At 32.2% G+C, this 56400-nt stretch carries 64 protein-coding genes; 42 read left to right on the forward strand and 22 right to left on the reverse strand.

Annotation, left to right across the window (positions count from 1 at the left end; translation table 11 throughout):
* Position 1 precedes the first annotated feature (1 nt).
* From rplV to ACVCXO_RS06000, 29 genes are all read left to right on the forward strand, one after another.
* Entirely contained in the window at positions 2-409 is a 408-nt protein-coding gene (rplV, locus tag ACVCXO_RS05860) for a 50S ribosomal protein L22 (protein ID WP_452228663.1), read from the forward strand.
* A 7-nt stretch (positions 410-416) separates the two neighbouring features.
* Positions 417-1139 (forward strand): 30S ribosomal protein S3, encoded by a 723-nt coding sequence (gene rpsC, locus ACVCXO_RS05865; protein ID WP_055442879.1) that lies wholly within the window; start codon positions 417-419, stop codon positions 1137-1139.
* A gap of 20 nt (positions 1140-1159) precedes the next feature.
* Complete coding sequence (gene rplP, locus ACVCXO_RS05870; RefSeq protein ID WP_452228664.1) at positions 1160-1579, forward strand: 50S ribosomal protein L16; 420 nt, start codon at positions 1160-1162, stop codon at positions 1577-1579.
* A 12-nt stretch (positions 1580-1591) separates the two neighbouring features.
* Complete coding sequence (rpmC, locus tag ACVCXO_RS05875) at positions 1592-1783, forward strand: 50S ribosomal protein L29 (RefSeq protein WP_452228665.1); 192 nt, start codon at positions 1592-1594, stop codon at positions 1781-1783.
* Positions 1784-1796: 13 nt separating this feature from the next.
* A complete protein-coding gene (gene rpsQ, locus ACVCXO_RS05880; protein ID WP_055442877.1) occupies positions 1797-2054 on the forward strand; it encodes a 30S ribosomal protein S17 in 258 nt (85 codons plus the stop codon).
* A gap of 2 nt (positions 2055-2056) precedes the next feature.
* Entirely contained in the window at positions 2057-2425 is a 369-nt protein-coding gene (gene rplN / locus ACVCXO_RS05885; protein WP_452228666.1) for a 50S ribosomal protein L14, read from the forward strand.
* Positions 2426-2439: 14 nt separating this feature from the next.
* Positions 2440-2751 (forward strand): 50S ribosomal protein L24, encoded by a 312-nt coding sequence (gene rplX / locus ACVCXO_RS05890; RefSeq protein ID WP_055442875.1) that lies wholly within the window; start codon positions 2440-2442, stop codon positions 2749-2751.
* Between the two features lie 2 nt (positions 2752-2753).
* A complete protein-coding gene (gene rplE, locus ACVCXO_RS05895) occupies positions 2754-3305 on the forward strand; it encodes a 50S ribosomal protein L5 (RefSeq protein WP_452228667.1) in 552 nt (183 codons plus the stop codon).
* A gap of 3 nt (positions 3306-3308) precedes the next feature.
* Positions 3309-3578 (forward strand): 30S ribosomal protein S14, encoded by a 270-nt coding sequence (rpsN, locus tag ACVCXO_RS05900; protein WP_033960808.1) that lies wholly within the window; start codon positions 3309-3311, stop codon positions 3576-3578.
* Positions 3579-3646: 68 nt separating this feature from the next.
* The gene (rpsH, locus tag ACVCXO_RS05905) at positions 3647-4045 is read left to right on the forward strand and encodes a 30S ribosomal protein S8 (RefSeq protein ID WP_452228668.1); all 399 of its coding nucleotides are present in this window, start codon (positions 3647-3649) and stop codon (positions 4043-4045) included.
* Positions 4046-4062: 17 nt separating this feature from the next.
* Positions 4063-4605 (forward strand): 50S ribosomal protein L6, encoded by a 543-nt coding sequence (gene rplF / locus ACVCXO_RS05910; RefSeq protein WP_452228669.1) that lies wholly within the window; start codon positions 4063-4065, stop codon positions 4603-4605.
* 10 nt (positions 4606-4615) lie between these two features.
* Complete coding sequence (rplR, locus tag ACVCXO_RS05915; RefSeq protein WP_452228670.1) at positions 4616-4972, forward strand: 50S ribosomal protein L18; 357 nt, start codon at positions 4616-4618, stop codon at positions 4970-4972.
* Between the two features lie 6 nt (positions 4973-4978).
* Positions 4979-5503, forward strand: coding sequence for a 30S ribosomal protein S5 (gene rpsE / locus ACVCXO_RS05920; RefSeq protein WP_452228671.1), 525 nt, complete (start codon positions 4979-4981; stop codon positions 5501-5503).
* A 12-nt stretch (positions 5504-5515) separates the two neighbouring features.
* Complete coding sequence (gene rpmD / locus ACVCXO_RS05925; protein WP_055442868.1) at positions 5516-5698, forward strand: 50S ribosomal protein L30; 183 nt, start codon at positions 5516-5518, stop codon at positions 5696-5698.
* A gap of 14 nt (positions 5699-5712) precedes the next feature.
* Complete coding sequence (gene rplO, locus ACVCXO_RS05930) at positions 5713-6165, forward strand: 50S ribosomal protein L15 (protein ID WP_055442867.1); 453 nt, start codon at positions 5713-5715, stop codon at positions 6163-6165.
* 13 nt (positions 6166-6178) lie between these two features.
* Positions 6179-7525, forward strand: coding sequence for a preprotein translocase subunit SecY (secY, locus tag ACVCXO_RS05935; RefSeq protein WP_452228672.1), 1347 nt, complete (start codon positions 6179-6181; stop codon positions 7523-7525).
* Positions 7526-7535: 10 nt separating this feature from the next.
* Positions 7536-7751 (forward strand): translation initiation factor IF-1, encoded by a 216-nt coding sequence (gene infA, locus ACVCXO_RS05940; protein ID WP_007094967.1) that lies wholly within the window; start codon positions 7536-7538, stop codon positions 7749-7751.
* A gap of 10 nt (positions 7752-7761) precedes the next feature.
* Positions 7762-7878: a type B 50S ribosomal protein L36 gene (gene ykgO / locus ACVCXO_RS05945; protein ID WP_076732133.1), complete on the forward strand. Its 117-nt coding sequence runs from the start codon at positions 7762-7764 to the stop codon at positions 7876-7878.
* A 2-nt stretch (positions 7879-7880) separates the two neighbouring features.
* Complete coding sequence (gene rpsM, locus ACVCXO_RS05950; RefSeq protein WP_055442865.1) at positions 7881-8255, forward strand: 30S ribosomal protein S13; 375 nt, start codon at positions 7881-7883, stop codon at positions 8253-8255.
* A 98-nt stretch (positions 8256-8353) separates the two neighbouring features.
* Positions 8354-8737, forward strand: a complete 384-nt coding sequence (rpsK, locus tag ACVCXO_RS05955; RefSeq protein WP_055442864.1) for a 30S ribosomal protein S11 — start codon at positions 8354-8356, stop codon at positions 8735-8737.
* A gap of 176 nt (positions 8738-8913) precedes the next feature.
* Complete coding sequence (rpsD, locus tag ACVCXO_RS05960) at positions 8914-9519, forward strand: 30S ribosomal protein S4 (RefSeq protein ID WP_452228673.1); 606 nt, start codon at positions 8914-8916, stop codon at positions 9517-9519.
* 94 nt (positions 9520-9613) lie between these two features.
* The gene (locus tag ACVCXO_RS05965; RefSeq protein ID WP_452228674.1) at positions 9614-10606 is read left to right on the forward strand and encodes a DNA-directed RNA polymerase subunit alpha; all 993 of its coding nucleotides are present in this window, start codon (positions 9614-9616) and stop codon (positions 10604-10606) included.
* A gap of 62 nt (positions 10607-10668) precedes the next feature.
* A complete protein-coding gene (gene rplQ / locus ACVCXO_RS05970) occupies positions 10669-11139 on the forward strand; it encodes a 50S ribosomal protein L17 (RefSeq protein ID WP_452228675.1) in 471 nt (156 codons plus the stop codon).
* A gap of 87 nt (positions 11140-11226) precedes the next feature.
* Positions 11227-11934 carry a hypothetical protein gene (locus ACVCXO_RS05975; RefSeq protein ID WP_452228676.1) on the forward strand — a complete coding sequence of 236 codons (708 nt, stop codon included), beginning with the start codon at positions 11227-11229 and terminating at the stop codon, positions 11932-11934.
* A 370-nt stretch (positions 11935-12304) separates the two neighbouring features.
* Entirely contained in the window at positions 12305-13024 is a 720-nt protein-coding gene (locus ACVCXO_RS05980; protein ID WP_452228677.1) for a hypothetical protein, read from the forward strand.
* Positions 13025-13125: 101 nt separating this feature from the next.
* Positions 13126-14232: a glutamine-hydrolyzing carbamoyl-phosphate synthase small subunit gene (gene carA, locus ACVCXO_RS05985; protein WP_452228678.1), complete on the forward strand. Its 1107-nt coding sequence runs from the start codon at positions 13126-13128 to the stop codon at positions 14230-14232.
* Positions 14233-14375: 143 nt separating this feature from the next.
* Positions 14376-15668, forward strand: a complete 1293-nt coding sequence (eno, locus tag ACVCXO_RS05990) for a phosphopyruvate hydratase (protein WP_452228679.1) — start codon at positions 14376-14378, stop codon at positions 15666-15668.
* A gap of 172 nt (positions 15669-15840) precedes the next feature.
* A complete protein-coding gene (locus ACVCXO_RS05995; RefSeq protein WP_452228680.1) occupies positions 15841-17127 on the forward strand; it encodes a citrate synthase in 1287 nt (428 codons plus the stop codon).
* Between the two features lie 64 nt (positions 17128-17191).
* Positions 17192-18106 carry a dimethylarginine dimethylaminohydrolase family protein gene (locus tag ACVCXO_RS06000; protein ID WP_452228681.1) on the forward strand — a complete coding sequence of 305 codons (915 nt, stop codon included), beginning with the start codon at positions 17192-17194 and terminating at the stop codon, positions 18104-18106.
* Here ACVCXO_RS06000 and ACVCXO_RS06005 read toward each other — a convergent pair whose 3' ends face one another.
* The 3 genes from ACVCXO_RS06005 to ACVCXO_RS06015 are packed head-to-tail and all read right to left on the reverse strand — an operon-like array spanning position 18107 to position 22115.
* On the reverse strand, positions 18107-20647 hold the full coding sequence (locus ACVCXO_RS06005; RefSeq protein WP_452228682.1) for a TonB-dependent receptor: 2541 nt from the start codon (positions 20645-20647) through the stop codon (positions 18107-18109).
* Positions 20634-21545, reverse strand: coding sequence for a FecR family protein (locus tag ACVCXO_RS06010; RefSeq protein ID WP_452228683.1), 912 nt, complete (start codon positions 21543-21545; stop codon positions 20634-20636). The genes ACVCXO_RS06005 and ACVCXO_RS06010 overlap by 14 nt, the downstream gene beginning before the upstream one ends.
* 54 nt (positions 21546-21599) lie before the next feature.
* Positions 21600-22115 carry an RNA polymerase sigma factor gene (locus ACVCXO_RS06015; protein WP_452228684.1) on the reverse strand — a complete coding sequence of 172 codons (516 nt, stop codon included), beginning with the start codon at positions 22113-22115 and terminating at the stop codon, positions 21600-21602.
* Positions 22116-22419: 304 nt separating this feature from the next.
* Here ACVCXO_RS06015 and ACVCXO_RS06020 point away from each other — a divergent pair, with 304 nt between their 5' ends.
* The 4 genes from ACVCXO_RS06020 to ctlX all read left to right on the forward strand — a co-directional run bounded on the left by ACVCXO_RS06020 (position 22420) and on the right by ctlX (position 25926).
* The gene (locus ACVCXO_RS06020) at positions 22420-23472 is read left to right on the forward strand and encodes a hypothetical protein (RefSeq protein WP_452228685.1); all 1053 of its coding nucleotides are present in this window, start codon (positions 22420-22422) and stop codon (positions 23470-23472) included.
* Positions 23473-23549: 77 nt separating this feature from the next.
* Entirely contained in the window at positions 23550-24326 is a 777-nt protein-coding gene (locus ACVCXO_RS06025; RefSeq protein WP_452228686.1) for a membrane metalloprotease, read from the forward strand.
* Between the two features lie 19 nt (positions 24327-24345).
* On the forward strand, positions 24346-24939 hold the full coding sequence (locus ACVCXO_RS06030) for a porin family protein (RefSeq protein ID WP_452228687.1): 594 nt from the start codon (positions 24346-24348) through the stop codon (positions 24937-24939).
* Positions 24940-24990: 51 nt separating this feature from the next.
* Positions 24991-25926 (forward strand): citrulline utilization hydrolase CtlX, encoded by a 936-nt coding sequence (ctlX, locus tag ACVCXO_RS06035; RefSeq protein ID WP_452228688.1) that lies wholly within the window; start codon positions 24991-24993, stop codon positions 25924-25926.
* Here the strand turns inward: ctlX and ACVCXO_RS06040 are convergent.
* Positions 25923-28013, reverse strand: a complete 2091-nt coding sequence (locus tag ACVCXO_RS06040) for a tetratricopeptide repeat-containing sensor histidine kinase (RefSeq protein ID WP_452228689.1) — start codon at positions 28011-28013, stop codon at positions 25923-25925. The genes ctlX and ACVCXO_RS06040 overlap by 4 nt on opposite strands.
* A gap of 385 nt (positions 28014-28398) precedes the next feature.
* Between ACVCXO_RS06040 and argS the strand changes: the two genes are divergently transcribed.
* Positions 28399-30213, forward strand: a complete 1815-nt coding sequence (gene argS, locus ACVCXO_RS06045; protein WP_452228690.1) for an arginine--tRNA ligase — start codon at positions 28399-28401, stop codon at positions 30211-30213.
* A 248-nt stretch (positions 30214-30461) separates the two neighbouring features.
* Here the strand turns inward: argS and ACVCXO_RS06050 are convergent, their stop codons facing one another.
* Complete coding sequence (locus tag ACVCXO_RS06050) at positions 30462-31016, reverse strand: hypothetical protein (RefSeq protein WP_452228691.1); 555 nt, start codon at positions 31014-31016, stop codon at positions 30462-30464.
* Positions 31017-31130: 114 nt separating this feature from the next.
* Here ACVCXO_RS06050 and ACVCXO_RS06055 point away from each other — a divergent pair, with 114 nt between their 5' ends.
* From ACVCXO_RS06055 to ACVCXO_RS06065, 3 genes are read left to right on the forward strand one after another with little or no spacing between them, the layout of a single operon-like run.
* On the forward strand, positions 31131-31727 hold the full coding sequence (locus tag ACVCXO_RS06055; protein ID WP_452228692.1) for a SprT-like domain-containing protein: 597 nt from the start codon (positions 31131-31133) through the stop codon (positions 31725-31727).
* 4 nt (positions 31728-31731) lie between these two features.
* Complete coding sequence (locus tag ACVCXO_RS06060; RefSeq protein ID WP_452228693.1) at positions 31732-32811, forward strand: mannose-1-phosphate guanylyltransferase; 1080 nt, start codon at positions 31732-31734, stop codon at positions 32809-32811.
* A gap of 2 nt (positions 32812-32813) precedes the next feature.
* Positions 32814-34325 carry a DUF389 domain-containing protein gene (locus tag ACVCXO_RS06065; protein ID WP_452228694.1) on the forward strand — a complete coding sequence of 504 codons (1512 nt, stop codon included), beginning with the start codon at positions 32814-32816 and terminating at the stop codon, positions 34323-34325.
* An 80-nt stretch (positions 34326-34405) separates the two neighbouring features.
* On the opposite strand, the gene ACVCXO_RS06070 is transcribed toward ACVCXO_RS06065, so the two are convergent.
* Together ACVCXO_RS06070 and ACVCXO_RS06075 are read right to left on the reverse strand one after the other, a co-directional pair.
* Entirely contained in the window at positions 34406-35173 is a 768-nt protein-coding gene (locus ACVCXO_RS06070) for an ABC transporter ATP-binding protein (RefSeq protein WP_452228695.1), read from the reverse strand.
* Positions 35173-35910 carry an MlaE family ABC transporter permease gene (locus tag ACVCXO_RS06075; RefSeq protein WP_452228696.1) on the reverse strand — a complete coding sequence of 246 codons (738 nt, stop codon included), beginning with the start codon at positions 35908-35910 and terminating at the stop codon, positions 35173-35175. Before ACVCXO_RS06075 ends, ACVCXO_RS06070 begins: the two co-directional genes overlap by 1 nt.
* A gap of 121 nt (positions 35911-36031) precedes the next feature.
* Between ACVCXO_RS06075 and pafA the strand changes: the two genes are divergently transcribed.
* The gene (gene pafA, locus ACVCXO_RS06080; protein ID WP_452228697.1) at positions 36032-37711 is read left to right on the forward strand and encodes an alkaline phosphatase PafA; all 1680 of its coding nucleotides are present in this window, start codon (positions 36032-36034) and stop codon (positions 37709-37711) included.
* Positions 37712-37866: 155 nt separating this feature from the next.
* On the opposite strand, the gene ACVCXO_RS06085 is transcribed toward pafA, so the two are convergent.
* The 7 genes from ACVCXO_RS06085 to rsfS form a co-directional block, all read right to left on the reverse strand.
* Positions 37867-38205 carry an SdpI family protein gene (locus ACVCXO_RS06085; protein ID WP_452228698.1) on the reverse strand — a complete coding sequence of 113 codons (339 nt, stop codon included), beginning with the start codon at positions 38203-38205 and terminating at the stop codon, positions 37867-37869.
* A complete protein-coding gene (locus ACVCXO_RS06090) occupies positions 38202-38468 on the reverse strand; it encodes an acyl-CoA-binding protein (RefSeq protein WP_452228699.1) in 267 nt (88 codons plus the stop codon). Before ACVCXO_RS06090 ends, ACVCXO_RS06085 begins: the two co-directional genes overlap by 4 nt.
* Positions 38468-39118, reverse strand: a complete 651-nt coding sequence (locus ACVCXO_RS06095) for a phosphatidylserine decarboxylase family protein (RefSeq protein ID WP_452228700.1) — start codon at positions 39116-39118, stop codon at positions 38468-38470. Before ACVCXO_RS06095 ends, ACVCXO_RS06090 begins: the two co-directional genes overlap by 1 nt.
* A complete protein-coding gene (locus ACVCXO_RS06100) occupies positions 39108-39929 on the reverse strand; it encodes a phosphatidate cytidylyltransferase (RefSeq protein ID WP_452228701.1) in 822 nt (273 codons plus the stop codon). Before ACVCXO_RS06100 ends, ACVCXO_RS06095 begins: the two co-directional genes overlap by 11 nt.
* An 89-nt stretch (positions 39930-40018) precedes the next feature.
* Entirely contained in the window at positions 40019-40627 is a 609-nt protein-coding gene (locus ACVCXO_RS06105; protein WP_452228702.1) for an LUD domain-containing protein, read from the reverse strand.
* 117 nt (positions 40628-40744) lie between these two features.
* A complete protein-coding gene (gene ftsH, locus ACVCXO_RS06110) occupies positions 40745-42664 on the reverse strand; it encodes an ATP-dependent zinc metalloprotease FtsH (protein ID WP_452228703.1) in 1920 nt (639 codons plus the stop codon).
* Positions 42665-42672: 8 nt separating this feature from the next.
* Positions 42673-43044, reverse strand: coding sequence for a ribosome silencing factor (gene rsfS, locus ACVCXO_RS06115; RefSeq protein ID WP_452228704.1), 372 nt, complete (start codon positions 43042-43044; stop codon positions 42673-42675).
* Between the two features lie 86 nt (positions 43045-43130).
* Between rsfS and ACVCXO_RS06120 the strand changes: the two genes are divergently transcribed.
* The gene (locus ACVCXO_RS06120) at positions 43131-43862 is read left to right on the forward strand and encodes a biotin--[acetyl-CoA-carboxylase] ligase (RefSeq protein WP_452228705.1); all 732 of its coding nucleotides are present in this window, start codon (positions 43131-43133) and stop codon (positions 43860-43862) included.
* Here ACVCXO_RS06120 and ACVCXO_RS06125 read toward each other — a convergent pair.
* The gene (locus ACVCXO_RS06125) at positions 43859-44254 is read right to left on the reverse strand and encodes an SRPBCC family protein (RefSeq protein WP_452228706.1); all 396 of its coding nucleotides are present in this window, start codon (positions 44252-44254) and stop codon (positions 43859-43861) included. The two genes, ACVCXO_RS06120 and ACVCXO_RS06125, sit on opposite strands and share 4 nt — an antisense overlap.
* Before the next feature lie 66 nt (positions 44255-44320).
* Entirely contained in the window at positions 44321-44965 is a 645-nt protein-coding gene (pyrE, locus tag ACVCXO_RS06130) for an orotate phosphoribosyltransferase (RefSeq protein ID WP_452228707.1), read from the reverse strand.
* 90 nt (positions 44966-45055) lie between these two features.
* Here pyrE and ACVCXO_RS06135 point away from each other — a divergent pair, with 90 nt between their 5' ends.
* Complete coding sequence (locus ACVCXO_RS06135) at positions 45056-45637, forward strand: NUDIX hydrolase (protein WP_452228708.1); 582 nt, start codon at positions 45056-45058, stop codon at positions 45635-45637.
* Here the strand turns inward: ACVCXO_RS06135 and ACVCXO_RS06140 are convergent.
* The 4 genes from ACVCXO_RS06140 to ACVCXO_RS06155 form a co-directional block, all read right to left on the reverse strand.
* On the reverse strand, positions 45621-46316 hold the full coding sequence (locus tag ACVCXO_RS06140) for an N-formylglutamate amidohydrolase (protein ID WP_452228709.1): 696 nt from the start codon (positions 46314-46316) through the stop codon (positions 45621-45623). The two genes, ACVCXO_RS06135 and ACVCXO_RS06140, sit on opposite strands and share 17 nt — an antisense overlap.
* Entirely contained in the window at positions 46313-47539 is a 1227-nt protein-coding gene (locus ACVCXO_RS06145) for a glutamate-cysteine ligase family protein (protein ID WP_452228710.1), read from the reverse strand. The genes ACVCXO_RS06140 and ACVCXO_RS06145 overlap by 4 nt, the downstream gene beginning before the upstream one ends.
* Positions 47540-47541: 2 nt before the next feature.
* Positions 47542-48987 carry a RimK family protein gene (locus ACVCXO_RS06150; RefSeq protein ID WP_452228711.1) on the reverse strand — a complete coding sequence of 482 codons (1446 nt, stop codon included), beginning with the start codon at positions 48985-48987 and terminating at the stop codon, positions 47542-47544.
* A gap of 99 nt (positions 48988-49086) precedes the next feature.
* Positions 49087-50820 carry a M14 family metallopeptidase gene (locus ACVCXO_RS06155; RefSeq protein WP_452228712.1) on the reverse strand — a complete coding sequence of 578 codons (1734 nt, stop codon included), beginning with the start codon at positions 50818-50820 and terminating at the stop codon, positions 49087-49089.
* A 98-nt stretch (positions 50821-50918) separates the two neighbouring features.
* On the opposite strand from ACVCXO_RS06155, the gene ACVCXO_RS06160 reads away from it, so the two are divergent.
* The gene (locus ACVCXO_RS06160; RefSeq protein ID WP_452228713.1) at positions 50919-52580 is read left to right on the forward strand and encodes a SulP family inorganic anion transporter; all 1662 of its coding nucleotides are present in this window, start codon (positions 50919-50921) and stop codon (positions 52578-52580) included.
* A gap of 101 nt (positions 52581-52681) precedes the next feature.
* Entirely contained in the window at positions 52682-54853 is a 2172-nt protein-coding gene (locus ACVCXO_RS06165) for an ATP-binding protein (protein ID WP_452228714.1), read from the forward strand.
* On the opposite strand, the gene coaD is transcribed toward ACVCXO_RS06165, so the two are convergent.
* The gene (gene coaD, locus ACVCXO_RS06170) at positions 54848-55306 is read right to left on the reverse strand and encodes a pantetheine-phosphate adenylyltransferase (protein ID WP_452228715.1); all 459 of its coding nucleotides are present in this window, start codon (positions 55304-55306) and stop codon (positions 54848-54850) included. The two genes, ACVCXO_RS06165 and coaD, sit on opposite strands and share 6 nt — an antisense overlap.
* Before the next feature lie 92 nt (positions 55307-55398).
* Positions 55399-56373: a D-alanine--D-alanine ligase gene (locus tag ACVCXO_RS06175; protein WP_452228716.1), complete on the reverse strand. Its 975-nt coding sequence runs from the start codon at positions 56371-56373 to the stop codon at positions 55399-55401.
* Between the last annotated feature and the right edge of the window lie 27 nt (positions 56374-56400).

Below are 56400 nucleotides of genomic sequence, written 5' to 3' on the forward strand. Positions count from 1 at the left end.
TATGGGAAGTCGTAAAAAACAAATGGCAGACGCTATTAAGGAAGCAAAAAAGGAAATCGCTTTTGCAAAACTTAATAACTGTCCTACATCACCAAGAAAAATGCGTTTAGTAGCCGATTTAGTAAGAGGTGAACGCGTAGAAAAGGCACTTAACATATTAAAATTTAGCCAAAAAGAAGCTTCAAATCGTTTAGAAACATTATTGTTGTCTGCAATTGCAAACTGGCAAGCTAAAAACGAAGATGCAAGCATAGAAGAGGCTGAATTATTTGTTAAAGAGATTAGAGTAGATGGCGGATCTATGTTAAAAAGATTACGTCCAGCACCTCAAGGTCGCGCACACAGAATTAGAAAACGTTCAAACCACGTTACAATAGTGGTAGGAGCTAACAATAACACACAAAGCTAAGGTAGATATGGGACAAAAAACAAATCCAATCGGAAATCGCTTAGGAATTATCAGAGGATGGGAATCTAACTGGTATGGAGGAAACGATTATGGTGACAAACTTGCTGAAGATTATAAAATCAGAGAGTATGTTCATGCACGTTTATCTAAAGCTAGTGTTTCAAGAGTAATCATTGAGAGAACTTTAAAACTTGTAACCGTTACTATCACTACTGCTAGACCTGGTATTATTATCGGAAAAGGTGGACAAGAGGTAGACAAGTTAAAAGAAGAGCTTAAAAAGATTACAGGTAAAGAGGTTCAAATAAACATATTTGAAATCAAAAGACCAGAACTTGACGCATTTTTAGTAGGATCGAGTATTGCTCGTCAAATTGAAAACAGAATTTCATACAGACGTGCTATCAAGATGGCAATTGCTGCTACAATGCGAATGAATGCTGAAGGAATTAAAATTCAAATTAGTGGTCGTTTAAATGGTGCTGAAATGGCACGTTCTGAACACTACAAAGATGGACGTATTCCTTTATCAACCTTTAGAGCCGATATTGACTATGCTTTAGTTGAGGCACACACTACTTATGGTAGATTGGGTGTAAAAGTATGGATCATGAAAGGTGAAGTATATGGTAAAAGAGAACTTTCTCCGCTTGTTGGATTATCTAAGAAGCAAGGAAAAGGTGGAAGAGGCGGAAGAGATAACAAGAATCAATCTCGTCGTAGAAAGTAATTTTTTAAAGAAAAGACAAAATGTTACAGCCTAAAAAAACAAAATTTAGAAAAATGCAAAAGGGACGTATGAAGGGGAACTCTGGTAGAGGTCACCAATTATCATACGGTACTTTTGGAATAAAATCATTAGATTCAAACTTTTTAACTTCACGTCAAATTGAAGCTGCACGTATTGCTGCTACTCGTTACATGAAAAGAGAAGGATCTTTGTGGATAAAAATCTTTCCAGATAAGCCAATCACAAAGAAACCTCTAGAAGTACGTATGGGTAAAGGTAAAGGTGCCGTAGAATATTGGGCAGCGGTTGTTAAACCGGGAAGAATATTATTCGAAATTGGTGGTGTGCCATTAGAAGTAGCGCAAGAAGCATTACGTTTAGCAGCACAAAAATTACCAGTTAAAACTAAGTTTGTAATTGCTAGAGATTATCAAGCATAATAATTTAAGATGATGAAACAATCAGAAGTTAAAGAATTATCTATTGCTGAGTTACAAGAGAAACTTAGTGAGACAAGAAAAAGTTATTCAGACCTTAAAATGGCTCATGTAGTATCTCCTTTAGAGAATCCAATTCAATTACGTTCTGTAAGAAGAGCGGTAGCTAGAATTGCGACTGAATTAACTAAAAGAGAATTACAATAATTCAGCTGAAAAGATGGAAAAAAGAAACTTAAGAAAAGAACGTGTAGGAGTAGTTACTAGTAACAAAATGATGAAATCAATCGTTGTTGCCGAAGTAAAAAAAGTAAAACATCCTATGTATGGTAAGTTCGTGTTAAAAACAAAAAAATATGTTGCACACGACGAAACAAACGACTGTAACATTGGAGATACAGTAAAGATCATGGAAACAAGACCTTTATCTAAATCGAAATGTTGGAGATTAGTTGAAATAATTGAAAGAGCTAAATAATTATGGTACAAACAGAATCAAGATTAAAGGTAGCTGATAACACTGGAGCAAAAGAGGTTTTAACCATTCGTGTTCTAGGTGGTACAAAAAGAAGATACGCATCTGTAGGTGACAAAATTGTTGTTGCTGTAAAAGACGCAACTCCTAATGGAAACATTAAAAAAGGAGCTGTTTCTACCGCAGTTGTAGTACGTACTAAGAAAGAAGTAAGACGTCCAGACGGATCTTATATAAGATTTGATGACAATGCTTGTGTGCTTTTAAACCCAACGGGTGAAATGAGAGGAACACGTGTATTTGGACCTGTTGCTAGAGAACTTCGTGATAAACAATTCATGAAAATTGTATCATTAGCACCAGAAGTGCTTTAAGACAATATATTAAGATGACAAAGCTTAAAATAAAATCAGGAGATACTATTAGAGTAATTGCTGGAGATCATAAAGGATCAGAAGGGAAAGTACTTAAGGTATTAACCGATAAGAACAAAGCGATCGTTGAGGGAGTAAACATGGTTAAGAAACATACTAAACCAAGTGCTCAAAGTCCTCAAGGTGGAATCGTAGAAAAAGAAGCTGCAATTCAAATTTCTAACTTATCATTGTTAACTTCGAAAGGAGAAACAACAAGAGTTGGTTATAGAATGGAAGGCGATAAGAAAGTAAGATTTTCAAAAAAATCTAATGAAGTAATATAGTTATGGCATATTCACCAAGACTTAAAGAAGAGTATAAAAGCAAAATAATTGCTGCTCTTACAGAAGAATTTAGTTATAAAAATGTAATGGAAGTTCCAAAACTTAAAAAGATAGTTTTATCTAAAGGAGTTGGAGCGGCAGTTGCAGATAAAAAGTTAATCGACTACGCGTTAGAAGAAATAACAACTATAACTGGACAAAAAGCTATAGCAACAATTTCTAAAAAGGATGTTGCTACATTTAAACTACGTAAAGGTATGCCAATTGGTGTAAAAGTAACTTTACGAGGGGAAAGAATGTATGAGTTTTTAGACCGTTTTATTACATCTGCCTTACCTCGTGTAAGAGATTTTAACGGAATTAAAGCTACAGGATTTGACGGAAGAGGTAACTATAACTTAGGAGTTGTAGAACAAATTATCTTTCCAGAGATTAATATCGATAAGGTAAACAAAATCTCAGGAATGGATATTACATTTGTAACTTCTGCGGATACAGATAAAGAAGCAAAATCATTATTAACAGAACTAGGGTTACCTTTTCAAAAGAACTAAGTTATGGCTAAAGAATCAATGAAAGCCCGCGAGGTTAAAAGAGCAAAGACAGTAGCAAAGTATGCAGAGAAACGTAAAGCTTTAAAAGAAGCTGGAGATTATGAAGCATTACAAAAGTTACCTAAAAACGCTTCGCCTGTGCGTATGCATAATAGATGTAAATTAACAGGAAGACCTAAAGGATACATGCGTACCTTTGGTGTTTCTCGTGTTACATTTAGAGAAATGGCAAATCAAGGGTTAATCCCAGGAGTTAGAAAAGCAAGTTGGTAAAATTAAATATAAACAGATTTTAGGTTCAACACCAACGTTGAAAACCAAGATCACAAAATCAATTAGTTATGTACACAGATCCAATAGCGGATTATTTAACTAGAGTTAGAAATGCGGTAAGAGCAAACCACAGAGTGGTGGAAATTCCTGCTTCTAACTTGAAAAAGGAAATTACTAAAATATTATTCGATCAAGGATATATTTTAAGTTACAAGTTCGACGATTCTTCAGTACAAGGGACAATTAAAATTGCTCTTAAGTACAATAAAGAAACAAAAGAACCAGTAATCAAGCAAATTCAAAGAATAAGTAAACCAGGTTTACGTAAGTATGCAAGTTCTAAAGAATTACCTAGAATCTTAAACGGTCTTGGTATTGCCATCATTTCTACTTCTCATGGAGTAATGACTGGTAAGCAAGCACAAAGAGATAATGTAGGTGGTGAAGTACTTTGTTACGTTTACTAATTTAAAGCCCAAAAGAAATGTCAAGAATAGGAAATAATCCGGTAGCCATTCCAGAAGGCGTAACAGTAGACATTAAAGATAATGTTGTTACTGTAAAAGGTAAATTAGGAGAATTAACACAAAACTTTGATTCAGTAGAAATCAAAGTAGAGGAAGGTAACGTAATGGTTACTCGTTCTTCAGACTCTAAAGATCAAAAAGCCAAACATGGTTTATATAGATCCTTAATTAATAACATGATTGAAGGTGTATCTAAAGGATGGACTAAAAATTTAGAGTTAGTAGGTGTAGGATATAGAGCATCAAGCCAAGGGCAAAAATTAGATTTAGCTTTAGGTTTTTCGCATAACATAGTATTGGATATAGCTCCTGAAGTTAAAATTGAAACAGTTTCAGATAAAGGAAAAAATCCAATTATAAAATTAACTTCTTTCGACAAACAATTAGTTGGTCAAGTTGCTGCAAAAATACGTGGCTTCCGTAGACCAGAACCTTACAAAGGAAAAGGTGTGAAGTTTGTTGGAGAAGTACTAAGAAGAAAAGCAGGTAAATCAGCTTAATAAGTAAGTTATGGCACTATCAAAATTCGAGAGAAGAATAAGAATAAAAAACAGAATTCGTAAGACTGTATCAGGTACAGGATCTAGACCGAGATTATCTGTTTTTAGAAGTAATAAAGAAATTTATGCTCAAATAGTTGATGATGAAACTGGTAATACTATCAGTGCTGCATCTTCAAGAGATAAAGACATTAGTTCTGCAAAAGGGAATAAGACAGAAATAGCTACATTAGTAGGGAAAGCTGTTGCCGAAAAAGCAATAAAAGCTGGTATTAATACAATCTCTTTTGATAGAGGTGGTTATATTTATCACGGTAGAGTAAAATCATTAGCTGATGGAGCTAGAGAAGCAGGACTTAAATTCTAAGAAATTATGAATCACAAATACAAAAGCGCAGAGCTTGTTAAACCAAGTGGATTAGATCTTAAAGATCGTTTAGTTGGTGTACAAAGAGTTACTAAAGTAACTAAAGGTGGTAGAGCATTTGGTTTTTCAGCAATCGTAGTGGTTGGTGATGAGGCAGGTGTAGTAGGACACGGTTTAGGAAAGTCTAAAGATGTTGCTAGTGCAATTGCAAAAGCAGTAGAAGACGCAAAGAAAAACCTAGTACGTATTCCTTTAATAAAAAGTACGTTACCACATGAACAAAAAGGAAAATTTGGTGGAGCAAGAGTAAACATCATTCCTGCAGCTCCTGGTACAGGAGTAATTGCTGGTGGAGCTGTGAGAACAGTTCTTGAGGCAGTGGGAGTACACGATGTATTATCAAAATCTCAAGGTTCATCAAACCCTCATAACGTAGTAAAAGCAACATTTGATGCTTTATTACAACTAAGAGATGCAAGAACAATTGCTCGTGATAGAGGAGTTTCTCTTGATAAAGTTTTTAAAGGATAATAAAGGAAAACGATGGCAAAGATAAAAGTAAAAAAAGTAAAGAGTGCAATCAATCGTACGCAAAGACAAAAGAGAACATTATTAGCTCTTGGTCTTAAAAAGATTGGTCAAGTAGTAGAGCACGATGCCACACCAAATATCCTTGGTATGGTTGCTAAAGTTTCACATTTAGTTTCTGTTGAAGAAGCAAAATAATATAACACTTACAAATGGATTTAAGTAATTTAAAACCTGCAGAAGGTTCAGTAAAAAATCAAGGTAAACGAATAGGTCGTGGACAAGGTTCTGGAAAAGGTGGTACTGCAACACGTGGTCACAAAGGAGCTAAATCTCGTTCTGGTTACTCTAAGAAAGTTGGTTTTGAAGGAGGTCAAATGCCTATCCAACGTCGTGTACCTAAATTTGGTTTTACTAATATTAACCGTAAGGAATATCAAGGTGTAAATCTAGATAAACTACAACAGTTAATTGATGACAAAGTAATTAAAGATACTCTTGATCTAGATACAATGATAACGTTACGTTTAGCTGGCAAAAATGAGCTAGTTAAAATATTAGGACGTGGTGAATTAAAATCTAAATTAACAGTAACAGCTCATAAATTTACAGCAACTGCAAAAGCAGCTATCGAAGCAGCTGGAGGAGAAGCAGTAACTTTATAATTAATTAAGAAGCATGAAATTTATAGAGACATTAAAAAATGTTTGGAAAATTGAAGAACTAAGAAACCGAATAATCTTAACATTAGGTTTATTATTAGTATATCGTTTCGGAGCACAAGTAGTACTTCCAGGTATTGACGCTTCACAATTAGAAGGTATACAAGGTAATACAGAAGATGGTTTATTAGGTTTATTAAATGCATTTACAGGTGGAGCATTTGCTAATGCATCTGTGTTTGCTCTTGGTATCATGCCCTACATTTCTGCTTCTATTGTAGTACAGCTAATGGGAATAGCAATTCCTTATTTGCAAAAACTACAGAAAGAAGGAGCAAGTGGACAAAAGAAAATCACGCAAATAACAAGATGGTTAACCATAGGAATCTGCTTAGTGCAGGCTCCAGGTTATTTAGCAAGTTTACCTGCTTTAGGTATTCCGCAATCTGCCTTTTTATTAGGTCAAGGTGGTTTATTCTATTTCTCTTCTGTTATTATTTTAGTAACAGGAACTGTATTTGCAATGTGGTTAGGTGAGAAGATTACAGATAAAGGTATTGGTAATGGTATTTCCTTATTAATTATGGTTGGTATTATAGCAACTTTACCTAAAAACTTCTTATTAAATGCATCTTCTAGATTAGAAGGAAATAACGTGATGTTAATTCTTTTCGAACTAGTAATTTGGTTAGCAATTATTGCAGCATGTATCATGTTAGTAATGGCGGTTAGAAAAATTGCAGTACAATACGCAAGAAGAACAGCATCGGGAGGATACGAGAAAAACGTATTTGGTGGTGCAAGACAATTTATTCCATTAAAGTTGAATGCTTCTGGAGTAATGCCAATTATATTTGCACAGGCAATTATGTTTGTACCAGGTTTAATAGGTGGCTCTTCTTTCTTAAAAGATACGGCAGCTGGACAATGGATGCAGACAAATTTTTCAGATATGTTTGGTTTCTGGTACAATTTAATATTTGCTTTATTAATTATTATATTTACATATTTTTATACGGCAATTACAGTACCTACAAATAAAATGGCGGATGATCTAAAACGTAGCGGAGGATTTATTCCTGGTATACGTCCTGGATCTGAAACCTCAGAATATTTGGATAAAATAATGTCACAAATAACATTACCTGGTTCTATATTTTTAGCACTTATTGCTGTGTTCCCAGCATTCATAGTTAAGCTAATGAACGTACAATCTGGTTGGGCCTTATTTTTTGGTGGTACATCACTATTAATTATGGTTGGAGTTGCAATTGACACTATGCAACAAGTAAATTCATACTTGTTAAATAGACACTATGATGGCTTGATGAAAACTGGTAAAAATAGAAAAGCAGTAGCTTAATTTATATACTATGGCAAAACAAGCAGCAATAGAACAAGACGGAACCATTATAGAAGCATTATCAAATGCTATGTTTCGTGTTGAATTAGAAAATGGTCACATTGTGACAGCACACATCTCAGGTAAAATGCGTATGCATTATATTAAATTATTACCAGGAGATAAAGTAAAATTAGAAATGAGCCCTTATGATTTAACTAAGGCTCGTATAACTTATAGATACTAATACCAATACGATGAAAGTAAGAGCATCAGTTAAAAAAAGAAGCGTAGATTGCAAAATAGTGCGTAGAAAAGGTAGACTTTACGTGATTAACAAAAAGAATCCTAGATTCAAACAAAGACAAGGGTAATTATGGCAAGAATTGCAGGTGTAGACATACCAAAACAGAAAAGAGGAGTAATCTCTCTAACTTATATCTACGGAGTAGGTAGAAGCAGATCAAAAGAAATTTTAGCAGAAGCTAAAGTTGATGAAAGTATTAAAGTTCAAGATTGGGACGATGACCAAATAGCAGCCATTCGTGATGCTGTTGGTACGTTTACAATTGAAGGTGAATTACGTTCTGAAACACAATTAAACATTAAGCGATTAATGGATATTGGATGTTACAGAGGTATTCGTCATAGATCTGGTCTTCCATTAAGAGGACAACGTACGAAAAACAACTCTAGAACTAGAAAAGGTAGAAGAAAAACTGTTGCTAACAAGAAGAAAGCAACGAAATAATAACATAGTCTTTAGTCTTTAGACGTTGGAAAGAATCTGTTTGAAATTAAGGTTTAGGATTCTAGCGACTATTAACTATTACTAAAAGCTAAAATAATATGGCAAAGTCAAGTACTAAAAAACGTAAAGTTATAGTAGATGCTGTTGGAGAAGTACACATTACAGCTTCTTTTAATAACATCATTATTTCACTTACCAACAAAAAAGGAGACGTAATTTCATGGTCTTCTGCTGGTAAAATGGGGTTTAGAGGTTCTAAAAAGAATACTCCTTATGCAGCACAATTAGCTGCAGAAGATGCTGCAGGTGTAGCAAAAGAAGCAGGTTTAAAGAAAGTGAAAGCTTACGTTAAAGGACCTGGAAATGGTAGAGAATCTGCTATTCGTTCTATCCACAATTTAGGAATCGAAGTAACAGAAATTATTGATGTTACTCCATTACCTCATAATGGATGTCGTCCTCCAAAACGTAGAAGAGTATAATTTATATATTTTTAAATTTAATAGCAACTGTAATTATATAGTTGCTATTAAATTTTTTATACGTAAATTTGCAAACTGAAAAATAATAATAATCAAGTATCAACAAGAGATCAACGTTTGTCGAAGGATAAGATTAAGACCTTAATTCATAAACACTCTTAAAAAAACAATTTGAAATGGCAAGATATACTGGTCCTAAAACTAAAATAGCACGTAAATTTGGCGAAGCTATATTTGGAGAAGATAAATCTTTTGAAAAAAGAAATTACCCTCCAGGACAACACGGAAACGCAAGACGTCGTGGGAAAAAATCTGAATACGCAATCCAGTTAATGGAAAAACAAAAAGCTAAATATACGTATGGTATTTTAGAGCGTCAATTTAGAGGTTTATTCAAAAAAGCAACAGCTGCTCAAGGTATTACAGGTGAAGTTTTATTACAACTTTGCGAGTCTAGATTAGACAACGTAGTGTATAGAATGGGAATCTCTCCTTCTAGAAGTGGAGCAAGACAATTAGTATCTCATAGACATATTACTGTAAATGGTGGATTAGTAAATATTCCTTCATATTCTTTAAAAGCTGGAGATGTTGTTGCAGTAAGAGAAAAATCGAAATCACTTGAATCTATTGATAGATCTTTATCAAATTCAAGTAATGTATACGAATGGATTACATGGAATAACGATACTAAGCAAGGAACTTATGTTTCTGTACCTGCTAGACTTCAAATTCCAGAAAACATAAACGAGCAGTTTATCGTTGAATTGTATTCTAAATAATAATTAATCATATTGGTATTTAGCCAAAGGATTTATTTGTGTTCTTCAAACTTATAAATCGCGCAACTAAATAACAATTAAAACGAAGAACAATATGGCAGTATTTAATTTTCAAAAGCCTGATAAAGTAATCATGATTGATTCTACTGATTTCGAAGGTAAATTCGAATTCAGACCACTAGAACCAGGTTATGGATTAACAGTTGGAAATGCTTTAAGAAGAGTTTTACTTTCTTCTTTAGAAGGATTCGCAATCACATCCGTGAGAATGGAAGGTGTAGATCATGAATTTTCTACCATTGCAGGTGTAGTGGAAGACGTAACAGAAATGATATTGAACTTAAAACAAATGCGTTTTAAGCGTCAAATAGAAGATGTGGATAACGAGTCTGTTTCTATTTCTATTTCTGGTCAAGATAAAATTACAGCTGGAGATTTTCAAAAATTTATTTCAGGATTCCAAGTATTAAATTCAGAACTAGTAATCTGTAATTTAGATCCTAAAGTAAATATTAACATGGAAATCACCATTGAAAAAGGAAGAGGTTATGTTCCTGCAGAAGAAAATAAAAAATCATCTGCACCAATAGGTACCATCTTTACAGATTCAATTTATACTCCAATTAAAAATGTTAAGTATAGCATTGAGAATTTTCGTGTAGAACAAAAAACAGATTACGAAAAATTAGTTTTCGAAATCATTACAGATGGTTCTATTACACCTCAAGATGCTTTAACCGAAGGTGCTAAAACTTTAATTCATCACTTCATGTTATTCTCTGATGAGCGTATCACATTAGAAGCGGATGAAATTGCACAAACAGAAACTTATGATGAAGAATCACTTCACATGAGACAATTGCTTAAAACAAAATTAGTGGATATGGATTTATCTGTACGTGCTCTTAATTGTTTAAAGGCTGCAGAAGTAGATACTTTAGGTGACTTAGTTTCTTTTAATAAAAATGACTTAATGAAGTTTCGTAACTTTGGTAAAAAATCGTTAACAGAGCTTGAAGAGCTTGTAAATGTTAAAGGTTTAAACTTTGGAATGGACCTTTCAAAATATAAATTAGATAAAGATTAATTACTTCATATTTTGCTCCTCAATAGTGAGTTAGAGCAAGATGAAGCTAAAACAAAAATGTCATGAGACACGGAAAAAAAGTAAATCACTTAGGTAGACAAACAGCCCACAGAAAAGCAATGTTAGCTAATATGGCTTGTTCTTTAATAGAGCACAAACGTATTAACACAACTGTAGCAAAAGCTAAAGCTTTAAAAGGATTTGTTGAACCAATGATCACAAAATCTAAAGACGACACTACGCACAATAGACGTATTGTTATGTCTAGATTAAGACAAAAAGAAGCAGTAACAGAATTGTTTAGAGAAGTTGCTACTAAAGTTGGAGATCGTCCAGGTGGTTATACACGTATCATCAAACTTGGAAACAGACTTGGGGATAATGCAGATATGGCAATGATTGAACTTGTAGATTACAATGAAATTTACAATGCAGATAAAAAAGCTAAGAAAACTACGCGTAGAAGTAGAAGAGGTGGAAACAAAGATGTTGCTCCGGCTGTAGAGACTAAAGCTACAAACGAAGAAGAATAAAATAACATTTTTTTAACAGTGCAAAAAAGGCAAACTTATTTAAGTTTGCCTTTTTTTTTATAGATTTACGTACACAAAAAACAAATCATGAAAAAATTATTTTTAATGGCATTTCTAGTAAGTGCTACATTCTCTTTTGCACAAACTGGTTCCGAAATTCTTCCTGATGGAGGAGGGAACAATGGTAGTGATCTACAAAATATTAATAGTAGAAGTGGGTTTTGGATTAAATCTACAACTTCTAATAATTTAGATGGTACATTTTACCTGTATGATAAATGGGTGAATAGAGCACAAGTGTATGTTTCAAGCGGTAAAGGATATAACATTCCTAACTGTAATTTCAATGTGAAATTCAATCGTTTTGAGGCACTTTTAGATAATGATACAAAAGGAAAAGTTTTTGCATTTAATACTAGAGATGTGACTAAAGTGAAAATTGGTCCTAAAACCTTTGTTACAAAGGCAATTGATCAAGGTGCAACGTACTTATTAGAGGTGATTCAAAAGGGAGAAAAAGTTGCTTTATATAAAGCATATAATTCAAGTATTATTGAAGCAAGAATTAACCCTATGACACAAGAAGCTATGGGTAATAATAAAGTAGATATTGTATCTAGTTATTATGTGGAAAAAGACGGTAATATTGAGCTTGTTAAAATAAAAAAATCTTCTATATTAAAGTTAATGGCTAATAAAAAAGGAGAAATGAAAACCTTTCTTAAAGAGAATAAATTATCTGTTTCAGAGGATGCAGACCTTTTTAAGATATTCGATCATTATAATGCATTATAAATAGTCGTAATACTTATGTATATAAAAAGGATAAACTATAATAGTTTATCCTTTTTTTTTATGCCTTTTTTTAAGGGCTTATTGTACTAGTGTTTTAGGACAAGAAGTATTTAGCTTATAAGCTTAACTTCCTTAAGTAGTAAAGTAATAGTTAACATAGGCAACGTTGCTTTTTTTAGATATTTTATAACTCGGTTTACAGATTTAAGATATATTTTTCTAACGCTTTATTGGTACTGACTTACCATATGCAGAAACAGAAGGTTGGGATGGTAATGACATACGTTTTGAAATGCATGTATGATTTTTCTTTAATTTTTTAGGGCAAGTACCGTTATTTTAGTTATATTTAAGATAAAATATACAGATTATGAAAAAAATTTTAGGTTTAGCGCTTTTATTATGCACGGGCATGTCATTCTCTCAAACGAGTTCAGCTACTATTATAGGTGGTGGTGGTGGAAATAAAATTAGTGATCTTTTTGCTAATGATAATATGAACACTAACAGTGGCTTTTGGATAACGACAACAACCTCTGGTGACATGAATGGTTCATCTTATCTTTACGAGAACTGGATTAATAGAGGCGAAATTTATGATGCCACAGGTAAAGGATATAACATACCCAATTGTAATTTTAATATAAGTTCTAATAGAATTGAAGCGCTTCTAAATGAAGATAGTGCAGAAAAAGTTTTTGTATTCAATACTAGAGATTTAAAAAAGGTAAGAATAGGCCTTAAAACCTTTGTAAATAAAAATATAGATAAAGGGCAAAATTATTTACTAGAAGTAATTCAAGAAGGAGACAAAATTGCTTTATATAAATCGCATAGTACTCTTGTTATTGTTGCAGAAGTTAACCCTATGACAAATCAAAAAATGGGTAAAGATAAAATGACAGTAGAAAATAGTTACTACGCAGAAAAAAACGGAAAAATACAAGAGGTTAAGATGAAAAAGTCTAACCTTTTAAAACTAATGTCTAATAAAAAACGTGAAGTTAATAGCTTTATAAAGGAGAATAAAATATCTACATCTAAGGAAGCAGATCTTTTTAAAATTTTTCAATATTATAACACATTATAATAATTGTTAATAAGCAATAATAATATAAAGGATAAACTATTTTAGTTTATCCTTTTTTTTATGCAATTTTGCAAACCAAACAACACTACAAAAATTACACAATGAAATACCAATCTCTTAGAAAAGCAATAATTCTATTAGCAGATGGAACCATTTTTCATGGGAAAGCAGTCGCTAATAAAGAAGGTACTGCCTTTGGCGAAGTATGCTTTAATACTGGAATGACAGGTTATCAAGAAATTTTTACGGATCCTTCTTACTTTGGGCAACTTATGGTTACAACCAATGCACATATCGGTAACTATGGTACCAAGGTAGAAGAAGTAGAGTCGGATGCTATAAAAATATCCGGTCTTATCTGTAAGAATTTTAGCTATGATTATTCTCGTGATGCTGCAGATGCTTCTTTAGAAGAATTTTTAGAAAAGAATAATCTCCTTGCAATTTCAGATATAGATACAAGAGCACTGGTAAGTTATATTAGAGATAATGGCGCAATGAATGCTGTAATATCTACCGATGTTGAAAATGTAGAAGGACTTAAACAACAATTAGCCGAAATACCAGATATGCAAGGTTTAGAGCTAGCGTCCAAAGTTTCAACCAAAGAGGCTTATTATTATGGGGATGAAAATGCTACCTTAAAAATTGCAGCTTTAGATATAGGAATTAAAAAAAACATACTACGTAATTTAGCGAAAAGAGATGCCTACATCAAAGTGTTTCCATACAATGCTACGTTTGAAGAATTAGCGGCATGGAATCCAAATGGATATTTCTTATCTAATGGTCCTGGAGATCCGGAGCCTTTGGTAGAAGCACAACAAGTAGCTAAAGAAATTATTAAAAGAGATTTACCATTATTTGGTATCTGTTTAGGGCATCAAGTAATTGCTTTAGCAAATGGAATATCCACTTTTAAAATGCATAATGGGCATAGAGGTATTAACCATCCCGTAAAGAATTTAATTACAGGGAAAGGAGAAATCACTTCGCAAAACCATGGATTTGCTGTGAACAGAGAAGAAACAGAAGCACATCCAGATTTAGAAATTACACACATACATCTAAATGATGATACTGTGGCAGGAATTAAAATGAAAAGCAAAAACTGTTTTTCTGTACAATATCATCCAGAAGCAAGTCCTGGGCCACATGATTCCTCTTATTTATTTGATGAGTTTATTGAAAACATGAAATCGAAATAATATAAAAAAGACAACGAAAATAGTAATTCGTTGTCTTTTCTGTTTTACTAAAACGATATAGGAACAATTTTAAACAATTCTTTAAATAACTTACTTACTAAAAGAGAATTAAAAAGTAAATTTGAGGAACAAAAACATATTTTATGAGCATTATAATAAATATTCACGCAAGACAAATTTTTGATTCAAGAGGAAACCCAACAGTAGAAGTTGATGTTATAACAGAAAATGGCTTCTTAGGAAGAGCTGCTGTACCATCTGGAGCTTCTACAGGAGAACACGAGGCTGTAGAGTTACGTGATGGCGGAAAAGCATATATGGGAAAAGGAGTTTCTAAAGCTGTGAAAAATGTGAATACTATAATTGCAGAAGAACTATTAGGTGTTTCCGTTTTTGACCAAAATGATATCGATCAAATTATGATTGATTTAGATGGTACTCCAAACAAATCAAAATTGGGAGCAAACGCAATTTTAGGAGTTTCTCTAGCTGCTGCAAAAGCTGCTGCAAATGAGTTAGCCTTACCTTTATACAGATACGTTGGTGGTGTAAGTGCAAACACACTTCCAGTTCCAATGATGAATATTATTAATGGTGGTTCACATAGTGATGCACCAATTGCATTTCAAGAATTTATGGTAATGCCTGTAAAAGCTAAAAACTTTACACATGCCATGCAAATGGGAACAGAGATTTTCCATAACCTAAAAAAAGTATTACACGATAGAGGTTTAAGCACTGCTGTAGGAGACGAAGGTGGATTTGCACCTAACTTAGAAGGTGGTACAGAAGATGCTTTAGAAACCATAGCTAAAGCGGTAGGTAACGCTGGATATACTTTAGGGGATGATGTTATGATTGCTTTAGATTGCGCTGCTGCGGAATTTTTTGTAGACGGGAAATATGATTACACGAAGTTTGAAGGAGATAAAGGGAAAATAAGAACCAGCAAAGAGCAAGCAGATTACTTGGCAGAATTAGCTGCTAAATATCCAATTATTTCTATTGAAGATGGAATGGACGAAAACGATTGGGAAGGTTGGAAATACTTAACAGAAAAAATAGGAGATAAAGTACAGTTAGTTGGTGATGATTTATTTGTTACAAACGTAGAACGTTTATCTCGCGGAATAGAAAATGACATCGCAAATTCTATTTTAATTAAAGTAAACCAAATCGGTACATTAACAGAAACTATTGCTGCCGTAAATATGGCGCACAATGCGGGTTATACATCCGTAATGTCCCACAGATCTGGAGAAACTGAAGATAATACCATTGCAGATTTAGCGGTAGCGTTAAACTGTGGTCAAATTAAAACAGGATCTGCTTCTCGTAGTGATAGAATGGCAAAATACAACCAATTACTTCGTATTGAAGAAGAATTGAATACCGTAGCTTATTATCCGCAAGAGAAAGCGTTTAAAATAAAATAATAGTATTTCGAGTAATTGTAAAAAGTGCTTATTTGTATAAAATAAGCACTTTTTTTATGCCATCAATTTTAGTGATATTAATATTGTAAAAAGCTTTGTTAAATCGCTTTAAAAATCGAGTGGTTTTTCGTAATTTAGCATTCCGCAAAACAAATAATATTCAAAATTAAATATGTCAAAAACAGCTACAATAGAAATTGATGGAAAAAAATACGAGTTTCCTTTAATTAAAGGAACAGAAAACGAGGTTGCTATAGATATCAAAACCTTAAGAGGAGTAACAGGTGGTGTAACAACCATTGATCCTGGATTTAAAAATACAGGTTCTTGCGAAAGTGCTATTACGTTTTTAAATGGTGAAGAAGGTATTTTAAGATATAGAGGGTACTCTATTGAAGAATTAGCTGAAAAAGCTGATTTTCTAGAAGTAGCATTTTTGTTGATTTTTGGTGAATTACCAAATAAAGAAGAATTAGAGAAATTTCAAAAAGACATTAAAGAACAATCTGTTGTTGATGATGATATAAAGAAAATTTTAGATGCTTTTCCTAAGTCGGCACACCCAATGGGAGTTTTGTCTTCTTTAACAAGTGCATTAACCGCATTTAATCCTTCTTCTGTGAATGTAGATTCTGAAGAGGAGATGTATAAAAGCGTAGTGAGAATATTAGGGAAATTTCCAGTATTAGTAGCTTGGACAATGCGTAAAAAACAAGGCTTACCATTAGATTATGGAGATAACTCTTTAGGTTATGTAGAAAACATCTTAAAAATGATGTTTAAAAAACCAAACGAAGAATATGTACAAAACCCAATTTTAGTTAATGCTTTAGATAAGTTATTAATATTACATGCAGATCATGAACAAAACTGTTCTACATCTACTGTACGTATCGTTGGTTCTGCACACACAGGTTTATTTGCATCTATTTCTTCAGGTATTTCTGCTCTTTGGGGACCACTTCACGGTGGAGCAAACCAAGCGGTTTTAGAAATGTTAAGTGGTATTGAAGAAGATGGTGGAGATACTAAAAAATACATGGCTAAAGCAAAGGATAAAAATGATTCTTTCCGTTTAATGGGCTTTGGACATAGAGTCTATAAAAACTTTGATCCAAGAGCAAAAATTATTAAAGTTGCTGCAGATGAAGTTTTAGGAGATCTTGGAGTAGAAGATCCAATTTTAGATATCGCTAAAGGATTAGAAAAAGAAGCTTTAGAAGATAAATACTTTGTAGATAGAAAATTATATCCAAATGTAGATTTCTATTCTGGAATTATTTATAGAGGTATGGGAATACCAACAGATATGTTTACAGTAATGTTTGCACTTGGTAGATTACCAGGTTGGATTGCACAATGGCGTGAAATGCGTTTGCGTAAAGAGCCAATTGGTAGACCAAGACAAATTTATATTGGAGAAACGCAAAGAGCTTTTAAAGACATAAAAAACAGATAAGATTAAAAATCTTTAAACTAAAAAGCTTCATAAGAAATTATGAGGCTTTTTATATATTTACAGTATGCTAAAACTAAACGTAAAAAACGAAACATCTAGACTAAGAGCAGTGGTTCTTGGTACTGCAATAAGTAATGGGCCAACACCAAGTTTGGACGAAGCTTATGATCCTAAATCTGCACTACATATAAAAGCAGGAACCTATCCTGTTGAAGCAGATATGGTTAAAGAAATGGAAGCAGTTGCTAACGTTTTTAAGAAATATAACGTAACCGTTTACAGACCAGAATTAATAGAAAACTGTAACCAAATTTTTGCAAGAGATATCGCATTTGTAATAGATGATGTTTTTGTAAAGGCAAATATTTTACCAGATAGAGAAGAAGAGTTGGACGCGATACAATATGTTGTGGACAAAATTAATCCTGATAAAGTTATTCGTCCTCCAGAAGAAGTTCATATTGAAGGAGGAGACGTCATGCTTTGGAATGATTATATTTTTGTTGGTACCTATAGAGAAGAAGACTATGCCGATTATATTGTTGCTAGAACTAATTTACAAGGTGTTGCATTTCTAGAAAAAACCTTTCCGCATAAAAAAGTGAAGTCTTTTAATCTTAGAAAATCGCAAACTGATCCAAGAGATAATGCCTTACATTTAGATTGCTGTTTTCAACCTATTGGAAAAAATAAAGCGATTTTGCATAAAGAAGGTTTTCTAGAAGAAGAAGAGTATTCTTGGTTGTTAAATTTCTTCGGAAAAGAAAATTGTTTCATAATTACCAAAGAAGAAATGTTTCATATGAATAGTAACGTATTCTCTATTTCGGAAGATGTTGTTATTTCAGAAAAAAACTTCACTAGATTAAACAGCTGGTTACGAAAAAATGGTATTACGGTAGAAGAAGTGCCTTATGCGGAAATATCGAAACAAGAAGGTTTGTTACGTTGCAGTACGATGCCTTTAATTCGCGATTAATTAAAAGGTAACTCGTACGCTTGCGTTTGGCGTAAATTTTAAAGATTTGTTATTTACTTGTATTGTTTTTTCCGTATCCGTTTCGTCTACAATATAATAACGATTAATAACATTGTCTTGATTGGTAATGTTTTTAATGCCAAATCGTAGAGATGTTTTTAGTTTTTTAGACACATGAAACGTATAGCTTAACGAAGCATCAAAACGAATAAAAGCATCTAGGTTTTCGTTATTTGGTACATCGTAATTCACAAAATAGAAACTACCATTTTGTGTGGTTTCATTCCCTTCCAAAGGTTTGGTATATGGTAAACCAGATCGGTACATGCTACCTAAAGATATTTGTAAATCTTCAAAAAGATTATAATTAAAAGCGAAGGATATAGAATGTCTAATATCTGTGTTGTTGGGGAATTTCTTAGGAGTAAAACTATGAAAGGTATAGTCGTTAGTACTATATGTATAACTTAACCAAGTACTATATTTTATCGAAGTTATATTAGCTAAAAACTCGATACCTTTTGCAGCGTAACTTCCTGTCGCATTTACGTATTGAAAGTTGTTATAAAAACCTTGATTAGATGCTGTGATACCATCAACTTTTTTATAAAAGCTAGTTAGGTCTACATGAAAATTCTTTTTGTTAAACGCTACACCGAAAGAACCTTGTTTACTTGTAGATATTGGTATGTTTTCTTCGTTAGCCAAAACCCATCGCCTATTTTCAACGCCTAAAAAATCATCTTGAAAATCTACTATTTGGTTAGTCGATTGGTTTTTAAACTCGCCTTCTATTTTTATAGCAAAGTGCGGAGACAATTTTTGTCTAAAATTTATTCTAGGTTCCATAAGTAATTTGCTAAACTTTTGAAAGTAATTAAAACGTACACCAACTCTTAAGTAGGTATTGTTCTTTTTGTATTCTCCTTCCGAGAAAAAAGCATGATTTAATAGCACATCCTTTTTTTCTTTAAGGTAAGATGGACCACTAACAGTAGTTTTATTTAAGATTCCAGTTTCATTGAATTGATAACCATTAAGGAGTACTAAATTATCATTAACAGAAAAATAGGAGTTTAGTTTTAATCCAGTTTCTAATACTTCATTACCTTGTTGTAAACGTTGGTCTGTTTGTACTCTATAATCATCTGCATTTACTGTATATTTAGAGGAGTAACCAATTAATTTTGTTTTAAACTTTTTACTCCATTGTGCCTGCCAATTTCCTCCGAAACCTATGTTTTCTTGCGATAAGGTGCTATTTTTAGAAGTGGTTTCCTCTTCGGTATTGGTAATCGTTTCCGCATAATCTAAATTATTATAAATGCCAATAACGTTGGCACGGAGTTTATGCTTTTCGTTTAGATTAAATAATAACTTTGCAGAATAATCGTAAAAGAAAAAATCGGAAGATGTGTTATTTTCATTAATTTCTTGCGTATTGATATCGCTATCTTGAAAACTTCGTTCAAAATAATTGGCATAGGTTGGTGTGCTTAAATAATCTGTAAAAGAACGTCGGCCAGAAATATGAAACTCTATTTTTTTTGAAATTGGTATTTGTAAAAAAGCGTCTGCACTTATTAAATTAAAACCAGCTCCTCCAGAAAATGCATTGGATATTTCGTCTTTACTAAACATGTTTATGGTACTAGAAACACCATCGCTAAATTCGCTACTTGTGCCGTTTTTAGTTACAATAACTTTGTTTGTTAGATTGGGGTTGTACGCAGAAATTAATCCGAAGAAATGCCCAGAATGATACATTTTAATAGCATCCCAAATAATTAAATTTTGGTCATTAGTTCCACCTCTTACATTGATGTTTGCAATACTTTCATTAGCACTCTCTACACCTGGAAGCGCTTGTATAGATTCTAAAATATCTGGTTCTATCAAACCGGGTAAAATGCCAAATTTATCTGTGTTTAAAATAGTGCTACCATCCATCCTTTTTTGTAAACCAGTGGTTATAAATTTAGTGATGGTAATTTGGTTTAACTCTTGATTGGTTTCACTTAAATAAACGATTTTACATTGGTTACTTTCATTAAAAAAGTGATTTGCTTTTAAGTGTACCGTTTTATATCCTAAATATGAAATACTAATTATAGCATCACTTGGTACATTTGTAAGTTTAAATTTCCCAGCGTAATTGGTAGCTGTTCCTATTTGCGTATTCGTAATTATAATAGAAGTACCCAATAGCGGTTCGTTATTTTCTTGGTCTACTATGATACCGCAAATAGCAATCGTTTTATTAACAACAGAAACTGTTATGTATCTATTATCTAAAACATTAAAATTTAGTAACGTTTTTGTGTTTAAAAAGTTTATGGTTTCGGTTAAGGATAATGTATCTGAAGGCGTTTCAATAAAAATAGCTTTTACATCTTCTACGGAATAAGAGAATTTCACATCAAATTTTTCTTCTATAGAGGTAATGATACTTGTAAGTGCTTTTTTTTCAGAAGTATTTTGACTGAAACTTAAAGTAGAATAAAAACAGAGTATGTATAAAAAACATTTAGTGAGCCTCATAGTTGCTTAAAGTAATAGTATTACCAGTAATGGTATAGCTTAATTTTAAGGGAATACTAACAGATTGCAATGCTATATCTTTATTGTTATGCGTGAAAGTTCCTGTAAATAATTGATCCGTATCTATATTATTTGCTGTTATTTTAATATTATACTGTCTTTCTAGCTCTTCCATTACTTGGCGTAAAGGTACATTGGTAAAGCTAGATTCTTGTTGCAACCAAGATGGGTTTGTAGCATGTAAGTCTTTAAATTCTGTTTTGTTATTTAATATTCTGAAAGATTTTCCTTTAGCTAATTTTATCGTTTCCTTATTGTAAGTAACACTTACTAAACCTTCATAACAGGTAACTTCAAAATAATTATCTCTCTCTTTTACATTAAACTGCGTTCCTAAAACTTGAACTATTCCAGCAGCTGTATGTACGGTGAACTTTTTACCTTTTGCTACTTTAAAAAAAGCTTCTCCATCTAATTCTAAACTTCTATTATCCTTCCATGATTTTTTATTAAAGCTTAATTTGGATGCTGCATTTAAAATCACCTCCGAGTTATCCGGAAGTAATAATGTTTCTGTTTCTGCATATTTAGTTTCAAAGGATTGCATATTATTGAAAAACAGAAAGTAGGATGAAGTTAATAGAATAGCAAAAACAGCAGCTATTCTATAAAACTGTTTAAAGTTTAAGGTTCTAATTTTTGGGTCGCTTTTGGTGCTTTTTCTGTTTTTAAAATCTTCTAAAGTTTTTTGTGCATCTATTGTTGGCGCTTCTAGTTGTGAAGCATAATGTGCTATTTTACTAAGCGTTTTTGAATTTTCAGAGGCACTTAAATCTGCAATCTCTTTTTCAGAAAGGTCGTGGTTAAACCATTTTAATATGTCTTTTTCTTCTTTCATTTTTAGCGTTCTAATAATAAGACAATTACATTAGTCTTTTCCCTACCACAAATATTAAATATTTTCTATTTTTGATCTTAAGGCTTTTAATGCTCCAGACATTCTTTTCTCTACTGCTTTTTGCGAAATATTTAAAATTTCAGCAATTTCTCTATATTTTTTACCATCAATCCTATTCATTAAAAAAACTTCACGTTGCCCTTCTGTTAGTCCAGAAATAGCATTTTGTAGTTTGATTTTAAACTCATCTTCTTCTAATAAGTATTCCGGGTTTTGGTTATTAGTGTCTATATAAGGAGATGCTTTTGCATATTCTAAAACTACTTTATTATGTTTTATAGTATTTAAAAACAAATTATTTACTGTAGTGAATAAATATGTTTTGGCCTTGGTGTAGTCAATTTTAGAACAGTTTTCCCAAATTTTAGAAAAAGCGTCTTGAACCAAATCCAAAGCATTATCTGGATCCCCACATTTGTAATACGCAAAATTATTTACTGCTTGAACCTGTTTTAAATAGAAAGAATTAAAATAAGATTCATCACAGAGGTTGTTAGTAGTTTGGGTCATTTAGTGTTCATTATAATTCTCGAAAGATAATATTTTTTAAGGTAAGGTAGGGTAAACTGCTTTAGAGATGTCTTAAGTGCACAAAACCCTTAAAACAATTTATTATGGAAAACAGAACATTAGAATTTATAGAAATTACTTTAATCGTATTTGCAATGGCATTAATTATTGCATCCATCCTATTATTAAATCAAATAAATTAAAAGAAAAGTAGGGTAAAATTAAAACGAGTTGTCTTACTAATAGAAAATGAAAAAATCGTTAAGTAAATAAATAAAGTTAAATTTGTAAACATTAAAATATTATGAAAAATTTAAAATTAATTACCTCCATCCTATGCATCGCATTATTTTCATTGCTGTCTTGTCAAGATGAAATAGATAATGAAAATGGTGAAAATCCAAATACCAATTCGGCAGATTCTCAAACAGCAGATAACCTAACAAGAACATCTATGTTTGATGGTTCTTTTGATGATTTTCTAGACGGCGTTTCCTGCTCTTCTATTTTATTACCAGTTACAGCAACTATAAATGGTACATCCATAACTATTCTAAATGAAGTAGATTACACGCAGGTGCTTAATATTTTAGGCCAATTTAATACCGATGAAGATACCGTAGTACTTCAGTTTCCGTTAACAGTTTCCTTAAGTAATTATACAGAGGTCGTTGTTACAAGTCAAGGAGAATATGATGCTTTGGTAGATGCATGTGAAGCGGCAGAAGCAGCAGGAGAAGCAGCAATATCTTGTTTAGATATAGAGTTTCCAATAACAGTATTAACATATAGCTTGTCTTTAGAACAAACGGGAAGTGTCGTGTTAGAGTCTGAACAACAGTTGTATGCATATATGAATGGTTTTAGTGATGATGAATTATTCTCTATTAGTTATCCAATAGACTTAACTTTTACCAACGGAACTTCAACAACAGTAAGTAGTGATTCAGAATTACAAGCAAGTATTAATGATTGTGTAAATGAAGCCGGAATTATGGAGGATGCAGAAGATGAAGCTAATACTTTAGAAGTACTATTAGTAGATGGTCTTTTTCAAGTGGATTCTTTTGTGATTGCTGGAGTAAATACAGCAACGGATTATGTAGAATATACTATTGATTTTGCAAACGATTTAAGTTTAGTAGCAGAAAATATAGTAAATACAACCAGCAATGATGTGCAGGGAACTTATGAAGTTACTTCGCAAACAGAAGTGTTTTTAAACTTAAACTTTACTGGTAATGCTACTTTTAGTTTATTAAATCAGGAATGGCAAGTAACGAGTTATAGCAACACTACAATAGAATTGCAAAGCTCTACAAATGCAGCAATAACGTTAGTTCTTACGCAAGTGTAATCTAAATATATTTGAAATTAAAAGGATTAAAACAGCTGTTAGAATTTTCTAGCAGCTGTTTATAAAAAAAAACTAAAATGAAAAAGATAGTATTTGTATTAAGTTTTTTGTTAACTATTGTAGCCTGTACAACGGACGATTCTTCAAACATCGAATCGAACAATAACAACAATAATACCAGTGCTAACCAACAATCAACTGGTAGCTCATCTAATGATTTATTATCCGATGCAACATATACAAGTATGAAAATAGAACTTGTTTATGTCGACGGTTTTGAGCCTTCGCAGACAGCAATAAACAATTTTGTAGCTTTTTTAGAAGCAAGAACGTTTAAACCTAATGGTATACTAGTTGAAAAAAGAGCAATAGCTTCGCCTGGAAATTCACCATATACAAACGCAGAAATAAGAGCCGTTGAGGATGCAAATAGAACAGCATATAATACAGCAGATCAAATTGCAGTTTGGGCTTTTTTTGCAGATGGAGAGTCGGATAGTAACACAAATAACGGCGTAGTTTTAGGCACAGCATATAGAAATACATCTTTTGTTATTTACGAAGAAACGCTACACGGTTTTAGCGATAGTGCTTTTGAACCTAGTAGAAGTCTATTAGAAACGACTGTAATAATGCATGAGTTCGGACATATTTTAGGATTAACAAACTTAGGAGCAGACTTACAATCTAATCATGAAGATGCAGAACACCCAAAACATTGCGATGTAGAAACCTGTTTAATGTATTGGTCTGCCGAAACTGGAGACGGTATTGCTAATTTAGTTTCAGGAGGATCTGCTCCGCAATTAGACGCACAATGTATTGCAGACTTGCAGGCTAACGGCGGAAAATAATTTATAACATTTAAGAAATATGAAAAAAGTATATTTAATAACTATAGCATTGCTATGCCTAGTTTTTACTAGTAATGCACAAGAAGAAAATTCAAACGAATCTAACTTTGGTTTAAAAGGAGGATACAATTTAGCAGCAGTGCACTTCGATGGAGAAGGAGAAACTGGGCAAAGACATGGTTTTCATGTTGGCTTTTACGGAGAGTCTTTTGTTTCAAACAACTTTGCAATACAATTAGAATTACTGTATGCACAACAAGGCTACGAAATAAAAAACGATAGCGGAACCTTTACACAAAAACTAGATTATATCAACGCTCCTTTAATGTTTAAGGTGTACCCCAATAATAATTTTTATTTGGAAGTTGGTCCACAAGCTGGTTTAGCTATTTCACACAAAGAAACTTTTGATAGTAGCTTCAACCTTTTTGATACTTCGCAAGAGTTTAAACCTAATAAGTTTGATTGGGGAATGAATTTTGGAGGCGGATTTAAAACAAATTCCGGTATTAGTCTTGGTGTAAGATACCATTTAGGATTAGGTGATATTTATGAAGAGGAAGGTAGTCCCCGAAATAGAGTATGGCAATTTTCAATTGGGTTCGATTTATAGCCGAAAATTAGAATTAATTAGTTTAGCTTTGCTCTGCTAAAAAGAACAAATATGCAACAAACTACAAATACTATATTGATGATTCGTCCTATTAATTTCAGGAGGAATGAACAAACCGCAGTAAATAATTTCTATCAAAAAGAAGCCGACAATGTATTGCCGGAAACGGAGAATGTAAAAGCGCAAAAAGAGTTTGATACGTATGTAGACAAGTTACGTAATATTGGTGTTCATGTAGTTGTTGTAAATGATACGGAAGAGTTTGATACTCCAGATTCTATATTTCCTAACAATTGGATTTCTTTTCATGAAAACGGAACCGTTGGTTTGTATCCAATGTTTGCAGAAAATAGAAGAAATGAAAGAAGAGAAGATATTTTAGAATCTCTTGAAAAGGAAGGTTTTACAATTGAGAATGTTGTAGATTATACAAGTGCAGAAGACGAAGGTGTTTTTCTGGAAGGAACGGGAAGTTTACTTTTAGATCGCGTAAATAGTATTGCATATTGTGCGTTATCTGCTCGTGCTGATGAAGGTTTATTTATAGAATTTTGTGAAGATTTTGAATATACTCCAGTAGTCTTTAAAGCGAACCAAACGGTAGACGGTAAACGCGAAGCGATTTATCATACCAATGTAATGATGTGTCTAGCAGAAACTTTTGCTGTGATATGTTTAGACACTATAGATGATAAAAAAGAACGTAAAAACGTTGTTAAACATTTACAACAAAGTGGCAAAGAGGTTATTTCAATAACAGAAGAGCAAGTAAGTCATTTTGCTGGTAATATGTTACAAGTAAAAGGTACAGGTGATAAACGCTTTTTAATTATGAGTCAAGCGGCTCACAATTGTTTAACTCCTGCGCAAATTAAGACCATTACAAAACATTGCGAAATTGTAAGTAGTAGTTTAGATACTATTGAATCTTGTGGTGGTGGAAGTGCACGCTGTATGATGGCAGAGGTGTTTTTACCTAAAAATTAAACGCCTCCAGTAGGATTTGTTTTTGGTAACTCAACATAAAAAGTACTGCCAATGGCTTCTGTGCTTTCTACCCAAATTTTGCCATGATTAAGTTCTACTAGTTCTTTGCAAATAGTTAAACCTAATCCAGTGCCTTTTTCGTTTTTAGTACCAATAGTAGTAAAAGTATTGTTTTTAAATAACTGGTCTTGATTTTCTTTAGAGATACCTACACCAGTATCACCAATACTAATTAAAGATTGTCCATTACTAATGTGGTTTTGAATTGTAATCGTATCACCAGATTTACAAAATTTAACAGCATTAGTAAGTAGATTTTGTACAATAATTTCTACCATACTTCTGTCTGCGTAAATAAAATCATGTAAAGAATTATCCTCTATTCTTATGTTTTTCTTTTCTGTTTTTTGTTCAATAAGTTTTAATTTATCTAAAAAGACTTCTTGCACATCAAACAAGCTTGGTTTAGACTCTAAGGATTGCATTTGTGATTTGGACCAATTTAATAGATTGAATAAAAGCAAAGAGGCATTATTCGCATTCTCACTTAATTCTGGTAATAAATGATTAAACTCATCTTTACTTAAGGAACCATCTTTTAATAAATCTATAAACCCTTTAATAGAGGTAAGTGAGTCTTTTAAATCATGAGATACTATAGAAAAAAGTTTATCCTTTACCTTATTAATATCTTCTAAGTTTTTGGTCTGATCTAAAATAGCTACATTTTGGATATTAATTTGCTTGTTTTTGTCTTCTAATTCTTTCGTATATTTAATACTATTGTTTCTTTTTAAGTAGATTAAAATTAAAAAAGTAGATACTACTAGCAATGCCAGTAATAGCAAATAGAAAATAAGGTTTAACCGGTCTATTTGTTGTTGACTTGCTTTCTTTTCTTCTTCATGTTGACTAATTAATGCTTGATTTGTAGCATTACTAGTTGTATTTAAGTCTTGACTTTCAATAGGAACTATTGCCGTGTTTTTCTCTATTTCTTTAGCCGAAGCATTTTGTTGTTGCCGCTTCTCCACTTTACTTTTAAGCTCATAATGCCTTCTTTGCCAAATATAAGCTAGTTTAAAATTATTTTCTACGGAATCTAATTTAGCTCTTAATCCATAATTTTTTATCAGTTGTTCTTCATCTTGCACCGTTCTAGCTAAAGTGGTCGCTTCATATAGCAAACGTTCGGCAACAATTGGTTTTCTTTCTCTTAAATATAGCTCTCCAGAAGTATTAAGTGCTATTAAAGTACCCAGATCATTATTAAGTCTCCTATTTAATCGAAGACCTTGTGTTACATATTCTTTAGCTTGATCTAAATTATTAAGGGAAAGATAGGAGCTTCCTATTTTTGTTAAAACATCACCTCTTAATATCGTGTCACTTGTATCTATACTTGCAAGTACATTATTGAAATAATAAATTGCTTTTTGGTATTCATTTTTGTTATAAAATAAATCTCCTAAATTTTTATTGGTTTGTATAACTTCTTCTTCCTTACCAAGAGATTGTTCTAAATCTAGTGTTTTTTTGTAAAACGTAATCGCTAGATCGTAAGCTTCCATTTTGTCATAAGCCGTAGCTAAATTCCGGTAAGCATCACAAAGCTCTTCTTTTAAATCTCGTTTTTCAAGTATCTCTATTGCAGAAAGAGAAAATTGTAAACCTTTGTCATAGTTACCTCTTGCAATTTCAATTAGACCAATACTATTATTAATTTTAGCAATTCCTAAAGTATCAGTTAATGCAATGTAAAGATCTTTAGATTTTGTGTAGTTGTCAATGGCATTAAGGTAATCTTCTTTTTTAGCAAAAATAAGTGCTTTATAATATGTGATCTCAGCAATACCTGCAGTGTAGTTTAAGTCATTAGATAGCTTTTCACTTTCTCTAATAAATTGTAATGCTTTGTTATAATCTTTTGTGTGGTACAGTAACTTAATTATCTGTAGGGAAGTGTTGATCTTTGTCGTGTCCGGTTTCTGAAACGCTAGCTGAATAGTGAGATTGTCAAGATCCTCGGTTTGCGAGAAGCCCAAAAGTGCACTAAGACAAAAAATAAGTGTAATCAGTTTCCTCATTTAATACATTTACAAGAGTAAGGTATCAACTAAGAGTCTTTTTTGAGGGAATCAAAAACGCTTTGTTAAATTATAATTAGTTAATAGTTATTAAAAAATATCCAGTTTTTTAGGGATTGGATAAAATCCTTGAAAGACAAAACTCAATAAAACAGATTGAATAAACTAATTAAAGCGATTTAATGCAGAAAAATTAGATAAAGTGAGAGTTTATTTTGGTGCGATATAATTTTACAGACAAAACACTAAAAATAAGGACAAAAGGAGCTTGGTTTTCACTCTTATAAAGTCAGAATTTATAGTTTTTCGTATTTTAGTTTATTGTTTTTAACAAATATTTTCAGCAATAAAATGCTATATTTGCAACCTTAAAATGAAAAGCAAAATGAGCCTTCAAAACACTTTATCAAATCATATAAAACAAGCTATTACATCTATTTATAAAGTAGATTTAGCATCGGTAGAATTTCAAGCAACCAGAAAAGAGTTTGCAGGAGATATTACGGTGGTTGTTTTTCCTATGTTACGGGTAATAAAAGGGAACCCAATACAAATAGGGGAAGCTATTGGTAATTATTTAGTAGAAAACGTGGAGGACGTTAAAGCATTTAATGTGGTTAAAGGCTTTTTAAATGTAGAAATTAATGATGGCTATTATGTCGATTTTTTCAATGCCATTAAAAACAATACTACTTTTGGTTTTGTAAAACCTGCCGCAAATGAAAAAGCGGTAATGGTCGAGTATTCTTCCCCTAATACCAATAAGCCGTTGCATTTAGGTCATGTACGTAATAATTTATTAGGATATAGTGTTGCCGAAATTATTAAAGCTTCTGGTAAAAAAGTATACAAAACGCAGATTATTAATGATAGAGGAATTCATATTTGTAAAAGTATGTTGGCTTGGCAACGTTTTGCTCCCAATGGGAGTGATGGAGAAAAGGAAACTCCAGCAACCACATTGAATACGGATTTAAAGAAAGGAGATAAATTAGTTGGAAACTATTATGTAAAGTTTGACCAAGAATATAAAAAGGAAATTCAAGATTTAATAGCTAAAGGGCAAACGGAAGACGAAGCAAAAAAGAACGCTCCTATTTTATTAGAAGCACAAGAAATGCTAATTAAATGGGAAGCAGGAGATGAAGCTGTTGTTGCGCTTTGGACTAAAATGAATAATTGGGTTTATAGTGGTTTTGATATTACCTACAAAAATTTAGGAGTAGATTTTGATACACTGTACCACGAAAGTAAAACCTATTTGTTAGGAAAAGAGTTTGTTGCCGAAGGTTTAAAAACCGGAGTTTTCTTTGCAAAAGAAGATGGTTCTGTTTGGTGTGATCTAACAGAAGACGGCTTAGACGAAAAAATTGTATTGCGCAGTGATGGAACAGCTGTTTACATGACGCAAGACATTGGTACTGCAATACAACGTGTAAAAGATTATCCAGATGTTGGTGGTATGGTATATACCGTTGGTAATGAGCAAGACTATCACTTTCAAGTATTATTTTTAATTCTGAAAAAACTTGGATTCGATTGGGCTAAAAACCTATTTCATTTAAGTTACGGAATGGTAGATTTACCTTCTGGAAAAATGAAAAGTAGAGAAGGTACCGTTGTAGATGCAGATGATTTAATTGAGGAAATGGCAACTACAGCAAAAGAAATATCTCAGGAACTAGGGAAGCTAGAAAGCTATTCGGAAACGGAAAAACAAGAACTTTACCAAACCATTGGTCTTGGCGCATTAAAATATTACATATTAAAAGTAGATCCTAAAAAACGTATTTTGTTTGACCCTAAAAGTTCTATAGACTTTCAAGGGAATACAGGGCCTTTTATACAATATACCTACGCAAGAATACAATCTATTTTGCGTAAAGCCGATGTAGACGCCACTGTCACACTGAGCGCAGTCGAAGTGTCTTTACACGAAAAAGAAAAAGAATTAATTAAACAATTACAGCTTTTTCCAGAAGTAATACAAAACGCAGCAGCAAACCATAGTCCTGCTTTAGTTGCAAATTACACCTATGACTTGGTGAAAGAGTTTAACTCGTTTTACCAAAATGTATCTATTCTTGGTGCAGATACCGAAAACGAAAAAGTTTTTAGAGTACAATTAGCACAAATAGTTGCGAATACTATTAAAAATGCATTTGGTTTATTAGGAGTTGCAGTTCCAGAACGTATGTAACCAATTCTTGAAAAAGCATTCATTTTATTAGGTTTTTATCGGTTGGTTTACTCGCGCTCGTTTGTAACGAGTGCGTAAGCTCTTTTACTCATAAAAGAGGTGTGCTAGCCAGAGGTGTCTAGTGTGTTTTCGTTTAAAGAAACTCTTTTTACGCTAATAATATGTGTGAATTATTTTTTGTGCTACTTCAAATAACTAAACTATTTTGTGTGTAATACAACATCGATTTTAATCTTTTTTAAATAGATTTATGCTACGTTATTTTCATCTCCCAATTCAAGTTCTTCGAAATTAAATTTTAAATTAAGAACACCAATATCTGCTCTTATAGAAGTGATTAAAGTGGCGGTTTCTTTGTTTATATTTTTCTTAAGTTCATTACTAAGTGCTATTTTTCCATCCTTGATTTTAGCAGTGTCTATTAAATCATGTATTTTATTTCTTAAGGAAAACAAATGGGAACGCGTAGTTTTTCCTAAGAAAATACCGTGTTCTGAAAAGAAAAAAGTGGTAACATCATTACAAAAATCACGACTGGGTTTTTCATTTAAAAACCAGGTCGTTTTATTTTCTTCTATCCGTTTAGAAATAATAGTGTGCTTATTATAAAGCCTAGAAAGAGGCTTTAGTTCTATCCAAAATTGTTGATACGCATTCAGTTGTTTTTCAAAGAAGACCTTTCTGTAATTTTCGTGAATCGTTTTCTTGAATTTTTTGATTAATATAAACTGTGTGACTACGGTAGAAGCTATTGCAGCAACAAAAGCGATTAGAGCTATTAATATTTTAGAGTCTATTTCCATTAAATGTTTATTGAATTACGACTATATATGACTGATTTAGTGTTAGTTGTTCTGTAAAAACTAAGTTAGCTGTTTTTTTTCACCAAGTCAAATAGATAAACTATTTTTGTCTTCATGCAAAACACGCTTCAAAATCACATTCCAGAGCAAGCAATACCTTATGTTTTAAACTTATTGAAACATGATAACTTGGTGGTTAAAGTTAAAAAAGAACGCAAAACGAGACATGGTGATTATAGAAAATTACCAAACAATAAACACCAAATAACGATTAATGCAAATCTAAATAGTTACCGATTTTTAATTACCTTAATTCATGAAATCGCACATTTAGAAGCTTTTACTAATTATGGGAGACTAATAAAACCACATGGCAAAGAGTGGAAGCGAACGTTTCAGCATTTAATGCTTCCTGTTTTAAACCCAGAAGTGTTTCCTATGCAATTATTACCTTTATTGGCGAAGCACTTTAAAAACCCAAAAGCGTCAAGCGACACAGATACGCAATTGGCCTTAGCTTTAAAGCAATTCGACGAACCAAATGATAATCACTATGTTTTTCAAGTACCTTTGGGTAAATCTTTTAAACTCTACAATGGTAGAGTGTTTGTTAAAGGACAACAACGAGTTAAACGTATTGAATGTATAGAAGTTGCATCCGGAAAAATGTATCTTTTTAATCCCAATGCAGAAGTAGAATTATTAAATTAGTAATATGAATAAAAATAATTATGCCATATTAATGGCTGGAGGAGTAGGATCAAGATTTTGGCCAGTAAGTACCAAAGAGTTTCCAAAACAGTTTCACGATATGTTGGGGACAGGAGAAACACTTATCCAAAAAACATTCCATCGCTTAGCAAAAATAATTCCACAAGAGAATATATTCATATTAACTAATGAGATTTATAACGATTTGGTGTTTGCTCAATTGCCTCAAGTTACCAAGCGTCAAGTGGTTTTAGAGCCTGCAATGCGTAATACAGCACCTTGTATTTTGTATGCTTCTTTAAAAATTCAGAAAGAAAATAAGGATGCAGTTATGATTGTGGCACCAAGCGACCATTGGATTGAAGATGAAAATGCCTTTATTGATAACGTACAACAAGCTTTTGATTTTTGTGCCGAAAATGACGCCTTAATGACACTGGGTATACAACCAACATTTCCCAATACAGGCTTTGGTTATATTGAGTTTGATAAAGAATCTAGCGATGCCATTAAAATGGTAAATCAGTTTAGAGAAAAACCAGATTATAAAACAGCGAAAGAGTTTCTTGCAAAAGGTAATTTTTTATGGAACGCAGGGATTTTTATGTGGAGTGCAAATAGCGTAGTTGCTGCCTTTAAAAATAAACAACCCGAATTATTTGCTTTGTTTGAACAAGGTTATGAAGCGTATAATACCGATTTTGAAGATGACTTTATTTTAGAAAATTACGCTAAAGCGGAAAATATTTCGGTAGATTATGCTATTCTAGAAAAGTCTAAAAATGTATATGTTTTACCAGCAACTTTTGATTGGAATGATCTAGGAACTTGGGGAAGCTTGTATGATAAACTAGATAAAGACGAAAATAATAATGCTGTTGTAAATGCTAGAACATTAACAGAAGATGCTTCTGGAAACATGATACGTACCAAAAAAGATAAAATTGTGGTTGTGGATGGTTTACAAGATTATATTATTGTCGATAAAGACGAAGTTTTGCTTATATTTCCGAAAGCAAAGGAACAAGATATTAAAAAAGTACTCCAAAAGGTGAAAAATAATTTTGGTGAGAACTATGGTTAATTATGAGTGACGAAAATAAATTTAATTTTTCTGAAGAAGAAAATGCAGCAAAAGAAAATGCAGCAAAAGAGAATATTGCTAAAGAGAAAGCAGTAGAGCAATCTAAAAAGGCCGTAAAAGATGATGCTAAAGGTTTATTCCAAAGTATTAAGCAGTTCTTTAGTGAACTCTTAGATTTTAGAGAAGATACCGATAGAGACGCAACTATTGAAGCCATAAAATTAGATATTCCTTTTAAAGGAGCAACCGCATGGATTTTAATTTGTTCCATCTTTGTGGCATCGGTTGGTCTAAATGCAAACTCTACAGCTGTGGTTATTGGAGCCATGTTAATTTCACCATTAATGGGGCCAATTCTTGGTATCGGACTTTCGGTTGCCATAAATGATATTGATACCTTAAAAAAATCACTAATTAATTTTGGTGTTATGATTCTGTTAAGTGTATTAACGGCATTTTTATTTTTTAAATTCTTTCCGCTACAAGAACAATCTTCCGAATTATTGGCAAGAACAAAACCAGATATTCGCGATGTTCTTATAGCCTTTTTTGGTGGTTTAGCATTAATTATCGCAAGAACTAAAAGAGGAACAATTGCTTCGGTTATTTTTGGAGTTGCAATTGCTACAGCCTTAATGCCACCTTTATGTACGGTTGGTTACGGATTAGCTTATGCGTTAAATGATGATCTTTCCGAAGGATTGCAATATGCATCTGGAGCCATGTATTTATTTACTATAAATACCATTTTTATTGCCCTAGCAACCTTTTTAGTGTTGAAGGTTTTACGATTCCCAATGCTTAAATATGCAAACTCGGCAAAACGTAAACGTATTTCTAGATTAGCTTCCTTTGTAGCCATTTTAGTAATGATTCCTGCAGTACTTACTTTTTTAAATGTATTACGGGAAAGTAATTTTACTAATGATGCAAAACGATTTATTTCGCATGAATTAGAAGCTTTGCCTAATGCTAGTTATATTAAAAAGAATGCTAGTTATATCTACAATCCTACAGAAATATCGACCATTGAGTTAACTACTTTTGGTGCAGATGAAATACCAGAAGCTACTGTTGCTGTTTTGCAACAACGCTTTAATAATTACAATGCGTTAAAAGACGTGAAATTACAGGTGAATCAGGTTAAAAATAGAATTGTAAATAACCTGGAATATATGGAAGAATTGCGTACTCGGGATTCTTTAGACTTAATGACGCAGCAGCAAAAAATCACATATCTAGAAGATAAAGTTAGAGAGCTTTCTAAATTTGAACATGATTTTATTCCTTTTGAAGAATTAAGCCAAGAAGTGAAAATCAACTATGAAAACGTAGAACAGTTTTCTTATGCAAATGTTATAAATTCTAACTTTTCAAAAATAGATACGCTTTCTGTGTTTACCGTAAAATGGAATGATTCGTTAACCACTCCAGAAAGTAGAATAAAAGATAAAAAGAAATTAGAAAGCTGGTTGAAATTAAAATTGAAACTAGATACGTTAGTGGTGCAATAGTAACTTTAAGATTGTTGCAAAGTTATTGGAATTGAGAATGTGATTTATTAAAAGTTTTCATAAGGAACAAGCAACACCGCCTACTTGTTCTCTTCCAAATACATTTGTCTAACCTTCTTAAACAACTCCGAAGAATACACAAAGTCTGTTACAACTTCATTGTCTGTAATGAAAATGTTTTCTTTAGATCCTTCCCAAGCTTTTAATCCATCTTTTAAAAACACAATTTTTTCACCAATTTCCATTACAGAATTCATGTCATGTGTGTTTATAATAGTCGTTATATTATATTCGTCTGTAATTTCTTGAATTAAATTATCGATTACAATGGCTGTTTTGGGGTCTAATCCAGAGTTGGGTTCATCACAAAACAGATATTTTGGTTTGTTTACAATTGCTCTAGCAATAGCAACACGCTTTTGCATTCCACCAGAAGCTTCACTAGGCATTTTATTATGTGCATCCGGAAGGTTAACACGTTTTAAAACAAAATCTACACGATCTTGCATTTCGCTTTTACTTTGCTTGGTGAACATACGTAAAGGAAACATGACATTTTCTGCTATCGTCATAGAGTCAAATAGAGCAGAACCTTGAAAAACCATTCCCATTTCACTACGTAAATCACGTTTTTGGTCACTAGTTAAATCGGAATATATTTTGCCGTCATAGCTTATAGATCCTTCGTCTTTTTCAAAAAGACCTAATAAACACTTTAAAAAAACCGTTTTACCAGAACCACTCTGGCCAATAACTAAACTGGTTTTTCCATTTTCAAAAGTGGTAGTAATTCCTTTTAAAATATGTGCATCTCCAAATGACTTATGTATGTTTTTAACTTCTATCATTAGCTTAGCAGCATTTGGGTTAGGATATAATTTAAAAGAATAATAACAACACTTGTCCACACAAAAGCCGTGGTACTTGCTTTACCAACTTCTAAAGCACCACCTTTCATAAAATAACCATGAAAAGAAGGAATCGTTGCTAAAAGAAAAGCAAAGGCAAATGTTTTAATAAATGCGTAGGTAATATGAAAAGGTATAAAATCTGTTTGAATACCAATAATATAATCATCTATAGAACTATAACCACCAAAAAAACAAGCTGCCATTCCGCCAACTATTCCTAAAAACATAGCGATTGAAATCACAAAAGGATATAGCATTAGTGCAATAAATTTTGGAAAAACAAGATAGTTAATGGCGTTAATCCCCATAACTTCTAAAGCATCAATTTGTTCTGTAACTCGCATGGTGCCAATACTAGAAGTAATAAAAGAACCTACTTTTCCTGCCATAATAATAGAAATAAAAGTTGGCGCAAATTCTAAAATAATAGACTGTCTAGTGGCAAAGCCAACTAAATACTTTGGTATTAGCGGACTATCAATGTTTAATGCAGTTTGTATGGTTACAACACCACCAACAAAAAATGAAATAAAGGCTACAATACCTAAAGAACCTATGATTAAATCATCGATGTCTTTAAAGATTAATGTTTTCATTACAGACCATTTTGTTGGCTTGCGAAACATGTATTTAATCATTATAAAATAAGCTCCTATATTATGAAGGTATGTCATATATAAATTTGTTAGTGCTAAAGTATAAAACTATGACGTATTTAACGATAAATTAATTGAAAAAGGAAAATTTAAAAGCTATAAATCTGTATTTTTGAAGTATAAATCTAATCATACTATTATGAAGTCTTTATTATACGTTTTTGTCTTTGCCTTATTTTTTAGTTGCAAAGCACAAACAGAGTACACTGCACAAGCAGATCAAGCAAGTAAAATAACAACTACAACCAATGCAAATGCTAGGCCAAAACTAGTAGTTGGTATTGTAGTTGATCAAATGCGTTACGATTATTTAACGCGTTTTTACAGTAAGTTTGGTGATGGTGGTTTTAAAAAATTAATGAGCCAAGGTTTTAATTGTAAAAACAATCATTATAATTATATACCAACGTATACAGGACCAGGACATACTTCTATTTATACAGGAACAACCCCAAAATATCATGGCATAATTGCTAATAATTGGTATGATAAAGAAATTAAAAAAATGGTGTATTGTGCTAGCGATGATACAGAGCAATCGGTTGGTACGGAAGCTGCTTCCGGACAAATGTCTCCGCGTAGAATGAAAACAACCACCTTTGCAGATGAAAACAGATTGTTTACGCAAATGCGAGGAAAAACGATTGGAATTTCTTTGAAAGATAGAGGAGCTATTTTACCCGCAGGACATACGGCTAATGCTGCATATTGGTTTCACGGAAGAGATGAGGGTAACTGGATTACAAGTACTTTTTATAGAAGTGAGTTACCAAAATGGGTTAGCGATTTTAATGCTTCGGAAGCTGCAGAATCCTACCTAAAACCATGGAACACATTATATGATATTAATACATACACAGAAAGTGGAGCGGATTTAAATACTTTTGAAGGTGGTTTTAAAGGAAAAGAAACGGCAACATTTCCTTACGACTTAAAAGCGTTAAGCAAAGAAAATAGGGGATTTGATATCTTAAAAGCAACAGCTTACGGAAATGCTTTAACTGCAGATTTTGCTATTGCAGCTATTGATGGAGAACAACTAGGTCAGGATGCGATTACAGATGTTCTAACGGTTAGTTTTTCTAGTACAGATTATGTTGGACATAATTTTGGCGTAAATTCTAAAGAGGTTCAAGACACGTATTTGCGTTTAGATAAAGATCTGGAGCGTTTATTAGAAGCTTTAGATGCTAAAGTTGGAAAAGGGGAATACACGTTGTTTTTAACATCTGATCACGGAGCAGTAGATGTGCCATCCTATTTACAAAGTGTTCATATTCCTTCCGGATATTTTGATTCTAAAGAGTTTAAAAGTAATTTAAATGCTTTTATGTCTAAAGAATTTGGAGCAAGTGATTTGTTAGAAAACAGAAGTAATAACCAATTGTTTTTAAATAGAGAACGTATTGCTTTATTAGGTTTAGATTTAACAGAAGTGCAAGAAGCATTAGTAAACGAAATAATTAGTTACAAGAATATTGATAAAGTATATTCTGCAACTACCATGCGAACTACAGATTTTACTAGCGGAATAGAAGAATTATTACAAAATGGATTTAACCAAAAACGTTCTGGTGATGTTCTAGTCGTTAATGATCCCGCTGTAATTTCTTACAGTAAAACAGGTTCTACACATGGTTCTGGTTTAAATTATGATACACATGTTCCTCTTTTATTCTACGGAAAAGGAATTAACCAAGGAAGTACTTTTCAGAAAACAAAAATTACAGATATAGCGCCAACTATTTCTGCACTTCTAGGAACTAGCTTTCCAAATGGAGCAACAGGCATTCCTTTAGAGTTTGTGATTGAAGAATAAGTAGAAGTATCGCTATTTGTTATTCCTAGCGTAGTTTAGTAATTTCAAAAAATATAATAAGCGTTTTATAAAGTGGGTAACTACTTCGTAAAACGCTTATTCTTTTTAAAAGGAATTCGTGTGAAAGTTTGATTTTTCAGAAGTAAAAGAGACTCCTATAAACCTTTAAGCTTGGCTTCTGTTTTAATAAGTAAAAAGATAACAGCTCCAAGTATTAAAATAGCACTAATTATTTTTTCTAAATTTCCCTGAATATTAAAGAAAATATTTAAAGTCGAAAGTAGCAAAAGAACAACGCCAATTATAGTTAATAGTTTTGCAGCGTATTTTTGGGTAAAATCCCAATTATTCTGGTTTTTCATAGAATTTCTAGTTCTATAACCATAAAGAGGATTGATTTTTTTTGGAGGAAATAGCTGCATGATGATTCCTGTTAGAATAAAAATAATGCCAACTAATGCAGGCATTTCTAGCAAGAAATCTGTAGCTATCATTTTCTATACAAAAAGTAGTTGTTTACCAAGTCTATGTATGTTTGTTTCGCTTCGTCTTGGGTAATCTTTTGAATTTGAAATAAAGCATTTGTTTTAAACGCATTTATTATTTCCTTCTTACTACTTGGTCTACTGTAGTCGTTCGTAGATTTTTTATAGTATGCATATAGACGTAACAAGAGATCGGCAGGAAAAGGCTCTTCATGCGCATTTATTCTTGCAACAGCATCTCTAAACGTTATGTCTAATTCTTCAGAAGTCATTATTTTTCTGCTATAATACTTTCACCACCACGAACTTTTTGGTTCAGTGAAACTTTAATTTTAGTATCTAAAGGTAAATATAAATCTACTCTCGAACCAAATTTAATAAAACCAGAGTCGCTACCTTGAATTGCAGCATCTCCTTCTTTCGCATAATTTACAATACGTTTCGCTAATGCCCCAGCAACTTGTCTGTATAATACTTTACCGTAAGAAGTGTTTTCTACAACTACCGTAGTTCGTTCATTTTCTTCACTAGACTTTGGATGCCAGGCTACTAGAAATTTACCAGGATGATATTTACTAAAAACTACTTTTCCATTAATAGGATAGCGCGTTACGTGCACATTTAATGGCGACATAAAAACGCTTACTTGTAATCTCTTTTCATTAAAATATTCTTTTTCAAAAACTTCTTCAATAACAACCACTTTACCATCTACAGGGGAAACTACGTTATTGTCATTACTTACAGTGTTTCTTTTTGGGTTTCTAAAAAACTGAAGTATTAAATATAAGAATACACCAACTATAGTAAATAATACTATTTGAAGCCAATTAATGCTAACAAGCGTATCTATTAACAAACAGGAAACAACTACAAGTATAAATGCAATTGTTATGATTTTATAACCTTCTTTATGAAACATAATGTATAATTCTTAAAAATAAATAAATAAAAGGAGCCGCAAATATAATACTATCAAACCTATCTAGCAATCCGCCATGTCCTGGCATAATTACACCACTATCTTTTACTTTGGCTTGACGTTTAAATTTAGACTCTATTAAATCTCCTAAAGTACCAAATACGCTAACTATTATACTTAGAATTAACCAGTATGTGAATGTTAATGTATGGGTGTATTCCGCAATAAAATAACTAGAAATACATGCAAATAATAAACCTCCAAGAAAGCCTTCAACCGTCTTTTTAGGTGAAATACTAGGGAAAAGCTTTTGTTTTCCAAAACGCGATCCAACTAAGTAAGCAAAAGTGTCATTAACCCAAACTAATATGAAACAACCTAGTAGAATATTAGGATTATATACCGTGAAGTAATTGGCTATAAGTATTAGAAATACAAATGCACTCGAAATATAAAAGGTGGTAAGTGTAAATCTTTTAGAGATAAAAAGAGGGATTTTTTTTTCTGAAAATAAATCTTTAATTAAAAATAAAAGAACAAAAATAGTGATTACTTGTAGTATTTGTGTGGCTTCGTCTAGTCCTACAGAAGATTGCATTACTAGTTGCCAATAGCCAAAAATAAAATAGAGGATGGTAAAAATAATATAAGAAATAAACCCTTTTAACCGAATTAGCTTTTTAAACTCTGCTAAACAAATAAGGCCGAAAACAAAAAATAGAAGGATTAATGCATGTTTATTATACAAAGAAAGGACTAGTAGTAGTACATAAATTAATCCTGAAAATGCGCGAATAGCAATGTCTTTCATCTGTTGGTTTTGGTTTTTTTTAAAGGACAGATGCAATGTCTTTACCGTTTTTGTCTACAAGTAGTACATGCATATTGTTACATTTCATCTTAAAGGTCTTCTAAAAGCAGCAAATATAGGTTTTTTGAACTACTTCCATAGGTTAAGAAGTCTTTTTCATCGCAAGATTTAAAGTGCTTAATGGTAGTAATATTTGTAGGAATTCTTTGTAAGTTTTTCTTTTTAATTCCTTTTAAACCTTCTCCTATATTTTCTACAATTTGACTTGTAGTAGAGAAAATTATAAAGTTATCGGGTAATTCATTTAACTTTTTTTCCGCAATTTGGTTAGAGGAAATAAGTAAAGAACCATCATCTGCAATTAGATTTTCACAAGTGGTAAGCATATATTCTGCTTCCGAAATTTTTTTGGTAACTTTTAAATTAGAATTAGAGAATTTATCTTTTAAATTTTCATCTAGTATAAATGCGCTAGCTTCTTGCCAATTATTTTCACTAAGAATATGCTGCATACAATCAAAAACTTCGTTTAAATTTTCACAATACAAGAACTTTCCGCCATTAGATTTAAAGTTTATAGTAAACTTTTCATCTATTGGTAGCTTTATTTCTGGCATGTATTTGCCACGTTTGTCCGATTGTAATTCTTCCTCCGATGTATCAGATTTGGAACCAAAAATTTTTCTAAAAAGGCTCATTTAAATTATAGCTGATTATGCTTTAGCTATGGCGTTTTTCAAAGATAAAAAATCTTAAACTAACCAATGGGCTAATTTAAGATTTTAAATTAATGTTAACATTTTATTTAGAAAAAATTACTTATCTAAAATAGGTTCTTTTTCCGTGTCAAAAGGTCGTTTTCCTAAAAGTTCTTCTAAATCATCTTTAAAAATAACTTCTCTTTCTATCAGTCTATTTGCTAATTTATCAAGTACATCTCTTTTAGATTCTAATAAATCTAATGCACGTTGAAATTGTGTTTCAATAATGTTTTTAATCTCACTATCTATTAGCTCTGCTGTTTTTTCGCTATATGGTTTTACAAATCCGCCTTCTCCTGCAGGATCGTAATAGGTAATGTTTCCTACTTTTTCGTTTAATCCATATATCATAACCATTGCTTTTGCTTTTTTAGTTACGTTTTCTAAATCGCTTAAAGCACCAGTGGATATTTGATTAAAGATTATTTTTTCGGCAGCACGTCCTCCCATAGTAACACATATTTCGTCTAGAAACTTTTCTGTTCTAGTAATATATGCTTCTTGCGGTAAGTACCAAGCGGCTCCTAAAGATCTTCCTCTAGGTACAATAGTTACTTTTACTAATGGATCTGCATGTTCTAAAAACCAACTTACCGCTGCGTGACCAGCTTCGTGGTATGCAATAGTTTTCTTTTCTTCTACAGAAAAAAGATTACTTCTTCTTTCTAGACCACCAACAATTCTATCTACAGCATCTAAGAAATCTTGTTTCTCTACTGCTTTTTTGTTTGTTCTAGCAGCTATTAATGCCGCTTCATTACATAGGTTGGCAATGTCTGCTCCAGAAAATCCTGGTGTTTGTTTTGCTAAAAAGTCTATATCTAATCCTTCAACCTTTTTAAGTGGTCTTAAATGCACATCAAAAATGGCACGTCTTTCCGTTAAGTTTGGTAAGTCTACGAAAATTTGTCTATCAAAACGTCCAGCACGCATTAAAGCTTTATCTAGAATATCTGCTCTATTGGTTGCAGCAATTACGATTACATTGGTATTTGTACCAAAACCATCCATTTCTGTTAGTAATTGGTTTAAAGTGTTTTCACGCTCGTCATTACTTCCAGACATAGCATTTTTACCTCTTGCACGACCAATAGCATCTATTTCATCAATAAAAATAATTGCTGGTGATTTTTCTTTGGCTTGTTTAAATAAATCTCTAACACGAGAAGCACCAACACCTACAAACATTTCTACAAAGTCAGATCCAGATAGAGAAAAGAAAGGTACTTTAGCCTCTCCAGCTACGGCTTTTGCTAATAAGGTTTTTCCGGTTCCTGGAGGTCCTACTAGTAAGGCTCCTTTTGGTATTTTACCACCAAGTGAAGTATATTTTTCTGGGCTTTTTAAGAAGTCTACAATTTCTTGAACTTCTTCTTTTGCTCCTTCTAAACCAGCAACATCTTTAAACGATGTTTTTACTTCTGTATTTTCATCAAAAAGCTTGGCTTTAGATTTACCAATATTGAATATTTGGCCACCAGCGCCACCACCAGAACCTCCAGACATGCGTCGCATAATAAATACCCAAACACCAATTAAAAGTACAAAAGGTATTAAGCCAATGATTAAATCTCCCCAAGCATTAGAAACCGTTTTATTACTTAAAATATCGTATTTACCAATTGCCTTAAGGTCATTTTCAAAGTTTTGTAAATCACCAATTTCAAAACTGTAATTTGGTAATTTTGTAGAACTAGGTATAAAACTAGAAGGTTTAGATTTTTTGTGTGTTTCTTTGTCTTGCGCCTCTTTAGTTAAATAAACGTTTGCTTCGTGTCTATTTATTATTTCAACTTTTGCAACCTCATTATCTTTTGCGTATTCAAAAAATTGTGATGGAGTAATTGTTTTAGCGTCTTGTAAACCACTTCCGTTTAAAAATTGCATTGCAATAAAAATGGCTATTACGCCACCATAAATCCAATAATAATTAAATTTAGGTTTTTTGCTATTTGTGTTTTTTTCGTTTGCCATTAATTTGTTTAATAGTTAGATTCTATAACTGTAGTTTTTGCGTCTCCCCAAAGACTTTCAATGTCATAATACTCTCTAATGTGTTTTTGAAATACGTGAACAACAACGTTTACATAATCCATTAAAACCCATTCCGCATTATCTAAACCTTCAATATGCCAAGGCTTATCTTTTAAATCTTTGCTAACTTTTTTCTGTACAGAATTAACAATAGCACTTACTTGGGTGTTAGAAGTACCTTCACAAATTATAAAATAGTCACAAACCGTATTTTCTATTTCTCGTAAATCTAGAATGTTTATGTTTTGTCCTTTTACATCTTCAATTCCAGCTAAAATCCCAGTGATTAGCTCGTCTGGATTTGTTTGTTTTTTTGTCATTAATATCAATTAAATTTGTGCAAAGTTATTATTTTTTTAGTTCTTTATAGTGTTAAAAATATATAAGATTTAAAAGCACTAATATAATGCGTATAATCAAACTTAATGCCATCAACTCCACGAATACTTTTTTAAAAGAATTAAGTAGCGAAGAGGCAGTTGTGGATTATACTATTGTACAGACAGATTACCAAACAAATGGACGTGGGCAAATGGGGACTTTGTGGTCTGCTAATTCTGGTGAAAACCTTATGTGTAGTGTGTTCAAGGATGTTTCGTTTTTAAATTTTGATCAGCATTTTTATATAAGTATAACGGTTTCACTTGCTATTATTAAGACTTTACAAGCACATAAAATTCCTAAATTAAGTATTAAATGGCCTAACGACATTTTGTCAGAAAACAAAAAGATTTGCGGTGTTTTAATTGAAAACAGCATTAAACAGAATAGATTTAAAGATTCTATTATAGGAATTGGTATCAATGTAAACCAAACTAATTTTCAAACTTTACCTCAAGCTTCGTCTTTACAACTGCTAACTGGAAGGGTTTTTAATGTAGACGAAATCTTATTTGACTTTATGGAAAATCTGAAGTATTACTTTTCCATTTTAGAAAACGGAAGTCTAGAAGAATTGAAAACAACTTATGAAAAATACTTGTTTAGAAAAAAGAAACCTTCTACGTTTAAAGACATAGAAGGTGAAATGTTTTCTGGTATTATACAATCTGTTTCTCAAAACGGAAACCTTCAAGTACTTTTAGAAGATAACATTTTAAAAGAATACGATTTAAAAGAAATTAAACTATTGTACTAAACAGCTTCTGGCATATTTGCAGCCAAAGTTTCAATAAATTTGCTAATGGGCTTTTTTATCATCATTCCCATCATGGCATTAAACTCACCAGCAAAAGCTAATTGTACTTCGCTTGAGTTTTCTGTAATTGCTATAATATTTGCAGTTAAAGAAAAGTCTAATTTTCCACCTGCTGCACCTAAAACAATTTTGTTAGGAGCTATCGTTTCTTTCTTTTTTAGAATAATTTCTGGCATACCTTTTAAAGCAAAAAGAAATTTGTCTTCACCTAAAACTTCAAATTTGCTAATATTTTCTGGCATTAAACTTTCAAAGTTTTTTACGTCGCATAAAAAATCAAAGGTTTCTTGTGCAGATTTTTGAATGGTTGCTTTTGGAGATTGTAAATTCATTGTATTGTATGTTGTTATTAGTTTAGTTGTTTATTGTGTTTACAATATAACAATATTTGTGTTACTTCAAAAAGCGTTCCATTCGCTAGGATTTGCATTCCATTCTAATAAAGTTTGTAACTCTTTTTCTGTAATATATTTTGTGTCTAATGCTTGCTCTAGTAGGTTTTCGTAGTTGCTTAAAGTATTTAAAGTAATGTTTTCTTCTTTAAAGTTTTGTTCTGCAACGGCAAAACCATAAGAAAAAATAGCTACCATTCCTTTCACATTTACACGAGCTTCTTTTAGAGCTCTTACTGCATTTAAACTGCTTTTTCCTGTGCTAATTAAATCTTCAACCACCACCACGTTTTGACCAGATTCTAGAAATCCTTCAATTTGGTTTTGTCTTCCATGAGATTTCGCTTCTGGTCTTACATAAACAAAAGGGAGTCCTAAATATTCAGCAACTAACATCCCAATACCAATGGCACCTGTGGCAACCCCAGCAATTACATCTGGTTTACCATATTCCAATTCAATATGTTTTGCCATCGTTTCACGAATGTAATTTCGTATTGGAGGAAAGGATAAAATGATTCTGTTGTCGCAGTAAATAGGAGATTTCCATCCCGAAGCCCAAGTGAATGGTTCTTTCGGACTAAGTTTTATAGCATTAATTTGCAATAAAACTTCTGCGGTTTTTTTGGCTGTGTCTTTGTTAAAAATCATAGTTACAAAACTACATATAAATTTAATTTTAATGCTATTTGTTTTGTGCAAAAAAATGATATTTTTACAAAACTAAATGAAACGAATATAATGTATCAAGTTTTTGTAAGCGATAAACCTATAGTACTAACTAATATTGTAGAAAAAGAATCTGGTTTTAAAAACTATTTACTTGACTCTGTGGATATTGGTAAGGTAATAAAAGAACTCCAGACTACTTCCTTAAAAGAAGTTAGACTGATACATAAAAAGCCTGAAAAACTGCTTAAAAAGTTTTTGAAACTGTTACCAAATGTGGTTGCTGGTGGCGGAAAAGTTTTTAATGATGCGGGCGAAATTCTGTTTATTTATAGAAATGATAAGTGGGATTTACCGAAAGGAAAAGCGGAGAAACATGAAACCATCGAAGAAACAGCTGTGCGTGAAGTTGCAGAAGAAACTGGTGTTGCTGGATTGAAAATAGGGAAACCTTTGCAAACTACCTATCATATTTTTAAGCGTAACGGTAAGAACAGAATTAAGATTACTTATTGGTTTGAAATGAAAACTAGTTTTAAAGGCCATTTATACCCTCAAGAAAATGAAGGTATCACTAAAGTGGAATGGTTAGATACTGAGCAAAGCAAAAAAGCCTTAGAGAATAGCTATGCTAATATTAAGCTATTGGTTTAATAATGCTATTTTTGATTGCTGCAAAAAGTACCGCTTTTAATTTAGAATCCATTTTGTTACTTGTAGTAAATTTCTGATTTATTTCTAGTTCAATACCTATATAGTTTTTGTGAAACTGCTTGCGCAAATGTGTTGTAAATCCGTCTGCCTTTCCTAAATAAGGATAGTTAAATCTTACGTTTAGTGTATTATCTAATTTTAATATTTCTTTTTTTAAATTTTTGCTGAATGCTTTTTCTGAAGCAATTCTAGAATCATATAATAATCCAATATCACAATCTCTTTTTTTGTCATTTAAAATAGGAGTGAAGGAATGCACAGAAATATGCACGACTTTTTTATTTGGTTTTAACAGCTTTGCAAGCACAGCTTCTAATCCTTCTCTATATTCTAAATAATAACGAGAAATAAGTTTCTCTTTTTCGTTTTCTGAAAGTTGCTTCGAAAATTCGGAAAACAAATTTTTATGATGTAGACTTCGGTTTAATTCAATTAATAGACGACTGGTTTCGCTGTATTCGGAAAAATCAGCTAGAGATTTCAAATGATTAAAGACATCTAATGCTCCTAAATCATAACCGCGATGGGAGTTTAAAATCGCTTCGTGATTAGTAAAATGCGATTGATATTGCATCGGAATTTTATTTCCGCCATGCTCACAAGTTAGTAAGAGTTTCATGGAACAAACATGGCATTCTCCTGTAAGCAGGATCCTAGATTATAATATACTTTTTTGATGTTCTCTTGGGAATAATCTTCGTTTACCGATTTTAATATTCTCGTTGCTAAAGTACCTTCTTTTAAAATAATATCTAATGCTTCATAATGCGATGCATCTATATTAGGTTTTGCAATTTCATAAAGGTGCTTCCAAATATTTTGAACGGTTGTGCTATCTTCTAATTGAAACAATTCTAAATATTCAAGATTAGAAATGGTATAGGTTTCACCATCTTTAATAATAGGATTTAAAATTGCAAATAGATCTTGTTTTAACCATTTTTTTTGATGCGGTAAAGAACCTAGTTTTTTGTTTACGAACAGTTTTAAAACTTCAATGATTAGTACGCAAATGGCAATGTCTGCTTTCGGACTTTCTTGAATGTCTACCAAGCGGATTTCAATTGCATTTCTATCAAACCTAGCAATGGCACCACGAGAGTTTAAAAAATGATAATCTAAAATTTTATTGGTATCATGTGGTCTTATCGCTCTTTTTATCGGTTCAAAAATAGTAGCATAATAATCTACTTTACTAAAAACACGTTCCGGAATTACTAGACCTGTCATTTCGGGGATTTCCTTTTGGTTGGTTTTATAGTATTCTAAACGGGTATCTTTAAAACCTGTATTTTTTCCTTCTAAAATAGGTGAACTTGCGCTTAAACCAGGAATTAATGGTAAAAGGATTCGTATGGCAGCATGCAGTTTTTCAAACTCTTTATCATCGTAAAAAGGAAGATTTATATGTGTACTTTGCACATTACTCCAACCATGACCTTTACAATTAAAAATGCGATTATAAAGCTCGTACACTTCGCTGTAACTATGTTTCCAAAGTTGCGTGTCTGTTAATGGATTCATTAAAGGATGACAAGCGGTTGGCAATAGTTGTGCGTTTTCGGCTTTTAAAAGCTGGTTGATTTCCATAACATTGTTATGAAACAGACTAGATAATGAATTTAAATCTGCAGTTGGTCCATTGGTTTTTAATTCAATAACGTGTGCAACCAATTCATTGCTCCAAGCAATTTTTCCGTTATCAATATCTGCAGCAAGTTTCCCCGCTTTTTTGGTTAATAAGGTGTCTACAATAGGAGCCACTTTAAAGCTACTATTGTTAATTAGCATGTATTCTAATTCTATTCCAAAAACTTCGAACAAATGGTATCTTTTACTCATGATTAAAGGAGTCTGCTTTTAAATGCGGAAAGAATTTCGGTGTACACCAAATCGCCATAATGCAGATCTTCGACACCAAAATCAATATTTGGGTTATCGTTAATTTCAATAACCATTGGTTTGTTATTTACTACTTTAATATCAATGCCATATAATCCTTTACCAATTAGTCTTGCCGATTTTAAAGCCATATCTAAAACCTTTTTTGGTACTTCTTCTATTGGTAAGCAATCTGCATCACCATCTTGATCCTTTTTTTGGGTAGCTTTCCAATTATATATTTGCCAATGTCCTTTTGCCATATAATATTTACATGCAAAAAACGGTTTGTCGTCTATAATACCAATGCGCCAATCGTAATCGGAAGGGCAAAATTCTTGGGCAATAATAAGGTCGGATTCTTTAAGCATTTCATTAACCAAAGTATGATATTCTGCTTCTGTTTTTGCTTTTTTTACTCCAAATGAAAAAGTAGAATCCGGTGCTTTTAAAACACAGGGCAAACCAACTTCTTGTATTACTTGATCTCTATTGTCTTTATGAACAATGATGGTTTTTGGTGTGTCAATATTCGCATTATTTAGAGCTTCTGCCATATATACTTTATTGCAGCATTTTAATATGGCATCCGGATAATCAATAATAGCAATACCTTCTTGTTGCGCTTTTCGAGCAAAAGCATAAGCTTCATTGTTTACTTCTGTACTCTGACGAATAAATAATGCATCAAAAGAGGATAAACGCGAAAGATCTTTAGGTTCAATGACTTCTGCATAAATATTCATTTTTTCAGCAATATCAATAAACTTTTTTATGGCTTTGGCATTACTTGGTGGCGCAGGATCATTAGGGTTTACTAGAATGGCTAAATCGAAATCCGATTTGGTCAGCTTTGGCGTGTCATAGCGTTTTTTTGCAAAATACTGATTCGCAAATTCATGCACACTTTCTAAATGTTCTTCGGGAATTTCAGATTCTGAAATAGCCTTGATACTTTGAATATTCCATTTCGTGTTATGATTAAAATTCACACGTAAAAACGGAACCTGAAAATGCTTGTAAAATAAGCCGCTTAACTCCTTGTATTTTTGAGCAACGTTTTGTCCGAAATAAATACTTAAAGTAAACTCGCGAGATTTAATGTTTTTTAAACTTTGCTGAATAACATCATCAAACTCATCCGAAACAATTCGGACTAGCTTTAAATTCTTTAAATCTACAATGTTTTTAACCGTAGGAATTGCTAAATGTCCTCTGGCTTCTGCTAAAAGAGATACATAATATCCTTTAGATTGGTACGAATAGTCTTTGCAAAGGTTAAATATTCTAGCCTTTTTTAAAAGGGAGAATTTAGGGTTAGTAAGATACTCTTGCGAGGAAATTACTGTAATATTCTCAATCGAAAAATTCCATTTTTCTGGTTGATTGACAACAATGTATTTGTTCATTAAAAGCGATAATCGCGATATAGATTTTAAACAAAATTAAATTATTTTTCAATTGGTTTTACAAAAGCATAAAAATATTTTTAATTCTTTTAACTCCTTCTATTTTAGTCTATAAACTGGATATTGTAAGTGTGCTTTTTCATAGTTTTTACTCTGTTTATGTAGCCAATCCAATTGCGCATACCAATTATTTGCAAAGTCTTTATTATACGATTTTTTTACGTTGAATGCTATTTGAAGTTTAGGGTTGCTTGCTAAAAGCGCTTTCGCTTTGTCTTCCCATACATAAGGTGAGAAACCTTCTTTTTGCTGAAGAATCGTATCGAAGAAATTCCAATTAAAAAAGGAATCTGGCGCTTGTGGTTCTAAAGTTTCTATTAAATAACGTAAAGCATTCTGATTGGTATTAATTATATAATCGCCTTTTCTGAAGGTTACATTTTTTACCGAAGATTTCACAGTTGTATTATAATGTTGATAATGCCCTTCATACGGTGATTTTCTAGTTTCAAAAGTATCCATTTTATAAGATTCTACTTCTATAACGGTGTCGTTTTTTAATTCCGTTATTTCTACTTGATTTAGTTTTAACAAATCCATTACGTGCCACCAACCTTTCGGAATGATATAAGCACTTGGAATGGTAACACTATCTTTTGGTTTAAAGTAATTTTGATAGGTTACTTCTTTTGTAAAGGGTTTGCTTCTGTCAAATTTTAAGCGTTCTTTTCCAGTAACATCACTAGGTATACGATTGCCTTCAAAACCTTTGAATTTTAAAGTCGATGTTTTTGTAGTGTCTACTTCCCAGTTGAGCGGATACGTTTCATTTGTTATGAATTTTTGGTGAATGTTGGTACGAAGCGTTTTAATTTTGTCACCATCCGCTTCCGTAATTTCTAACATGCTTTTTAGTAACTCATATGTTCCTTCTACTCTTTGTTTGTATGGTTTTAGCATATGCGTTTCTACCATCATTCCTAAAGTATTAAACAAGGTGGTATAGCCTGTGGAATATCTTGGCGAATCCATAAACTGACTAAAGCCTTTTTCTGGAACTTGATTGAAAACATTTACATAAGGTGTAATATCCCATTTTTTTTCGGAAAGCTTTTTTTCTAGTTTTGGCATCATTTCGGTATGCAGATAATTCCCTAAAGCACCACCTAGTTTATTGTGTTGTGTGAATAAATGCGTCAATGTATATTGGTAATCGGCCCCATTACTTACATGGTTATCTATAAAAACATCTGGTTGCACACGATGAAATATTTGTGCAAAGGTTCTTGCATTTTTGGTGTCACTCTTTATAAAGTCTCTGTTTAAGTCGTAGTTTCTAGCGTTTCCTCTAAAACCATATTCTTTTGGTCCGTTTTGGTTGGTTCTAGTAGTGGCGTTTCTATTTAAACTTCCACCAACATTATAAACAGGAATCGTAACTAAAACCGTGTTTTTGGGAGTGTCTATTTTTCCTTGAACAATATCTCTAAATAATAGTATAGTAGCATCAATACCATCCGATTCTCCTGGATGAATCCCATTATTTATGAAAAGAATGCGTTTGTTTTTTCTGATTTCTGAAAAATTAAAATTATTTTCAGGGTTTAATATAACCATATGTAAAGGTTCTCCCGAATCTGTTTCTCCTATCGCTTCCATTGAAATTTCAGGATACGTTTCTGCTAATTGCGAATAGTAATTTATTACTTCCAAGTACGTTGCTGTTTCTGTGCCTTCACTTTTTTCAAAAACAGTAGTAAAATCAAAATCCGGCTTGCTTTTCTCCGTTTTACAAGCTGTAATTAATAGGAATAAGAAAAATATTTTCTTCATCTTCAAACGTTTTAGTAGATTGTTGAACCACAAATATAGTAATATGCACTTGCCTTTCTGTTAATTAACAGTACTTTTGCTGCTTCAAAAATAAAGAAATGACAGAGTTTATAAGAAAAATAGTGCCAAATGCAAAGGATGATGTATTAGCCGGAATAACGGTGTCTTTAGCTATGATTCCAGAAGTGGTTGCATTTGCATTTGTTGCGCAAATAGATCCTTTAATGGCATTGTCTGGTGCATTTATTATTGGTTTAATTACCGCTATTTTTGGAGGAAGACCAGGTTTAATATCTGGAGCAGCAGGAGCAGTTGCCGTAATTTTTGTTAGTATGATAGCAGACGGACATACAAAAGGGATGTTGTTTGATGCGCCAATTGAAAATATGGGTTTTTTCTACCTTATGGCTTGTGTTGTTTTAATGGGTTTAATACAAATTCTAGCGGGTGTTTTTAAGCTTGGACGCTTTGTGCGTTTAATTCCGCATCCAGTAATGATGGGCTTTGTAAATGGTTTGTCGATTGTGATTTTTATGGCGCAAGTAAAAATGTTTTCGCATAAATCAATGGAGGTTTCAGATGCCGGTGTAAAAGAATATGTAGGTACTTATATGCAAGGATCGGAGCTATATGTTATGATAGGATTAGTGTTATTAACTATGGGAATCATTTGGGGTTTACCTAAAATTACCAAAAAATTGCCTGCAGCATTAACAGCCATTTTAGTTACTAGTTTAATTGTTATTGGTTTCAATATGGATGTTTCAACAGTAGGGTCTTATATTATTGAAGGAGGAGGAACCGGTTTAAAAGGAGAGTTTCCAACACCAAATATGGAGCTTTGGGAGAAGTTGCCATTTAATTTAGATACCTTGAAATTTATCGCTTTACCTGCGTTTTTAGCAGCTTCGGTTGGGTTAATAGAATCTTTAATGACTATGAATCTAGTAGATGAATTAACAGAAACTAGAGGAAACGGAAACAGAGAATGCGTTGCACAAGGAGCAGGAAATATTGTTTCTGGTTTATTTGGAGGGACTGGAGGTTGTGGTATGATTGGTCAAACCGTAATTAATGTAAATGCTGGCGGACGCGGAAGATTATCCGGAATCATGATGGCCGTTACTTTATTATCTTTTATCCTATTTGCAGATAAGTTAATAGAAATGGTGCCAATTGCTGCTTTAGTAGGTGTAATGTTTATGATGGTTATTGAAACCTTTGCATGGTCCAGTTTTAGAATATTAAAGAAAATACCAATGGCCGATGCTATTGTGTTAATTACAGTGTCTTTAGTAACCGTATTTGTGGATTTAGCAGTTGCAGTATTTGTAGGTGTAATCATTTCCGCTTTAGTTTTTGCTTGGGAAAATGCTAAGAAAATTAGAGCGAGAAAACGCATAAGAGAAGATGGTACTAAGGTTTACGAAATTTGGGGACCTTTATTTTTCGGAAGTATTCAAGCCTTTAATGATAAGTTTGATGTGAAAAGCGATCCTGAAAAAGTAGAAATAGATTTTGTAGAATCTCGTATAAGTGATCATTCTGCAATTGAAGCTATTTTTAATTTAGTAGGGAAATATGAAGCGGAAGGAAAGAGCATCAAGCTGAAACATTTAAGTGAAGATTGTAAAATATTATTATACAAGTCGAGTCCTAAGTTTAGAGATGTAGTTGTGGAAGATATAGAGGATCCTAGATATCACCTAGCAGCAAACCCAGAAGATTTCCCAAAACCTCTTTCTGAATATAAGTTTTAAGTGTATTCAAACGTTGTTTAATTTGATTTTTATCGATTAAGTGTGTTTTTTCACGTTAAAATGTTTTACGTTTGCATTATTATATTCCCTAAATTTAACCTATGACACGTTTGGTTTTTGTAGTTATACTTCTTATAACTACGCCTTCATTTCTGCAATCCCAAGAAATTCGCGATAAAGAAGTTGATTCTATCAATAGTGTGCTCCTATATGTAAACGACTTAAATAATAAGGGAGAATACGGTAAAGCGATACATGTAGCTAAGCAAACTTTAGAATATATAGAAGGTTCAAAAAGATACGAGCTCATAGGAAAAGCCCTTAATGGCCTAGCATATTCTTATGCCGAATTAAAGGATAAAGACAAAGCTTTTGAATATTCTTTTAAAGCACGCGATTACTTTATCAAAACAAAAGATACATTAAGTATTGTTTTGATATATAATGATATTGGCGTGACTTATGAAGATTTTGGTATGGTTGAAGAAGCCAATAAAGCATATAAACAAGCGGTTGATATTGCAAAACTAGCTAAGCCTCATAGATATTTAATTTATCCAAAAGTTAATGTTGGTAAAAACTTAATAGAGTATTCTAATAATTATAAAGAAGGTTTAGCGTATTTAGATCAAGCGATGTACGCTTCCAAAGAACTAGGCTTAGACGAAAAAAGTGATCATATTTTTGGCGAAATTTATTTGAGTTATGCGTATGCATATCATAAATTAAAACGTTTTGATGCCTCTGAAATCTATTTTCAAAAAGCAATAGATTTAGCTAATAGCGAAAAGTATTTACATAGTAAAGAAGAAATATATAGAAAAAAAACAAAGTTGTATAAAGAGGATGAAAATTACGAACAAGCTCTTCATATGATGGATAAATACCTGGAAATTAAGGATTCTATAAATAAGTTGAATAATATGTCTCTGGCTAAAACCATAGAAGCAAGATATAAAATAAAGGAGAGTGAGGAGAAACTAAGCTATCTAACAAAAGAAAAAAATATTAAAGAAGCGCAATTGGTGAAATCTAACCGATTTATGGTGCTTCTTAGTATCTTAATAGCACTGTTAGTTTTAGCGACTTATTGGACTATAAAAAAGAATAGAGAATTACAAATAGCTCGAGATGTTGCAGAAAATTTATCTAAAGTTAAAAGTGATTTTTATTCAGAAATTAGCCATGAGCTAAGAACACCTTTATACGCAGTTATTGAGTTGTCTAGTCTATTACAAAAGGAAGATCTTAATGTCGAACATAAAGAATATTTGGAATCTCTTCAGTTTTCTGGAAATCAATTGTTATCCTTAATTAACAATGTTTTAGAACTTAATAAAATGGATTCACAAACCATTAAAATTGAACAATCCAAATTCTGTCTAAAAGATATTTTATCTAGTACTATTGATAGTATTGAGTTTGCATTACGTGAAAGTAACAATGTGATTTTTTTAGATTATGATGATACCATCCCAGAAAAACTTTTTAGCGATTCTTTAAAGTTAACCCAGATCTTTATTAATCTGATTTCTAATGCGATAAAATTCACCAATAATGGGGAAATTACGGTAAGCGTTAAAAAGGTTAAAGAGAGTGATCAGGATGTAAAAATTCATTTTGAAGTAATAGATACAGGTCTTGGTATCGCAAAAGAAAAACAAGGCTTAGTGTTTAAGAACTTCTACCAAGAACATGCTAAAATAGAAAAGTCATATAGAGGAACCGGATTGGGATTGTCTATCGTGAAAGAGATATTAAAAGCAATGGGAAGCGAGATAAAAATAGAAAGCGAAGAAGGAAAAGGGAGTACTTTCTATTTTGATTTGATATTTAATAAAAGTGAAGAAACGAATCGTTTAGATGATTTATTTCCAATGCAATTAGAAGCTCTTGAAGGAAAGCGGATTTTAATTGTGGATGATAATAAAATCAATCAACTAGTAACTAGGAAAGTGCTGGATCATTTAAAAATTAAATCTATAACTGTAGATTCTGGGATAAAGGCTATCGCATTGATTGAAAAAGAAAAGTTTGATTGTATCTTAATGGATTTGCATATGCCAAAATTAGATGGTTATGAAACCACAAAACGTATAAGAGAATTTAATACAGAAATACCTATTGTTGCTTTAACAGCAGCGTCGATAGAGGATGTAGAAGGAAAAATTAAGCAACAAGATATGAATGGTTATGTATTAAAACCTTTTAATACCTCAGACTTTGTTGCAACGCTACATGATGCTATATATCAAAAAAGTATATCCTTATAGTTTTACTCTAACACTATCTGGAACTAAAACAGTATAATCGCCATCGTTTCGTATCACTTCTCTAACAATACTAGAACTTATGTAAGAGGTTCTTGCAGCAGTTAAAAGGAAAACAGTTTCTATTTTAGATAGTTTTCTATTGGTATGTGCAATTGCTTTTTCAAATTCAAAGTCGGCAGGGTTTCTTAAGCCACGTAATATAAATTGAGCTTTTACCACTTTGCAAAAATCGATGGTTAAACCTTTATAGGTTACCACTTTTACTTTAGGTTCGTCTTTAAAAGATTCTTCTAAAAAACGCTTTCTCTCTTCTAAAGAAAACATATATTTTTTTTCTGAGTTTACGCCGATAGCAACAATAACTTCATCAAAAAGTTTTACACCACGTTTGATGATGTCATAATGTCCTAGTGTTATTGGGTCGAAGGATCCTGGAAAAAGTGCTCTTTTCATTGAAAATTTATTTTTAATTCCCACTTTCGTGGGAATCTCTATTATCAAATATAATAATTTATTATCTGTTTAGTGTTGCTGTACATTGCGTACTACTTTAATGCTTCCACAATCGCGTTGTCGAATAACTCAGGAAGTGTTATTCCTGCAACAGCTGCTTGTTGTGGTAAAATACTTTGTCTGGTTAACCCAGGAACCGTATTTACTTCTAAAAGATGAGGTTCACCATCTTTAAAAATAAATTCGCTTCGGCTAAAACCTTTCATTTTTAAGATTTCGTAAACCTTTTTTGCAATCGTATTTACTTTTTCCTCTTGTTCTTCAGTTAATCTGGCAGGAGTAATCTCTTGCGATTCGCCTAAATACTTCGCCTTATAATCAAAAAAATCATTGTTAGATACAATTTCTGTAATAGGTAGTACTTTGGTTTCGCCTTTATAGGTGATTACACCAACAGAAACTTCCGTTCCATCTAAAAAAGATTCTACAATAATCTCATCATCTTCTTTAAAAGCAACATCAATGGCATTTTGTAAATCTTCTTTTTTATACACTTTGGTAATACCAAAGCTACTTCCTGCTTTATTCGCTTTTACAAAACAAGGCAAGTCTACTTTTTTTACAATAGCATCTTCATCAATTGTATCTCCAAGATTTATATAAAAGCTTTCCGCGGTTTTAATTCCGTAAGGCTTTAAAATACTCAAGCAATCTCGTTTATTAAATGTTACGCTAGCTTGGTACATATCACAACTAGTTTGTGGTAAATTAAGTAGTTTAAAGTACGCTTGCATGTAGCCATCTTCACCTGGGGAACCATGAATTGCATTAAAAACACAGTCAAAAGTTGTTTTTTTGTCGGCAATAGTCACCGAAAAATCATTTTTATCTATGGCAAATTCACTATTGTTGGCATCTACATAAACCCATTTATTTTTAAAAATGTGTACCCTGTAAACGTTGTATTTTTTAGCGTCAAGTAGTTCATAGACAACGTTTCCGCTTTTTAAAGAGATCTCATATTCGCTAGAATATCCTCCCATTATAATGGCAATGTTTTTCTTCATATTAATAACAAACGATGAAAATAATCG

The organism is Lacinutrix sp. MEBiC02404 (assembly GCF_053601575.1).

Excerpts from the sequence above, each read along its gene's own strand:
- rplV (WP_452228663.1), top strand. The coding sequence starts at position 2 with ATGGGAAGTCGTAAAAAACAAATGGCAGACGCTATTAAGGAAGCAAAA.
- rpsC (WP_055442879.1), top strand. The coding sequence starts at position 417 with ATGGGACAAAAAACAAATCCAATCGGAAATCGCTTAGGAATTATCAGA.
- rplP (WP_452228664.1), top strand. The coding sequence starts at position 1,160 with ATGTTACAGCCTAAAAAAACAAAATTTAGAAAAATGCAAAAGGGACGT.
- rpmC (WP_452228665.1), top strand. The coding sequence starts at position 1,592 with ATGAAACAATCAGAAGTTAAAGAATTATCTATTGCTGAGTTACAAGAG.
- rpsQ (WP_055442877.1), top strand. The coding sequence starts at position 1,797 with ATGGAAAAAAGAAACTTAAGAAAAGAACGTGTAGGAGTAGTTACTAGT.
- rplN (WP_452228666.1), top strand. The coding sequence starts at position 2,057 with ATGGTACAAACAGAATCAAGATTAAAGGTAGCTGATAACACTGGAGCA.
- rplX (WP_055442875.1), top strand. The coding sequence starts at position 2,440 with ATGACAAAGCTTAAAATAAAATCAGGAGATACTATTAGAGTAATTGCT.
- rplE (WP_452228667.1), top strand. The coding sequence starts at position 2,754 with ATGGCATATTCACCAAGACTTAAAGAAGAGTATAAAAGCAAAATAATT.
- rpsN (WP_033960808.1), top strand. The coding sequence starts at position 3,309 with ATGGCTAAAGAATCAATGAAAGCCCGCGAGGTTAAAAGAGCAAAGACA.
- rpsH (WP_452228668.1), top strand. The coding sequence starts at position 3,647 with ATGTACACAGATCCAATAGCGGATTATTTAACTAGAGTTAGAAATGCG.
- rplF (WP_452228669.1), top strand. The coding sequence starts at position 4,063 with ATGTCAAGAATAGGAAATAATCCGGTAGCCATTCCAGAAGGCGTAACA.
- rplR (WP_452228670.1), top strand. The coding sequence starts at position 4,616 with ATGGCACTATCAAAATTCGAGAGAAGAATAAGAATAAAAAACAGAATT.
- rpsE (WP_452228671.1), top strand. The coding sequence starts at position 4,979 with ATGAATCACAAATACAAAAGCGCAGAGCTTGTTAAACCAAGTGGATTA.
- rpmD (WP_055442868.1), top strand. The coding sequence starts at position 5,516 with ATGGCAAAGATAAAAGTAAAAAAAGTAAAGAGTGCAATCAATCGTACG.
- rplO (WP_055442867.1), top strand. The coding sequence starts at position 5,713 with ATGGATTTAAGTAATTTAAAACCTGCAGAAGGTTCAGTAAAAAATCAA.
- secY (WP_452228672.1), top strand. The coding sequence starts at position 6,179 with ATGAAATTTATAGAGACATTAAAAAATGTTTGGAAAATTGAAGAACTA.
- infA (WP_007094967.1), top strand. The coding sequence starts at position 7,536 with ATGGCAAAACAAGCAGCAATAGAACAAGACGGAACCATTATAGAAGCA.
- ykgO (WP_076732133.1), top strand. The coding sequence starts at position 7,762 with ATGAAAGTAAGAGCATCAGTTAAAAAAAGAAGCGTAGATTGCAAAATA.
- rpsM (WP_055442865.1), top strand. The coding sequence starts at position 7,881 with ATGGCAAGAATTGCAGGTGTAGACATACCAAAACAGAAAAGAGGAGTA.
- rpsK (WP_055442864.1), top strand. The coding sequence starts at position 8,354 with ATGGCAAAGTCAAGTACTAAAAAACGTAAAGTTATAGTAGATGCTGTT.
- rpsD (WP_452228673.1), top strand. The coding sequence starts at position 8,914 with ATGGCAAGATATACTGGTCCTAAAACTAAAATAGCACGTAAATTTGGC.
- ACVCXO_RS05965 (WP_452228674.1), top strand. The coding sequence starts at position 9,614 with ATGGCAGTATTTAATTTTCAAAAGCCTGATAAAGTAATCATGATTGAT.
- rplQ (WP_452228675.1), top strand. The coding sequence starts at position 10,669 with ATGAGACACGGAAAAAAAGTAAATCACTTAGGTAGACAAACAGCCCAC.
- ACVCXO_RS05975 (WP_452228676.1), top strand. The coding sequence starts at position 11,227 with ATGAAAAAATTATTTTTAATGGCATTTCTAGTAAGTGCTACATTCTCT.
- ACVCXO_RS05980 (WP_452228677.1), top strand. The coding sequence starts at position 12,305 with ATGAAAAAAATTTTAGGTTTAGCGCTTTTATTATGCACGGGCATGTCA.
- carA (WP_452228678.1), top strand. The coding sequence starts at position 13,126 with ATGAAATACCAATCTCTTAGAAAAGCAATAATTCTATTAGCAGATGGA.
- eno (WP_452228679.1), top strand. The coding sequence starts at position 14,376 with ATGAGCATTATAATAAATATTCACGCAAGACAAATTTTTGATTCAAGA.
- ACVCXO_RS05995 (WP_452228680.1), top strand. The coding sequence starts at position 15,841 with ATGTCAAAAACAGCTACAATAGAAATTGATGGAAAAAAATACGAGTTT.
- ACVCXO_RS06000 (WP_452228681.1), top strand. The coding sequence starts at position 17,192 with ATGCTAAAACTAAACGTAAAAAACGAAACATCTAGACTAAGAGCAGTG.
- ACVCXO_RS06005 (WP_452228682.1), bottom strand. The coding sequence starts at position 20,647 with ATGAGGCTCACTAAATGTTTTTTATACATACTCTGTTTTTATTCTACT.
- ACVCXO_RS06010 (WP_452228683.1), bottom strand. The coding sequence starts at position 21,545 with ATGAAAGAAGAAAAAGACATATTAAAATGGTTTAACCACGACCTTTCT.
- ACVCXO_RS06015 (WP_452228684.1), bottom strand. The coding sequence starts at position 22,115 with ATGACCCAAACTACTAACAACCTCTGTGATGAATCTTATTTTAATTCT.
- ACVCXO_RS06020 (WP_452228685.1), top strand. The coding sequence starts at position 22,420 with ATGAAAAATTTAAAATTAATTACCTCCATCCTATGCATCGCATTATTT.
- ACVCXO_RS06025 (WP_452228686.1), top strand. The coding sequence starts at position 23,550 with ATGAAAAAGATAGTATTTGTATTAAGTTTTTTGTTAACTATTGTAGCC.
- ACVCXO_RS06030 (WP_452228687.1), top strand. The coding sequence starts at position 24,346 with ATGAAAAAAGTATATTTAATAACTATAGCATTGCTATGCCTAGTTTTT.
- ctlX (WP_452228688.1), top strand. The coding sequence starts at position 24,991 with ATGCAACAAACTACAAATACTATATTGATGATTCGTCCTATTAATTTC.
- ACVCXO_RS06040 (WP_452228689.1), bottom strand. The coding sequence starts at position 28,013 with ATGAGGAAACTGATTACACTTATTTTTTGTCTTAGTGCACTTTTGGGC.
- argS (WP_452228690.1), top strand. The coding sequence starts at position 28,399 with ATGAGCCTTCAAAACACTTTATCAAATCATATAAAACAAGCTATTACA.
- ACVCXO_RS06050 (WP_452228691.1), bottom strand. The coding sequence starts at position 31,016 with ATGGAAATAGACTCTAAAATATTAATAGCTCTAATCGCTTTTGTTGCT.
- ACVCXO_RS06055 (WP_452228692.1), top strand. The coding sequence starts at position 31,131 with ATGCAAAACACGCTTCAAAATCACATTCCAGAGCAAGCAATACCTTAT.
- ACVCXO_RS06060 (WP_452228693.1), top strand. The coding sequence starts at position 31,732 with ATGAATAAAAATAATTATGCCATATTAATGGCTGGAGGAGTAGGATCA.
- ACVCXO_RS06065 (WP_452228694.1), top strand. The coding sequence starts at position 32,814 with ATGAGTGACGAAAATAAATTTAATTTTTCTGAAGAAGAAAATGCAGCA.
- ACVCXO_RS06070 (WP_452228695.1), bottom strand. The coding sequence starts at position 35,173 with ATGATAGAAGTTAAAAACATACATAAGTCATTTGGAGATGCACATATT.
- ACVCXO_RS06075 (WP_452228696.1), bottom strand. The coding sequence starts at position 35,910 with ATGACATACCTTCATAATATAGGAGCTTATTTTATAATGATTAAATAC.
- pafA (WP_452228697.1), top strand. The coding sequence starts at position 36,032 with ATGAAGTCTTTATTATACGTTTTTGTCTTTGCCTTATTTTTTAGTTGC.
- ACVCXO_RS06085 (WP_452228698.1), bottom strand. The coding sequence starts at position 38,205 with ATGATAGCTACAGATTTCTTGCTAGAAATGCCTGCATTAGTTGGCATT.
- ACVCXO_RS06090 (WP_452228699.1), bottom strand. The coding sequence starts at position 38,468 with ATGACTTCTGAAGAATTAGACATAACGTTTAGAGATGCTGTTGCAAGA.
- ACVCXO_RS06095 (WP_452228700.1), bottom strand. The coding sequence starts at position 39,118 with ATGTTTCATAAAGAAGGTTATAAAATCATAACAATTGCATTTATACTT.
- ACVCXO_RS06100 (WP_452228701.1), bottom strand. The coding sequence starts at position 39,929 with ATGAAAGACATTGCTATTCGCGCATTTTCAGGATTAATTTATGTACTA.
- ACVCXO_RS06105 (WP_452228702.1), bottom strand. The coding sequence starts at position 40,627 with ATGAGCCTTTTTAGAAAAATTTTTGGTTCCAAATCTGATACATCGGAG.
- ftsH (WP_452228703.1), bottom strand. The coding sequence starts at position 42,664 with ATGGCAAACGAAAAAAACACAAATAGCAAAAAACCTAAATTTAATTAT.
- rsfS (WP_452228704.1), bottom strand. The coding sequence starts at position 43,044 with ATGACAAAAAAACAAACAAATCCAGACGAGCTAATCACTGGGATTTTA.
- ACVCXO_RS06120 (WP_452228705.1), top strand. The coding sequence starts at position 43,131 with ATGCGTATAATCAAACTTAATGCCATCAACTCCACGAATACTTTTTTA.
- ACVCXO_RS06125 (WP_452228706.1), bottom strand. The coding sequence starts at position 44,254 with ATGAATTTACAATCTCCAAAAGCAACCATTCAAAAATCTGCACAAGAA.
- pyrE (WP_452228707.1), bottom strand. The coding sequence starts at position 44,965 with ATGATTTTTAACAAAGACACAGCCAAAAAAACCGCAGAAGTTTTATTG.
- ACVCXO_RS06135 (WP_452228708.1), top strand. The coding sequence starts at position 45,056 with ATGTATCAAGTTTTTGTAAGCGATAAACCTATAGTACTAACTAATATT.
- ACVCXO_RS06140 (WP_452228709.1), bottom strand. The coding sequence starts at position 46,316 with ATGAAACTCTTACTAACTTGTGAGCATGGCGGAAATAAAATTCCGATG.
- ACVCXO_RS06145 (WP_452228710.1), bottom strand. The coding sequence starts at position 47,539 with ATGAGTAAAAGATACCATTTGTTCGAAGTTTTTGGAATAGAATTAGAA.
- ACVCXO_RS06150 (WP_452228711.1), bottom strand. The coding sequence starts at position 48,987 with ATGAACAAATACATTGTTGTCAATCAACCAGAAAAATGGAATTTTTCG.
- ACVCXO_RS06155 (WP_452228712.1), bottom strand. The coding sequence starts at position 50,820 with ATGAAGAAAATATTTTTCTTATTCCTATTAATTACAGCTTGTAAAACG.
- ACVCXO_RS06160 (WP_452228713.1), top strand. The coding sequence starts at position 50,919 with ATGACAGAGTTTATAAGAAAAATAGTGCCAAATGCAAAGGATGATGTA.
- ACVCXO_RS06165 (WP_452228714.1), top strand. The coding sequence starts at position 52,682 with ATGACACGTTTGGTTTTTGTAGTTATACTTCTTATAACTACGCCTTCA.
- coaD (WP_452228715.1), bottom strand. The coding sequence starts at position 55,306 with ATGAAAAGAGCACTTTTTCCAGGATCCTTCGACCCAATAACACTAGGA.
- ACVCXO_RS06175 (WP_452228716.1), bottom strand. The coding sequence starts at position 56,373 with ATGAAGAAAAACATTGCCATTATAATGGGAGGATATTCTAGCGAATAT.